This window comes from Halomicrobium mukohataei DSM 12286, from assembly GCF_000023965.1.
Classification (GTDB): Archaea; Halobacteriota; Halobacteria; order Halobacteriales; family Haloarculaceae; genus Halomicrobium; species Halomicrobium mukohataei.
Window position 1 is genome coordinate 2,497,443 of sequence record NC_013202.1, and the last position, 54,435, is coordinate 2,551,877.

Here is a 54,435-nt window from a genome sequence, read left to right on the forward strand (position 1 = left end):
TGGTCGTCCCGACGAACAACAAGGGGCGCAAGGCGCTGTCGGTCGTCTACTGGCTGCTTGCCAACGAGACGCTCGACCGCCGCGGCTCCGACACCGTCTACGAGCTCGCCGACTTCGAGAGCGAACTGTAGACGCCCCCGATTTTCCGTTCTCACAGATCCGGTAGCGACTGCGATCACCGCTTGGCGGACGGGATGGTTTAAGAGCGACGGGGCTGAACGACGCCACATGGCACAAGGAGACACGCTCGTCAACGCCCTGATCGGTGCAGCCGTCGGCACCGTCGCCGGTGCAGTGTTGCCTCTCGGGCCGCTACTGGGTGGACTCACGGCGGGCTATCTGGAAGGTGGCGATCGGTCGGACGGACTCCGCGTGGGCCTCTACGCCGGTCTGATTGCGCTGATACCGCTCGGACTCGGCGGATTCGTGGTGGGCTCCCTGTTCGGGCTCTTCGCGATCGGTGCCGGTCCCGACGGACTCGCCTTCGGAGCGATCGGAATCGCGTTCATGCTGCTGGTGTTCCTCCTCTACGTCGCCTACGTCGTCGGTCTGAGCGCAGTCGGCGGGTGGATCGGCAACTACGTGAAGTACGACACGGAACTTGGCTCGTGAGATGTCGGGGCTGCTCCGTGACGCCGGGTGGGGCGCGGCGGTGACGGTCGTCCTCTCGGTGCTCCCCTTTTCGCCGGTCGTGGGCGGTGCCGTCGCGAGTCATCGGCGTGGCTGTCGCTACGCAACTGGTGTGGCCGTCGGCCTGCTCTCGGGCGTCGTCGCGGCGATCCCGCTGCTCGCGTTGTTCGTGCCGACGCTGCTGGTCGTCGGCTGGCTCGGCTACGGCGTCCCGCCGTCGTCGCCGGCCTACGACCTGTTTCTGGCGATCGTCTTCGGGCTGTTCGGGATCTACACGGTCGGACTGAGCGGGGTAGGCGGGCTCGGCGGCGTCTGGGCGCGGCTCCACACCGACTGGGACCTCGATCCCGCGCGGTGGCTGTAGGGCGGCCACCGGTCGTTTGGCACACCGTTCAAACGTCGAGAGCGCATAAGCGACACGATGGCAGAGACTCCGCCGGGGCCGAAGGGAGAACCGCTGTTCGGAAGCAGTCGCACGTACGCCCAGGATCCGTTCCGATTCGTCGAGGCGCTGGAGGACGCGTACGGCGGCGTCGCACGCTTCGATATGGGGCCGATGGACACCCTCCTGATCGCCGAACCGGAGCTCGTACAGCAGATTCTCGTCGACGACGACGCGAAGTATCGGAAGCCGGACTTCCAGGACGACGCACTGGGCGACCTGCTGGGTGACGGCCTCCTGCTGAGCGAGGGTGACACCTGGCAGGAGCAGCGCAAGCTGGCGAATCCGGCCTTCAGTATGGCTCGCCTCGCCGACATGGACGATCGGATCGTGGATCACGCCGAGTCGCTCGTCGCCGACTGGCAGGACGGTTCGGTGGTCGACGCCGAACGAGGGATGACCCACGTCACGCTCGACGTGATCCTCGACCTGATGATGGGCGTCGAGTTGCCGGACGAACGCGTGACGACGGTGCAAGACCAGCTCGTCCCGCTGGGGGCGCGGTTCGAGCCCGACCCCATCCGCTTTGCGATGCCCGACTGGGTGCCCATGCCCGACGACGCCGAGTTCGACGCGGCGATGGAGACGCTCGACGGCGTGCTCGACGACATCTTCGAGCGCCGCCGCGGGACGACGGGTGACGAAGACGACGGCCCGATGGACTTCCTCTCGATCCTCATGCGCGCACGAGACCGCGGCGAACAGTCCGACGAGCAGTTACGCGACGAGATGATGACGATGCTGCTCGCGGGCCACGACACCACTGCGCTGACGCTGACTTACACGTGGTTCCTCCTGTCGGAACACCCCGAGGTCGAGCAGCGACTCCACGAGGAGATCGACGCGGTCGTCGGTGACGAGCGGCCGACGATCGATCACGTCCAGGAACTGGAGTTCCTCGACTGGGTGATCGACGAATCGATGCGCATGTACCCACCCGTGTACACGATCTTCCGGACACCGACTGATCCGGTCGAACTCGGTGGGTACGACGTTGCGCCGTCGACGAATCTCATGCTGCCACAGTGGGCCGTCCACCACTCCGAGCGCCACTGGGAGAACCCGGAGGAGTTCGACCCCGAACGGTGGTCTCCAGAGCGGAGCGAAGATCGCCACCGCTTCGCGTTCTTCCCGTTCGGCGGCGGGCCGCGCCACTGCATCGGCAAACACCTCGCGCTGCTGGAGGCGAAGTTGATCGTCGCCACCGTCGCGAAGGACTACCGGCTCCGCTTCGAAGGCGAGACGCCGCTGGAACTCGTGCCGTCGCTGACGGTTCACCCGCGCCAGGAGATGTCGATGCGGGTCGAGGAGCGGTGAGGTAGCTGGAAGTGGTCAGACTGACCGTCCGTCACAGGTCCAGACGATACAGTTCGGTGTCGAACGCTTCGCCGACGAGTTCGACGGTGCCCGTGTCGAACTGCTCGAATCCCCGCTCCTCGTAGAAGCCGACGCCGACCTCGTTCCCAGCCAGCGTCTCCAGTTTCAGGGTCGTCAGTTCGTCCGGTACCGTTTCGAGACACTGTTCGAGCAAGGCTGTACCGACGCCGTCGCCCCAGCGTTCAGGGTCGACGTAGATCGACTTCAGTCCGGCCTCGTCGGGAGCGACGAATGGCTTCGTTTCCTGATCGCCCCACCGAAGATCCGCGTAGCCGACGATGGCGTCTCCCTCTTCGGCCACGAAGAAGCCCTCGCGGTGCTCGCCCAGATGGTCGAACCACTCCTGTGCGGTGTCTGGGGCCGGATCGGTCACGATTTCCTCGACGACTGATTCCGGCAGGAGTTCCCGGTATGCCTCGCGCCACGCACTTCTGTTCACCGCCAGCACGCCTTCCAGATCGGACGGGTCGTGGATCGGACGGACAGTCACGGGCAAATTTCTGACGGGGAGAGTATAACGATTATCCTGGCGTGTGACACGTTCACACTGGAGACTGTTCGTGAACGAGTTCCGTTCTCGGCCTGTGCCCTCTCGGGAGAACGCCCCGGTTTCAACGGTTACTATACGGATGGCCACGCAGGGCCGAGTATGGTTACAGCGAGCGCTCCCGGGAAGGTGTATCTGTTCGGGGAGCACGCGGTGGTCTACGGCGAGCCGGCGGTCCCCTGTGCGATCGAGCGCCGCGCCCGCGTGACCGTCGAGGAACGGGACGAGGGGCTTCGCGTTCACCTCGACGATCTCACGCTGGACGGGTTCACGATCGAGTACAGCGGCGACGCGACGGGTCGACCGGACGTGAACGTCTCCGAGTCCCTCGTCGAGGCTGGCGTCGGCTACATCAACGAGGCCGTCGAGCAGGCACGCGACGCCGCCGACGCGCCGGACGCGGGCTTCGAGATCAGCGTCGAGAGCTCCATCCCGCTGGGAGCCGGGATCGGATCGTCGGCGGCCGTCGTCGTCGGCGTCATCAAGGCGGCGACGGCGGAACTGGGCATCGAAATCGACGCTCGGGAGGTGGCCGAGCGAGCCTATCGCGTCGAGCACACCGTCCAGGACGGGGAAGCGTCGCGGGCCGATACGTTCTGCTCGGCGATGGGCGGCGCGGTTCGCGTCGAGGGCGACGACTGTCGGCGCATCGAGGGCGTCGACACGCTCCCGTTCGTCATCGGCTACGACGGCGGGGCCGGGGACACCGGCGCGCTCGTCGCGGGCGTCCGACAGCTCCGCTCGGAGTACGACTTCGCGGCGGACACGGTGGAGGCGGTCGGCGACATCGTCCGCGAGGGCGAGCGGGCACTGCAGGCCGGCGACCTGAGCGAGCTGGGTGAGCTGATGGACTTCAACCACGGCCTGCTGTCGGCGCTGGGAGTCTCTTCGCGATCGCTCGACGGCATGGTCTGGGCGGCGCGAGACGCGGGCGCGCTGGGCGCGAAGCTCACCGGCGCTGGCGGCAACGGCTGTGTCGTCGCGCTGGACGAGACCGACGCGACGGAGACTGCGCTCTCCTACACGCCGGGCTGTGAGAACGCGTTCCGCGCGGCGCTGGACACCGAGGGGGTTCGGATCGAATGAGTCCCGAGACGGTCGTCCTGAAACTGGGCGGGAGCGTCGTCACGGAGAAGGACCGTCCAGAGACCGTCGACACGGCGGCACTGCAGCGAGCCGTCGCCGCCGTCGCGGAGAGCGACGCCGCACTCGTGGTCGTCCACGGCGGCGGGAGCTTCGGCCACCACCACGCGGACGAGCACGGCGTCTCGACGACCACCGGGACCCGCGACCCCGAGGGGGCGCTCGCGATTCACGACGCGATGGTGGAGCTGAACCGCGCCGTCGTCGAAGCGCTGCAAGCGGCCGGGGTCGCCGCCCTCCCGGTCCAGCCGCTGTCGGCGGCCGCCCGCGACGAGGGCGGAGCGCTCTCGCTGGCGACGGAGCCCGTCGAACGGCTCCTCGACGAGGGGTTCGTTCCCGTCTTGCACGGCGACGTGATCGCCCACGAGGGCGAAGGCGTGACGGTCCTCTCGGGCGACGAACTCGTCGTGGCGCTCGCGCCGGCCGTCGACGCCGACCGGGTGGGACTGTGTTCGACCGTCCCGGGAGTGCTCGACGACGCGGGATCGGTCGTCGATCGGGTCGACGCCTTCGCGGACGTTGCCGACGCGGTCGGCGACAGCGACGCGACCGACGTGACCGGTGGCATGGCGGGGAAAGTTCGAGCACTGCTGGCGCTCGGCGTGCCCGCCCAGATCTTCGGACCTGACGCCCTCGGCGCCTTCCTCGCCGGGGAAGCGCCGGGAACGACGATCGCCGGTGGTCCGGAGTAACCCGGTCCGAACACACTTCTCACCTGGGCGAAACCTATTTGTTCGCGTTGGCTATTGTCCAACGTATGGCAGTAGTCGGAATCAGTGGCGTTTTCAGGTACGGCACCCGCTTTCTCGCCCATCTACTCGTCGTGACACTGGCCGGTATCGTCCTCGTGTTGACCGGAAACCTTCTCGGGGGCTTCCTCACCGGCACGGTCGCGAGTCCGGGTTTCAGAGCCCCGACCACGACGGCCGGCTGGGCCGGCGTCGCGATCGCCCTCGCTGGCGTCCTCGCGACGATCGGGGGCGTCAGCGGGCTGTTGTTCAAGCTCGTCGCCGACGGGACGGCCGTCGGGACGCGCTCGGTCCTCGAATCGGAGGCCGAACTCGACAGTCCGAGCGCGGACGCCGACGACGGGGCGGACGCCGGTGTGGTGGCGGGCGACGAGACCAACGCCGAACCCGTCCAGAGCGACTCTCCCGACACGGGACCGGTCGCACGGAGCGAGCCAGAGAGTCAGGCACCTCAGGAGACCGACCAACCAGGCCCGCAGCCGGCGTCTGAACGGTCGGGTCCCGAGCAAGTGGCCGAACAGCCCGACGCCGAGTCACCGTCCGAACAGCGTCCTCCTGGACAGGTGCAGGACGATCCTCGACAGCCGAATCGGCCAGTGGCCGAGTCACGAGCGTCCGAGGCGGGCGACGCACAGCCGACAGACGAGAGCACGTCGGGAGCAGACCCCACCGCCCGACAGTCCGACCAGCCGGGACCGCTGGACGAGCCAGCTGACGACCGGTCCGCGGACGAGCCTCCGAGTCGCCAGCCACTCGACGAACCGGGAGACAGCCAGCCCGGAGCCGAGCCGACGGAGAGCCTATCCGAGACCGAGCCGGCGGACGACCAGCCTGCGAACGAGCCTGCGAGTGACCGACCGATCGACGACCCCGTCGGGAGCCAGCCCGAACCGGACGACGAACCGAGCGACGAGCCGTCGAGTAGCGGACAGGCCGAATGGACGCCGCCGGACCCCGAAGAGTTCGAACAGCACCAGTCGACCCAGGACGACCAGTCTGACGGAGAGGCCGGGATCGAGGAGTCGCCACCCCGAGAGGATCCTTTCGTCGACAAACAGTCCGCTCGCGACGAGACGCGGCTCGTCGACGACGAGCAGTTCGACGATCCGGTCGAGAGTGCAACGAGCTGGGAGGACCTCCAAGAGACCGCCGCCGACAGCACGACGGGCGACGAGGACGAGGAGACCACGACCGACGGCGACGCCTACGAAGACGATCTCGACGACGAGGACGAGGACAGCTACTCCTTCGAGACCAAGGGCGACGGTGATCCGCTCTCGGACGCACTCGACGGCGAGTAGCCCGCACCACACCCCCCGTCGCGGAACCCCTCCGTTTTTAACAGCGGCCGTCGTAGGCCTAGGTAACCGAGCGTACGGCCGCCCGGCGAGCGGGAGGCGGCCGGCGGACGACGGTCGGGAACCGCTGGTTCCCACCCCTTCGAGTGATCCGGGGCTACGGGGCGACCCGGTCGGCCCGCGGACCACAGGACCTGTCGAGCGAGCGATCGACGAACTGTCGTAGCCGGTATCCCCCGCGTTCGTGCGGCCTTACTCGGAGAGGTAACTATGGAAGTAGAAATCGCAACGATTGGCGGTTACGAAGAGGTTGGCCGACAGATGACGGCCGTTCGCGCGGGCGACGACATCGTCATCTTCGACATGGGCCTGAACCTCTCGAAGGTACTGATTCACGACAACGTCGAGACCGAGCGGATGCACTCGCTCGACCTCATCGACATGGGTGCGATCCCGGACGACCGCGTCATGTCCGAACTCGAAGGCGACGTGAAGGCCATCGTGCCGACACACGGCCACCTCGACCACATCGGCGCGATCTCGAAGCTCGCACACCGCTACGACGCGCCCGTCGTCGCGACGCCGTACACGATCGAGCTGGTCAAACAAGAGATCAAAGGCGAGGAGAAGTTCGGCGTCCAGAACGACCTGGTGAAGATGGAAGCCGGCGGCACGATGTCCATCGGCGACAAGAACGAACTGGAGTTCGTCAACGTCACCCACTCGGTCATCGACGCCATCAACCCCGTCCTCCACACGCCGGAAGGGTCCGTCGTCTACGGTCTCGACAAGCGGATGGACCACACGCCGGTGCTGGGCGATCCCATCGACATGAAGCGGTTCCGAGAGATCGGCCGCGAGGGCGAGGGCGTCCTCTGTTACATCGAGGACTGTACGAACGCCGGCCGGAAGGGCCGAACGCCCTCCGAGTCCGTCGCACGCCGACACCTCAAAGACGTCATGACCAGCATCGAGGACTACGACGGCGGGATCGTCGCGACGACGTTCTCCTCGCACATCGCCCGCGTGAAGTCTCTGGTCGAGTTCGCGGACGAGATCGGTCGCCAGCCGGTACTGCTCGGTCGATCGATGGAGAAGTACTCCGGGACCGCAGAGCGACTCGACTTCGTCGACTTCCCCGACGATCTGGGGATGTACGGCCACCGCAAGTCCGTCGACCGGACGTTCAAGCGGATCATGAACGACGGCAAGGAGAACTTCCTGCCGATCGTCACCGGCCACCAGGGCGAGCCACGCGCGATGCTCACCCGGATGGGTCGAGGCGAGACGCCCTACGAGCTGGAAGACGGCGACAAGGTGCTGTTCTCGGCGCGGGTCATTCCCGAGCCGTCCAACGAGGGCCAGCGCTACCAGTCCGAACAGCTCCTGAAGATGCAGGGCGCGCGCCTATACGACGACATCCACGTCTCGGGGCACCTCCGCGAGGAGGGCCACTACCAGATGCTCCAGGCTCTCCAGCCCCAGAACGTCATTCCGGGCCACCAGAGCATGTCCGGGTTCGCACCGTACGTCAGCCTCGCCGAGAGCCAGGGCTACAAGCTCGGCCGCGACCTGCACGCGACCAGTAACGGCAACCGGATCACGCTGGTCGAGTAGGATGGCTCGCCAAGAGGACGTCGAGGCGGCGATCGTCGCCCGCCGCGAGCAGGTCAACGACGCGATCGAGCGAGAACTCCCGGTCGACGAGCCCGAGGAGCTCTACGAGGCGTCACGGTATCTGATGGACGCCGGTGGGAAGCGGCTCCGTCCGACGATGTTGCTGCTGGCGGCCGAGTCGCTCGCCGACGTGGCACCGCAGTCGACGGACTACCGATCGTTCCCGACGGTCGAGGGCGACGAGATCGACGTGATGCGTGCTGCGGTCGGGATCGAAACGATTCAGTCCTTTACCCTGATCCACGACGACATCATGGACGACGATGACCTGCGTCGTGGCGTCCCTGCCGTCCATCGCGAATACGACCTCTCGACGGCGATTTTGGCCGGTGACACCCTGTTCTCGAAGGCGTTCGAATACATGCTCGACACCGGTGCGAAAGCCGAGCGGTCTGTCGCGGCGACGAAACGGCTCGCCCAGACCTGTACGGAGATCTGCGAGGGCCAGTCGTTCGACATCGACTTCGAGAGCCGCGCGGAAGTGACCACCGACGAGTACCTCGACATGGTCGAGCTGAAGACGGCGGTGCTGTACGCGGCCTCGGCGTCGATCCCGGCACAGCTGATGGGTGCCGAGGACGCCGTCGAACCGCTCTATGGCTACGGCCTCGACGTGGGCCGGGCGTTCCAGATTCAGGACGACCTGCTCGATCTGACGACGCCCTCGGAGAAGCTGGGCAAGCAGCGCGGCTCCGACCTCGTCGAGGAAAAGCAGACGATCGTCACGCTCCACGCCCGCCAGCAGGGCGTCGACATCGAGGGACTCGTCGAGACCGACTCCGTCGAGGCGGTCACCGAGAGCGAGATCGACGACGCCGTCGCCGAACTCGAAGCCGCCGGGAGCATCGAGTTCGCACGGGAGACAGCCCACGACCTGATCGCGAGCGGGAAAGACCGCCTCGAAGTGCTGCCGGACAACGAGCCACGTCAGCTACTGGCGGGGATCGCCGACTACCTCGTCGAGCGCGAGTACTGACGGGGACGCTTCCGACGTAATTTTACCCCGCCCCGCAAACGTGCGTGCATGGACGAGGATCTTCGCGATCGCGTGAAAGAAGCCGCCGAGACGGCGGCGCTGACGAACGCAGTCAAGCACGGCAGCGAGGCACAGGTCGGGGCAATCATGGGGCCGCTGATGGGCGAGCACCCGGACTTTCGCGAGTACGGCGACGAGATTCCCGGCGTGATCGCGCCGGTCATCGAGCGCGTCAACGGAATGGACGCCGACGAGCGCCGCGAGCGACTCGCCGAACTCGCCCCCGAGGTCCTCGAAGAACTGGAGAGCGAGGACGAGGACGACGAGAAGCCCCTGCCGGACCTCCCCAACGTCGACGACTACGAGCAGGTCCGCATGCGTCTCGCGCCGAACCCCAACGGCCCGTGGCACCTCGGGAGCGCCCGAATGCCAGCCGTCATCGGGACCTACGAGGAGATGTACGACGGGTGGATGCTGTGTCGCTTCGACGACACCGACCCCGAAACCAAACGCCCGGATCTGGACGCCTACGACGAGATTCTCGACGCCATCGACTACCTCGGCTTCGAGCCCGACGAGGTCATCAAGGCCAGCGACCGCGTCGAGACCTACTACGAGTACGCCAGCGAGCTGATCGAGAAGGGTGGAGCCTACACCTGCTCGTGCCCGCAGGCGGACTTTTCGGACATGAAAAACGACGGCGAGGCCTGTCCACACCGCGAGAAGGACGTCGAACAGATCCACGCCGAGTTCGAGGCGATGATCGACGGCGACTACGAGAGCGGGGAGATGGTGCTGCGGGTGAAGACCGACATCGAGCACAAGAACCCCGCGCTGCGCGACTGGGTCGCGTTCCGGATGATCGACACGCCCCACCCGCGCGAGGAGGCCAGCGACTACCGCTGCTGGCCGATGCTGGACTTCCAGAGCGGGCTCGACGACCACCTCACGGAGATCACCCACATCATCCGCGGAATCGACCTGCAGGACTCGGCCAAGCGCCAGCAGTTCCTCTACGACTACTTCGACTGGGAGTACCCCGAGGTGCTCCACTGGGGCCACGTCCAGATCGACGCCTACGACGTACCGATGTCGACCTCGACGATCATCGAGAAGATCGAGGCCGGCGAACTCACCGGCTGGGACGATCCGCGCGCGCCGACGATCGCGAGCCTCCGCCGCCGGGGCATCCGCGGTGAGGCCATCGTCGAGGCGATGACGGGGCTGGGTACCTCCACCACGAACGTCGACCTGGCGATGTCGGCGATCTACGCGAACAACCGCGAACTGATCGACGACGACGCCGACCGGGCGTTCCTCGTCCGGGACGCCGAGGAGACCGGCGGGATCGTCGAGTGTCAGGTCGTCGGCGGGCCCGACGCCGGGGAGCCACACGTCCACCCGGACCACGAGGACCGGGGCCGCCGATCGATTTCGGTCGGCGATGCCGTCGTCGTCGAGGGCAACGACCTGCCCCCGCACGGCGACCGGGTCTGGCTCAAGGGCTTCGGCTGCGTGCGCCACACTCGCGACGCCCTGGAGTATACGGGCGACGATCTCGACGTGGTGACCGAGGGCGACGTCGACGTGATCCACTGGGCACCCGCGGACGGCCCGGGTGTCCGACTGCGGACGATGGACGGGGACGTGAGCGGGATCGCGGAGCCCGGCGTGACAGACTACGAGGCCGACGACGTGGTCCAGTTCGAGCGCGTCGGCTTCGCCAGGATCGACGCAGTCGGCGAGAGCGGGGACGAGGACGTGCTGGCGTACTACGCGCATCCCTGACGGCACCACGCTTTTGTCTCGCCCGCTGTGGGGACTAGACATGGATCCGATTCCCGGCGGCGAGTGCCAGCGTAGCGACGACGAAGCGGAGTCGGACGACGGGACCTGCGACCGCTGTGGTCGCGAACTGGAGTGGACGCTCGATCCAGACGGCGTCCAGCGACGCGAGTGTCCGCACTGCGACTAGTCGGGCCGGCTCGCGGGGACGGGGCGAACTCCGACGAGCACTTGTATCGGCGGCTCGATCCTTCCGGGAGTGACGACTGACACCAGCGGGACGGTCCGTTCCGAGATCGCGTTCCACGAGACACCGGCGCGGACGCTCCGGCTCGACGTGTACGAACCCCGCGAGAGCGGGCCGCGACCGACCGTCGTCCTGTTCCACGGCGGGGCCTTCCGATCGGGCGAGAAGACCCAGCTGGCCGAACAGGCGCGTGCTCTGGCCGACGCGGGGTACGTCGTCGTGACCCCGGAGTACCGGCTCGCGGACGAGGCGACGTTCCCGGCGGCGCTGATCGACGCCAAGGCGGCGGTCGAGTGGTGTCGCGTCGAGGGTGCGGAATACGGGATCGATCCCGGGCGGCTCGCGGCGGCGGGCTACTCTGCGGGGGCGAACCTCGCGACGCTCGTCTCCGTGACGGCCGACGAGCCGGGTTTCGAGCCCGAGGTCTACCCCGGCGCGTCGTCGTCGGTCGCGGCCGCCGTCGGCTGGGCCGGCATCTACGACTTCCGAGCGTTCGACGAGGGCCACCAGAGCCACGCGGACTACCTGGGTGGGACCCGCGAAGACGTGCCCGAGGCCTACGACTTCGCGTCGCCGATGGGCCAGACGGACGTGGGAACGCCACCGACGCTGGTCGTCCACGGCGACGCCGACGAGGTCCTTCCGATCGAGCAGGCCCGGCGGTACGCCGACGCCGTCGACGCGCTGTCGACCGCGGCGTTCGTGGTGATCGAGGGCGGCGACCACGGCTTCCCGGACGACGCCTTCGACCGGACGATCGAGGAGACCGACCAGTTCCTCACGACCCAGCTTGGCGGTCAGCGCGACGACGGGCGGCCGCCGAACGACGGCCCGCTGGACGGTGGGCCGCTGGAGGATGGGGCGCTGGGCGACGGCGCGGCTGGCGAGAGTCTCGGAACCGGACAACCGACGGACGGCGACGGGACCGGTCGGCAGTAGCACACGCCGGGATCAAAGGCTTAAGTGCGTGCCAGCGGAGTATGTAGGTACCAATGGCTATCGATCCCGAGTTCGAGGAGAACCGCGACATCGCCGAGGACCACGAGGGCCACTCGGTGTGGGGGCCGGTCGAGGAACCCGAGACGCTGGGCATCCACGGAACGCACGTCGCCGTCGATTTCGACATCTGTATCGCCGACGGTGCCTGTCTGGAGGACTGTCCGGTCGACGTGTTCGAGTGGGTCGACACGCCAGACCATCCCGAGAGCGAGATCAAAGCAGATCCCGCCCACGAGGACCAGTGTATCGACTGTATGCTCTGTGTCGACGTGTGTCCCGTCGACGCCATCGACGTGGACCCGGGCCGGGCCGGCCGCATCTGACCGTCTCTTCTTCGATATAGTAGCCATTGAAAATCAATGCACACCCGATCGCACGACGGCAGTGCGATCGGTGTGTAAATTGTTTCAATTGTTACTATAGCTGCCGTTTTCTCGTCGGAACACCCCACGATCAGAGCCGACAGCGCCGTCGACACCCGCCGGAACCTATCAGACAGAAATGCAGCACAAACTACTATTACGATTCCGTGGGTGAGAACAACACACGAGGTAACAGAAACCAATGCACACGGTCGTACTGACGAAAGGCGTCCCCGACTTCCGGGAAGGTCAGGTGTCCTTCGACGAGGACGGCCATCTCGAACGGGGGAAGACGCCGACGGTGATGAATCCGAACGACAAGCACGCGCTGCGGGCCGCACTCCAGACGAAGGTCCGCAACGGCGGGACGGTGTCGCTGCTGAGCATGGGGCCGCCCGGCTACAGGGAGGTCCTGCAGGAGGGGATGGCGGACGTGTACGCCGACGACCTCTACCTGCTCTCTGATCGAGAGATGGGGGCGGCAGACACCTGGGCGACGGCGATGACCGTCGCCACCGGCATCGAGAAGCTCGACGAGACGCCGGACCTGCTCTTCGCGGGCTTCAAGACCGCCGACGGAGAGACCGGCCACACCGGTCCCCAGACGGCGTGGTGTCTCGACATGCCGACGATCACCCACGTCGTGGCGCTCGACGTCGACGAGGACGAAAGGAGCCTTCGCGCGAAGCGACTCGTCGAGGGCGACGTAAGCGAGATCGAGACCGTCGAGACCGAACTCCCCGCGTTCGTCGTCGCCGACCCGGAGTTCGAGCCCACCTACCGGAAGGCGGCCCACCGACTCCGGTGGAAGGACCTCCGGGCAGCGACCCGGGAACGGGCCGCGAACCTCGATCTTGACGAGGACGTGACCGTCTGGGATCACGAGGATCTGAACCTCGATCCGGACTACATCGGTCTGGACGGCTCGCCGACGATCGTCGCGGGCGTCGACCCGATCCCGAGAGCGCCCGCCGAGCGCGAGGCCACGCTGGTCGACGGCGTCGACGACGAGGCCGGGATGGAACTGGTCTTCGACGAACTCGACGCGTACGCGGCAGGTGACTGACCGTGCCGGAGATCGACCCCACCGAGTACGAGATCGCAGCACTCGGTCCGAAGATCAAAGACGTCGACGATCCCGACGAGATCGAGGCGATGCTGGAACTCGAAGCAGCGGGCGAGAATCGGGACCCAGTGAAGACCTTACTCGAAGATCGGCTGGAGAAGCTCACCGCCGAGGACGAAGATATCGACCCGAGCGAGGTGGATCTGACGGAACTCACCGTCGCAGACGTGGCGAACCTCGTCCGGGACATCGACGACGCCGACGTGTTGCGCGACGTGCTCGAACGCGAGCAGGCCGGGCAGGACCGCAAGACGGCAAAGAGCCGGATCGAGAGCCGAATCGAATCGATCGAGGGCAGCGAGGACGAGGACGGCGACGGTCCGGCGTACGTCCCGCCCGAGGAGAAGTACCCGGAGCTAGACCACCCGACCAGCGAGAAGCGGTGGGTCGAGGGCACCGTCGGCGGGACCTACCGCGACATGTGGGTCTACTGTGAAACCCAGCAGGGAGCACTGATCGACGTGTCTCGCGAGATGCTGGGCAAGGCCCGGCGGATGATGGACCAGTACAACGGCGAAGCGACCGGCGAGACGGACGAGGAGGCACCGACCCAGGACTACGGCGGCGACGAGGACGGCGCTCCGGAGGAGGTGGTGGCCGTCCTGATCGGCGACGGCGTGGGCGAACTGGCGGACGAGGCGATCGCTTGCGGCGCGGACCGGGTCGTCTACCACGAGGACGAGCGCCTCGGTCGCTTCCGTCACCAGCCCTACACCGAGATCTTCTGTCACATGTGCCGGGACAGTGAGTTCGCGTTCCGCGACTACCACGAGCCCCGGTACACGCTGTTCCCGGCGACGCACAACGGCCGGGACCTCTCGGCGCTCGTCCAGGGCGAACTCGACTCCGGGCTGGCCTCGGACTGCTCGGGGCTGTACATCGAGGACGCCATGATCTCCAACCCCGCCAAGACGGGGCAGGCCGGCGACAGCAAGGAGTTCGAGCGGATCCTGCACATGAAGCGGCCGGACTTCTCGGGGTTCGAGTACTCCACGATCCTCTGTATCGACAAGCCACACCGCGACTTCCACCCGCAGGGGGGCTCGGTCATCCCGGGGAGCTTCGCGGTGCCCGACCCCGATCCCGAGCGCGAGGGCGAGGTCGTCGAGCACGAGATGGAGCTGGACGAGTCGTGGTTCTCGGTCGCGGTCACGGAGTACGACCAGCTCGACGACGGCGTCGATCTGACCGGTCACGACGTGGTCGTGGCGATGGGTCGAGGGATCGGCGACGATCCGACCCGCGGGATCGAACTCGGCCTGGAGCTGGTCGACGCCTTCGAGGACGCCGCGTTCGGCCTCTCGCGTGGCGTGATCACTTCGTCGTACAGCTTCGACGGTCACGTCGAGCAGTACGTCGGCGAGGACCGACAGATCGGCGAGTCCGGTCAGGTCGTCGAGCCCGAGGTGTACGTGGCCGCGGGAATCTCCGGGGCGATCCAGCACAAGGTCGGGATGGACGAGTCGGACACGATCGTCGCAGTCAACACGGACCCCGAGGCCGACATCCGGGACTTTTCGGACTACTTCGTCGAGGGCGATCTGTTCGAGGTGCTGCCCCGACTCACTGAGGCGCTGGAGTCGGGCGAACTGGCGACGGCGATGCAGGAGGTAAGCGATGACTGAACACGAACACTACGAGGCCGTCGTGGTCGGCTGTGGCCCCGGCGGCGCAGCGACAGCGGCGACGCTCGCGAACAACGGCATCGAGACGCTCGTCCTCGAACGCGGGACCGACGCGGGCGCGAAGAACGTCTCCGGCGGGCTCGTCTACGCCGAGGAGTCCGCGCCCTACACCATCGACGACCTGTTCCCCGACTTCCGCGCGGAGGCGACCGAACGGCCGGCGACGGAGAACTACATCCACAACGTCGCTGGCGACCGCGTCGAGAGCTTCGACATCTCCTCGCTCCACCACCACGACACGGCGTGGGCCGACGCCGTACTTCGGCGGAAGATGGACTCGTGGCTCGGCGAGCGCGTCCACGAGATGACCCGCGAGACCGGCGGCGGTCTGTTGACTGACGTGCGAGTCACGGGACTGTTGCGGGATCGAGGCGAGATCGTCGGCGTCGAGACGGCCGAACTCGACCCGATCGAGGCGGATCTGGTCGTCGCCGCCGACGGCGTCAACTCGGAGCTGGCTCGCGACGCCGGGCTGATGGACTGGGAGGAGCCCGAAGAGTGGTTCCAGGGAGTCAAGGCCGTCGTCGACATGCCCCCCGAAGTCATCGACGAGCGGTTCGACATCGAGGAGGACGAGGGGGTTGCCCACCTGTTCTCGGGCGACCTGTTCGACGGCGTCCGCGGCGGCGGCTTCCTCTACACCAACGAGGACTCCCTGTCGATCGGGACCGTCTTCCACCTCGACTCTATCGCCGACGAGCGGGCCGAGCCCCACGAACTGCTCGACAACCTCCTCACGCACCCGCTGCTGGCCCAGTGGCTCGGTGACGAGTACGAGGAACGCGAGTACGCGGCCAAGCTCGTCCCCGACTCCAAGAAGGCGGCCCACCCCTCACCCCACAAGGACAGGCTCGTCCTCGTCGGCGACGCCGCCGGCCAGATGCAGGCACAGGGACCGATCATCAAGGGGATGAACCACGCCGTCACCGCTGGCGCGCTCGCGGCCGAGGCGTTCGCGACGGCCCGCTCTCGTGGCACCCCCCACGACGCGGGCGAACTGTACGAGGGGAAGCTGCACCGCGAGGGCGTGATGGACAAGCTCCGGCCGACGAGCTACAGGACGCTCGGTCGACTCGCCGAGACCGGGCCCGTGGCGTCGCTGGTCGAGGCCGTCGCGGACTCGCCGGTCGGGCGCTTCGCGGTCTCCGCGCTTGGCGAGGACGTGTTAGAACGGCTCTTTGCCTCGCCCAGACTGATGGCGGTGATGCCGGACACGCGGACCCCGTACGTGACGATTCCGACGATCATCGCCGAGGAACTCGGTGAGCAGGTCACCGACGAGAACCGCGTCCAGCCGCCGGCACTGGACGATCGGATCGGCGACCTGACCTACGACGTGGGCGATCCCCACATCGAACTGATCGACAACGGCTTCGACGCGTCGGGGACGGCGGTGACGGCCTGTCCGGTGAGCGCGGCGGACTTCGGCGGGGGCTGTTACCGCGACGAGTACGTCGAGACGAACGGCCACGAGGAACACGTCGTCAGCCTCGACACCCAGCCCTGCGTCGAGTGTGGCACCTGCGCCGTCGTCGCCGACACCCACTGGGAACACCCCGACGGTGGCAAAGGTGTCGAATATAGGGAGGGGTGAAAGCGGCGATGGGAGACGCGACGGCGTACGCGGACCGAATCGAGCGACTGGCCGACGAGGCCACAGTGGCGCGGGCGACGCTCGACCCCGACCCGCCCGACGACGAGCGAGCGATGGCGCTGCTCCGCGAGGGGCTGGGGCCGACCGTGGCCCTGTACTGTGAGGCGCGCACCGGCGAGTCGATCGCGCGGTTCACGACGGCGGAGTTCGACCGACTTCAGGGTGCTGTCGACGACTGGCTGGCGGCCTACGCGGCCTGCTACGGCGTGACAGTCGATCCCGACTACAGCGTCCGTGTGGCCGCCGAGTTACTCGTCGAGACACACGACATCCGGGACGTTGCCCAGTTGCTCACCGACGTGCCAGAACGGTAAAACGCCGCTCTCCGTCGCTCTCTGTCGCCGTACGTGGGGTTCTCTCAGAAAGTGATAAACCATTAAGTATAGTGGCGTGGTACCAACCCACATGGAACTGACAGAGCCGCTGCAGTTCGACCACGAGGACCGCGAGGACATCTACGAGTACGTCGAGCGCCACGGCTCGGTCGAGCCCGAGGAGCTGCGGCGCGCGCTGGGGATGGAGCCGCGGCCGTTCGGCCACCACGTCGCGATCCTCAAGCGCAACGGGACGCTCGAAGCGGTCGACGGAGGGTTGCGAGTCGCATACGAAGACACCGCCGAAGAGGAGTTCACGGCCGACGACGTGTCGTTCACGATCCGACAGGCCCGCCAGGAGGACCTGACCGGGCTCGTCGGCGCGATCCGTCAGGCCATCGGTGGCAAGACCTACGTCGACGCCGAGACCGTGGCGGACGTCGTCGACAGCGAGGGCGTCCTCCTGCGGCACAACGAACTCGAATCGCGGATCTTCTTCGTCGCCTGCGTGGAAGACGAGGTCGTCGGCTGGGTCCACCTCAAACACCCGGAGCTCGACAAGCTCAGCCACACCGCGGAGTTGACTCTCGGCGTCCTCGAACAGTACCGCGGCGTCGGGATCGGGAGCCACCTCCTGAAGCGCGGGCTAGAGTGGGCCGCCAAACACGGCTACGAGAAGATCTACAACTCCATTCCCTCGACGAACGAAGAGGCGATCGCGTTCCTCGACGCCCACGGCTGGGAGACCGAGGCCGTCCGAGCCGACCACTACAAGCTCGACGGCGACTACATCGACGAGGTGATGATGGCGAAGGCGCTCTAGGGCCAGCGGTCCGCTTCGCCCTCGATCGGTACCGGGACGACGCCGTCTCGCTGTGCCCACGCCCTGGCGTGGGCCGGACAGACGACGAGGTTCTCTCGCCAGGGGACGTGTAGCTCCACCGCCGCCCGCTTCTCGCAGTCGTCCTCGCCACACTGCATACGAGAGAACTGGCGACGGCAGGTGATAGTCGTTACTCGCTCACAGCGCGACGACGACCATCGTCACCAGCATCGCACCCGTCAGCACGGCCTGCATCACCGACGAGCTGAGGATGCCCAGCGTCGTCACGAGCGCGGCCTTCGCACCGGCGCGTGCGTCCTGCTGGCGGTAGTACTCGACGACGAAGACCGTCAGTGTCATCCCGAGGATCATGCCGAGCGGGCCGCCCGAGACGAAAAAGAGGACGACGCCGACGAGACTGGCGATCACGGCCGTCGCGGTCGAGGCCCCGCCGACCTTCGCCGCAACCGCGCCGCCCAGCCAGTCGATCGCCAGCGTCGCCACTCCGACCGCGAGCAGGACCGCGAGCAACAGCGCGCCCGGCTCGCTGAAGCCGCTGTGCCACCAGTAGACGAGGACGCCCGCGATGGAAAACGGCGCGCCGGGCATCTGGGGGACGACGCTCCCGACGACGCCCACGACGAGCAAGACGAAGGCGAGAGCGAGGACCAGGAGATCGATCATGTGTGGCGGTCGAGTTCCTCCGTGAGTGCATCGTCGCCGTACAGCCGTACCAATCTTTCGACGGTCCGGCCCAGCGCGCGCATACACTCGGCCGTCGAGACGAACGCCAGTTCGTCGGCGACGCGGTCCCAGCCGTGGCCCTGTAGCGCTTTCCGGACGAGGAGCCGTTCCTGATCGTCGGTGAGCGCGTCCGGCTCGGCGGGCGCGACGAGGTGGGCGAGCGCGAGTCGGCGAACCGGCTCGGGCGCGGTATCGAAGACCCCCGAACCGCCGGGGATGCCCGCGACGAGCCTGCGTTCTGGCTCCGAGAGGTCGATCTCGGGCGTCCCCTCGACCGCGCGGAGCACGGTGCGGGCCACGTCGGGATCGAGGTCGTCGAGCGGGTCCGAGAGGACGCTGGTGATCCGGTCGCGAAACCACGACGCGTGCCGATCTGCCAGGGCCGCTCCCGCCGTCGAGCAGGGCCGGAGCATGATCGCCGAGTACTCCCCGCTCCGGTCGTTGCGGGTCGTCGAACAGTGGACGGTCCGGTACCCGCTGTCTGCCCAGAAATCGACGAGTTCGGGCGTCGCACCGTACCCGACGCCGAGCCAGTCGACCGCGTCCGCGAACTCGTCGTCGATCTCGTCGAGCAGTCGCGAGCCGAGTCCGCGAGAGCGCACCGCCGGGTGTGTCGCGATCCGGAGGACGCGCTGACCGACCGGCACGCCAGCGGCCTCGTCGCGCAACTGCGTCGTCAACACGTCGGGAATCATGTTGCCACGGACCCGTCCTCCCTCGTACATCTCCGCCCGAAGCGTCGCCGGCAAGTCCCCCTCGCGAGCCAGCAGGGCGACCGAGACGACGTGTCCGTCGTGGGTGAGCGCGCGGACGCCGACGTTGGGCGCGTCGAGCAGTCGCGCGAGGTCGTCGGGCTCCGTCCGGTAGTGAGCGAGGACGAGCAGCCCGAAGACCTCCCGCAGCAGGTGTTCGTCGTCGAGCAAGCGCCGGGAACCACACCGCTCGTAGGCGGCGCTGTCGGCGGTCGCGTCGGCGACTACCTGATCGACGGCCGGCCGCGCGCCGAGCAACAGCGCACGAAAGGCCCACGACTCGACGGGATCGCCGGGCGCGTAGCGGATCGGCTCGGTCAGCTGGCGCTCGCACACCTCGAAGTCGCTGTCGGCCAGCCGCGACCGGAACCGGACCGAGAAGCCCCGTCCGGCCCCCTCGTAGCCGTGGACCGTCGTGGTGAACGCGACCGAGGGAGCGTCGAGGAACCGTTCGAGGACCCGAACCGGGAGCGCGGCGGCCTCGTCGACGATCACGAGGTCGGCCTCGTCGGTCGCCGTCGCGGCCGCCGTCGGATCGGCGTAGCGAACCCGTCCATCGGCCGTCCGCAGTTCGTGGGGCGTGTCGGGATCGTCGCGCTCCCGGAGTGCGCCCATCGTCGAGAGCACCTCGCCGGCCCGGTCGAACACCTCGCGCGCGCTCCGGTACTGGGGCGCGGTCACGAGCACGTCGAGCCCGTCTCGCGCCAGCGCGCCCGCAGCCAGGCCGGCGGCACTGGACTTGCCCCGACCTCGGTCGGCTTCGACGACGAGCGCGTTGCCCGGACGGGACAGTGGCTCGAACCCGCCCACGGCCGCGACCTGATCGTCGGTCAGACAGGCGTCGTAGGCCGCCCGCGGGAAGCCGTGGTCGTCGGGCGGCGCGGGCCGGCCTCTCGGAACGCGCGGAGCGGGGTCGGTGAGCCCCGACCGCTCGATCATCCCGCTGTCGGCGTCGACGACGGCGATACCGGGGTGTGCCCGGAGCGTCTCGACCAGTCGCGTCCGGAAGTGCCCCGCCACGTCTTCGACCGTCGCGGGCGGCACGGCGAGGCGCTCGTCGAACGAGTCGCGTCTGTCGGGCCAGTCGTCGAGCGCGGGCGCGAGCACGAGCAAGAGCCCCCCACCGTCGACGGCACCGACGGCCGCTCCGAGCGCGTTGGGCCGACAGGCCTCGTGACAGTCCAGCACGACGGCGCTGCGGGTCCGGCCCAGCAGCTCGCCAGCGTGGACCGTGTCGAGGTGCTCGCCGGGGAGACGATCGGCAGGGCCGACGACCGTGAGCGCCTCGCTGCTCACACCTGCCGCGTCGAGCGCGTCGTCCGCCGCGTCGCGGGTGGCCGGCGGCGTGCCGGTGAGAACGAGGACGCGGCGCTCGTCGACACGCTGTGCCTCCGCACGGAGCCGTGCCGCCAGTTCCATACCGACACTGTTTCGGCCGCGAGTATGGGTCTGCCGGTCCTCTCGGACGGGCCAGACGACCGAAGCGATCCCCGGCCAGCGACCGTGTGGCGGCCTGCCACGGGATTTCGGCTTCGAAACCCCTTTTAGGGCTCGTGTCGCAGTCACGGGTACAGCCTGCACCGGGTTGATGATGCTCCCAGCCTTCTCAGGACTCTCAGGCGGGGGAGCGCGAGCCCGCGTGCAGGAGGTGATCCATCAATGCCAGTATACGTAGATTTCGACGTCCCTGCAGACCTCGCAGACGACGCCCTCGAGGCGCTCGAGGTCGCGCGGGACACAGGAAGTGTCAAGAAAGGAACGAACGAGACGACCAAGGCAATCGAGCGCGGCAACGCCGCACTCGTCCTCGTCGCCGAGGACGTTCAGCCCGAGGAGATCGTCATGCACATCCCGGAACTCGCCGACGAGAAAGACGTGCCGTTCGTCTTCGTCGCCGAGCAGAGTGACCTCGGCCACGCCGCCGGCCTCCAGGTCGGCAGTGCCGCCGCGGCAGTCGTCGACGCCGGTGAGGCGGAAGACGACGTCGAGGACATTGCCAGCAAGGTCGAGGAACTTCGGTGAGGTGACCGAGGATGAGTGCTGAGGAATCCGAAGACAGTGGCTCCACGCCGGCCGAAGTCATCGAGGTCGTGGGCCGTACGGGGATGCACGGCGAGGCCATGCAGGTCAAGTGCCGCATCCGCGAGGGCTCGAACCAGGGTCGGATCATCACCCGAAACGTCCTCGGTCCCGTCCGAGAGGGCGACGTGCTCCAGCTGCGCGAGACCGCACGTGAGGCCGACCAGATCGGAGGTCAGTAACGATGCCTCGAATCCGAGAATGTGACTACTGCGGCGCGGACATCGAGCCCGGCACCGGGACGATGTTCGTCCGCAAGAGCGGAACGACGATCCACTACTGCTCGTCGAAATGTGAGAACAACGCCGATCTCGGCCGCGAGGCGCGCAACCTCGAGTGGACCGAGGCCGGTCGCGAGACCACCGCTGCAGAGCAGAAAGCGGCCGCCGAAGCCGAGGCAGCCGCCGAAGCAGCGGACGAGCAGACGGCAGACGAGGCGGACGCCGACGAAGACGAGTCCGCCGAGACAGACGAGGCGGCCGACGAGGACGAGTCCGCCGAGACAGACGAGGCGGCCGACGAGGACGAGTCCGCCGAGACAGACGAGGCGGCCGACGAGGACGAAGCGGAGTCCACCGAGGCCGACGACGAAGAGACCGAGGAGGCCGAGGCATGAGCGAGGACCTCGAACGGACGTTCGTCATGGTCAAGCCCGACGGCGTGCAGCGTGGCCTGATCGGCGACATCGTGAGCCGCTTCGAGGACCGCGGGCTCAAGCTCGTCGGCGCGAAGTTCATGCAGATCGACCGAAAGCTCGCCGAGGAACACTACGGCGAGCACGAGGGCAAGCCGTTCTTCGAGGGCCTCGTCGAGTTCATCACGTCCGGTCCGGTCTTCGCGATGGTCTGGGAAGGACAGGACGCCGTCCGACAGGTCCGCTCGATGATGGGCGAGACCGATCCGGCCGAGTCCGCACCCGGAACGATCCGCGGTGACTTCGGACTCGACCTCGGACGGAACGTCATCCACGGCTCCGACCACGAGGACGAGGGCTCGAACGAGCGAGAGATCGAGCTCTTCTTCGACGAGGACGAACTCGTCGAGTGGGAGCGCATCGACGAAACCTGGCTCTACGAGTAAGCCAGCCGCCGCGATTTCTTTCGATACACCACCGACAGCAACGCCGAAAGCGGCTTCTGACTCCGGTCCGAGGTACGGATATGGGCATCACACTCTATCAGCTCGAGGGCTGTCCGTACTGCGAGGCGGTCGCCGAGCGACTGGACGAGCTCGATATCGAGTACGACTCGGTGTGGGTCGAGCCACGCCACTCCGAACGCGACGCCGTCAAGCGGGTCTCCGGACAGCGCGGTGTGCCCGTCCTCGTCGACGAGGACCGCGGCGTCACCATGGCCGAGTCCGAACGGATCCTCGAGTTCGTCGAGCGGAGCTACGCCCGACCGGGCGTCGAGACGACGTAGGCGAGTGCCGTCCCGATCGCCACGAACACCATCGGAAACAGGAACATCGCGACGAGTGTCCACAGGAGCGCGGGAGCCGAGACCGCCTGTGCGGTCTCACCCGTGATCCGCCGGACGAAGACGAACGAACCGAGCGCCCCGACGGCGACGTAGGGAATGGCAAAGCCCGTGGCGACCATCGCGCTCTCTTCTGTGCCCCCGACTGTCACCGGCGGCGTCCGCTGGCGCTCGAAGAGGAACCCGGCAGCGAGGAGCACGACGACCGGAAGGGCGAAAAAGAGGACGGCCGGAAAGAACGGCTGGCCATAGAGGAGATTGTTCAGTCCCGACCCGGCCTGGACTCCCTGCGAGACCGTCGTCGCGATCGGAACGTGGTGTGCGCTGTACACCACGTAGACGTACTGGACGGCCTTCTGCCAGAGCGACCACTCCGCCCTGGTGACTGCGGATCCCGAGAGCGCGAGCGCGACGACGATCGCGGCGTACTGGACGGCGAGTGTCCCGACCGACGCGAGGGCCGCACGGAGCCACGGAAACTCCGTGAGCGAGGGCTTCAACAGTGGCTGGTCTGCTGCTGTCGAGGCCGCCGAGTCGTCGGTCGCGTCGGTCGTGCTGTCTGTCACTGGTACCTACACGTACGAATCGCGAACACCGCAAAAAGCGTTCCGGTGGTCCTACTCGTCTCCCTCGAACTCCAGGGCCGCGCCGTTGATGCAGTAGCGTTTGCCGGTCGGCTCGGGACCGTCGTCGAAGACGTGGCCGAGGTGGCCCTCGCAGTTCGCACAGACTACCTCTGTGCGGTCCATGCCGTGGCTGGTGTCCCGACGGGTCTCGATCGCGCCCTCGTCGTACACGTCCCAGAAGCTCGGCCAGCCCGTCTCGGAGTCGAACTTCTCCCCGCTGTCGAACAGCGCCGTCCCACAGCCCGCACACTGGAACTGCCCGTCGTCTTTCACGTCGATCAGGTCGCTACTGAACCGCGGCTCGGTGCCCTGCTCTCGCAGGACCCGGTACTCCTCCTCCGTGAGGATCTCGCGCCACTCCTCGTCGTTGTCCGCCGTTTCGTCGGTGGTTTTCTCACTCATAGCTCCCCATTGGGGACGGAGACACAAAAGCGTAGAGCGATCGGACAGAGACCGCATCACTCGTCCGACGCCACCGCGCTGGCTCTCGGGCTATCACCGGCGTGGGGAGTCACACGGTCCCGGACCGTCGCCCCGTGGACGCTCTCGGTCGTGTCGTCGACGACGACGACCTCGCCGGGACTGGTGGGTAGTTGCTCTGCCAGCGAGCCGGTCAGGTACGTCGGCTGGGCTGCCGTGAGCGCCTCGATGTCGCGGCCCGACGTGAGCCGGTGGGCCACGAGCAGGTCGGTCTGAGAGCGGCCGACGGCCGGGACGGCGCTCGGGCGCTGTGTCGCACAGACGAGGCTGACGCCCGGCGTTCGCCCGCGCGTGAGGAGCCGTCGCAGGCCCGGTTCGGCGACGCCGTCGAAGAACGCGTGGGCCTCGTCGACGAGCAGCCAGGGGAGCCGTTCGATCCGCCCTTCGATCCGCCCCCGATAGAGGAGGTCACAGATCGCCCTGACGACGGCGTTGGCCGGAGCACGGTCCAGCGTCGACACGTCGACGACCGTCACCGTCCCGTCGGCGAGAGCCGTCGCAGTCACTCCCGCCGGATCGAACACCCCCCAGCGCTGTGCCATCTCGAGGTGGTTGTGAACGGTTCTGACCGCGCCCGCCGACGCGTCGATCGCCTGGACCGACGTGCGCATCTCCGAGATCGATCCGCCCTCGCTGGCGGCCCGCCAGAGCAGACTGCCCGCGGTACTGTCGGGGGCCAGCCCCAGCAGCCGACACCACGTCCGGGGCGACAGCGACGACGGCGCGACCCGCGGCTCGTCGACCACGGTGGCCGGAACCGGATCGCCGCTGGCGTCGGCCGTCAGCGTTCCGAACTCTCCCATCGCGTCGACGAGCACCGGACCGGTCCCGCCAGCGCGCGCGAGTCCCTCCGCGATCACACCCAGCGTGTAGGACTTCCCGTATCCTCGCTTGCCCACGATCGTGACGGCGTGTGGCCGGTCGAGATCGAGATGGACCGGGCCGACGCCGCTGCCGTCACTCGCGCGATAGGTGCCGAGTCTGACCGTCGGGCCGCCGTCGAGACCACGCTCGCGTCCGAGTACGAAGGTCACGTCGCCGTGTCGTTCCGTCCTGCCTCAAAAAGGTCCGGTCCCGTCGTCACAGCCGGCTCAATCGCCCCGTCACGTCGTCCATCCACTCGGGCACGTCCAGGTTCGCCAGCGTGCCGTCTTCCCAGGTCGTCACCACGTCCACGTCGCCGTCGCGCGTCACGTCGATGCGCCACTTCCGGCCGTCCTCCGCGGTGACGTCGAAGCGTCCTCCGCCGTTCGAGAGCGGCTTGACGTGTTCGACCGTGACGGTATCCCCCGTGTACAGCTCCAGCGTGTCGCCCATATCCGACTGCGGGGGTCGCACGGACTTAAATCACGCACCCGACGGCGATCGGTGCTCTCTCCGGCGGCCGCTGTCCCCACCAGCCGCCGTCGGAATCGAACGAAATCAGCGATTTTTAATTGTGTTCAGACCGACGACACGAGCATGGTCCTCGCAAGCAGCCTCCCCGAAAAGCCAGTGATACGCACCGACGGCAAAGCACTCGGTGTGGTTCACAACCTGACGATGGAGATAGACACCGGCGAGCTGGCGACGCTGATCGTCGAAACCGACCCGTCCGACGACGTTCCGGAGACACTGGAGCGGACTGACGACGGCCATCTCCGCGTCCCCGCAGACCGAGTGGACGGCGTCGGCGACCAGGTCGTGGTCCGCCCACCCGACTCTCCGAACGACCAGCGGTAACACTGCCGGCCGTCGCTGTTTCGTGCGGCCAGTTGTACCGATCTCCCGGTGAGCGCCTGCGATATCGACGCTCACTGGCAGGCGGCGACGTTCCGTCTCGGGAGCGTCGCGAGGTTCTGACCCACCGGCGACCGCGTTGGTCGACTGGCTACCGTCTCCGAGCCGGTGATCCGCCGACGGTGTGCGGTGCTGGGCTCGTCGTTATAGTAGCCATTGAAAATCAATGCACACCCGATCGCACGACAGCAGTGCGATCGGTGTGTAAATCGTTTCAATTGTTACTATACGACGTGTGAAAATCGGGAGGAGCCAGGGGTGGGATTTGAACCCACGAACTCTCGATTACAAGTCGAGTGCTTGGACCACCCAAGCTCCCCTGGCGCAGGCGGTAATTATGCGGGGACCATTTAGAGGGTATCGCTTTCGGTCGACTTTTCGAAGGCGATGCGGTGGGGGTCGTAGCCGTGGCGACGGTAGAATCGGCGGGCCGCGTCGTTGTCTGCCATCGCCTCCAGGGTGACACAGTCGGCGTCGCGATCGACCAGCTCGGATTCTGCGGCCGCCAGCAGCGCCGTCCCGATCCCCTGGTTCCGGTCGTCGGGCCGCACGTAGATGTTTCTGATCAGACCGCGGGTCCGGTCCTGGCGGTACTCGCCGGTTTCGACGGTGAACATCACGAAGCCGACGACGGTGCGGTCGACGACCGCGACGGCGAGTTCGTCCGCGACGGTGTGTCTGAGGACGGCGTCCCGCGCGGTCGAGCGGTTCTCCTCGGGGAGAATGTGTGAGCCGTGGCTGCGCTGGCCGCTGGCCAACTCGATCCACAGTTCGGTAATGTCGTCGACCTGACCGGTCGACGCGAGGGCAATCTCCATACGGTCGGTTCAGATGTCTCGACAGTCGTCACAGAGGAGCTGCCCGTTGAACGCAGCCAGGTTACGGGCGAGCGAGCCACACTGCTCGCAGATGCCCTGATCGTCGAAGGGCTCGTCGGGGATCGTCTGGCCCGCCGTCGCGGTGGCACCGGCCGCCGCCACCTCGTCGGCCACCGTCTGACTCGCGGTCTGTCCCATCGCCTCCTGGGCGGTCGCCTCGCTGCCCAGCGCCGACGTGGCCAGAATATCGTGTTCCGTGACGATGCCTGCCGGCTCGCCGCCGTCGGAGACGACGAGCCAGCTGGTCGACCACGACGACATCCGGTCGCGCGCCTCCGGCAGCGTCTCCTCGGCGGCGACGGTCGGGACGGACTCGGTCATCACGTCTTCGACCGTCGCCCCCGACGGATCGCCGTCGGAGACGAGGTGGGCGAGCACGTCCCTGTCGGTGACGACGCCGACCGGCTCGGAGCCGCGCAGCACGACGGCCAGATCGGCCTCCTCCCGAAGCAGCAGTTCCGACGTTTCCAGAACGCCGTCCGATTCGCTCACGCCGACGAACTCGCGTTCCATCACCTCCCGCACTGTCACGTTCTCGTTCATGGTAGCTGGTAACACACTGGTGCCCTAAAAGCTACCTGCACTACGCTTATACCCGCCGCGTCCGAACGGTAAGGACTGGGCCGTCAGAACTCGATCGTGACGTCGTCGCCGGTCGCTCGGCACTCTTCGAGGGCGTGCTTCGCGGTGATTCCGGCGTCGGCGGCGACGGCACCGCGGCCGACACCGACCTTCAGTTCGACGCCGACGGTCTCCTGGACGTGATCGATCGCCTCCCGGTAGTCGGCTTCGTCCAGTTCCGGACACGTCGCGATGACGTTGTCTCCGCCGACGAAGAAGGCCAGCGAGTCGTGAGCTCGTCGCATGTGGCGCATCAACTCGGCGTACCCCTGCTCGATCTCGATGAACGTGTCGAACTCGTTGAGCTGGTCGGTGTACTTCTCGGTCGCGTCGTTCACGTCGAAGTGGGCGATCTGTACGTCTTCGTCGGTGCGGAACTCCTCGTCGACGACGCGTCCCTTGAGGATCTCTCGGCGGTGTTCGTCCTGCGCGCTCCCGGCCGCCTGGAGCTGCTCGGTCGCGGTGCCCAGCGCCTCGGCCGGCGTCGTCCCGGTCGCGACGCTCAGACTCATCGTCACGGGATATCGGTTCGCGACCGACTCCTGGATGAGCGCGTGATCGTCGAGATCGACGCCGTTGCTGACCGCGATCATGTTGTCGAACCGGGTGAAGAAGACGTACGCGTCTCGGTTCCCGAACAGCTGAGAGAGATCGGCAAAGAGGCGCGACTGGAGGGTCTGGAGATCCACTTCACGGCGTGGCTCCGGCGTCACCGTCCACGGCCCGTAGTTGTCGATCTGTATGTGGGTCACCTGCGTGTTGGTCACGGTTGGCTCACTGTTGGCGAGGGACGGCTATTGTTCTGTCGGAACGGTCCGTCGAACCGGGACCGGTGCAGACGCGACGACAATCGTATCAGAGACGGCGCTGGGCGACCACTGCGTCGTCGGCCAGCGCCACCGTGGCAACCAGCGAGTCGGCGGCGCGCGAAAGACTGTGTCGCGGTCACATGCTCCACGCGCCCACTACGCGTGTTCGAGACGGTAGGGCCAGTAATCGGCCGACCGAAGCGCACGCCCCAGTGCCTTGTGGAACTCCGGGAAGTCCTCGAACTCCGAGCCGTCGACGTGCTCGAAGATGTCGGCGACGGACACGACGGTCTCGTAGTCGATTCGAACCGGGTGGTCGCCGTACTCCGCGACGAACTCCTCGGCCGACAGCGGGAAGTCTGCCTCCTCGTCGATCTTCTTTGCGATCACCGCATGGCCGTACTTTCGACGCCCTTCACTCCCTTTTTCGCCGTCGGGATCGTGTGGCCAGTCCATACCGGATGGGTAGGGTGACCCACGCAAAAATCTCTCGGTTACCAGCGTTGGAGCGCGACGAGGAGGACGCCGATCACCGCGACACCGCCACCGATCGCGATCTCGGTGAGTCCAACGTCGAACTCCGAGACGGACTCCGGCAGGGACACGTCGAACCCGCCGTCGGAGCCGGGGGAACTGGCGTCGCCCGTCTCCGTCTGGCTCTCGCCGTCGTCGGACTCCGACGTGTCGTCCCCGCCCGTCGCCTGCCCGCTGTCGGCCTCGGTCTGTTCGCCGTCACCCGTCTCGACGACGACGCTACCGACGGACTGCTCGTCGAGGGCGACACGGTAGTTCCCGTCGCGACTGATCGCCTCGGACACGGTGATCTGGCGCGTCTCGCCGGGTCCGAGCGTCACGGTCTCGTTGCTGACGGCAGTCCCGTCGACTCGCAGCGATGCCGTGTACTCGCCGGCCACGTCGCCCGCGTTGGTGACGTTCGCGCTGACGGACAGCTCCTTCTCGACGCCGTTCTCGCTGGTCGACAGCGTGTGTCCGCTGACCTCGAACACCGGGACGACCGAGCCGACGAACAGCGTCTCGGTCTCGTTGGTCCGGGCCTCGTAGACGTAGCGACCGTCAGCGGGGCCTTCGAACGTCGTGTTGGTTCGCTGGACGGCTCCGTCCGTACCGCTGTAGATCTCGACTTCGTCGCTGTCCACGTCGGTCGCGTCGATCACGGACTGGTTGACCGCGATCCGGACGCGTCGGTCGTCCACGTCGGCGGCCTGCTGGACGGTGACGCCACCGAAGACGGTGGTCCCGTCACCTGACGGGAGGGAGAACGGCACCGTCTCCGGATCGGTGTAGGTCGCGACCGTCCGGTTGAACCTGTCTCTGCTGGTCCCGAAGGTGAGCGAGTCGACGGCCAGCGAGTCGTTCGTCGTCGGGAAGGTGACGGTAACTGGCCCGGTCCCGTCGACCGCGCCGGTGCGGACCCTCATGGTCCGTCCGTCGGACCGATACTCGGTCGTCCGCGCGACCGCACGATCGACGCGAACCGTCCCGGCCGTCTTCGAGTTGGCGACGATCTCGTACTCACCGGGTTCGTCGAAGGTGAGCGGGACCCGTACGGTCCGCGATCCGCCGCTCTCGACGGCGTAGTTTTCCGAGCGGATCTCCTCGCCGTTGGACGTGATCGTGACGCGACCGGCACCGTCGTCCTCGCCGGTGTTTCGGAGCTTGATCTTCACGTCGACGCTATCGCCCGTCGCAGTCGTCTTTTCAGTCAACGACGCACCTGCGACGAACACGCGCGGTGCAGCCAGTGCCGGCCCGATACTACTGACGACCAGCAGTCCGGCGACGAGAAGCGCCAGACCGGTCCCGAATCTCGACGACGTTGTGTTGCTCGACATCTGTAACACTCTGTTTGATTGAACAACTTAGCACCACGGTATAAGCTTCGTGTTTTGTGAAAGCGATTTTTTCGCGTTCGGTTCACCTCTCGACCGACGCCTCGGACGACGACGATGGCGGCCATACTGCTGGGGAGAGTTCGTGTCGTGCCGTCGCTACGCAGCGCTGGTCGGGGTAACACAGCGGTGGGACTGGGATTTGAACCCAGGAGGCTTGCGCCACCTGCTTTCAAGGCAGGCGCAATGGGCCGCTCTGCCATCCCACCACAGGGCAGTCGTCGATAGCCGGGGGTCGGCCTAAGGAGTGTCGATTGTGGCTGGCGGCGGCGAGCCCAAAGACCGAAGACAGGGGCCGTCGAAGCGGGAGTGATGGCGACAGAGGAACTCGCACTCGTCGGGACGTACACGGATGGTGACAGCGACGGCATCTACACCGTCGCGGTCGACGGCGACGGCGCTGTCGAACAGCGGTCGGTCACGGCCGCGGGGGACGATCCCTCGTTCCTGGCGATCCATCCCAGCGGGGAGTACTGCTACGCGGTCAACGAGGTCGACGACGGCGGCGTCACCGCACTGGAGATCGACCGGGCGACCGGCGAGCTCACGCGACTGAATCAGATCAGGACCGGCGGCGGTGCCGACCCGTGTCACTGCACGGTCGACGCCACGGGCCAGTACCTACTCGTCGCCCACTACACGGGGGGATCGGTCGCGATGTGTCCGATCGCCGAGGACGGCCAGATCGGTGCGCCCTCGGATCTCGTCGAACACACGGGCTCGGGTCCCAACGAGGAGCGACAGGAGGCCGCCCACCCGCACTCGATCCAGCCCGGCCCGGACAACGAGTACGCGTACGTGCCGGACCTGGGCGACGACCGGATCGTCGGCTACGAACTCGACCTCGACCACGGAAAGCTCGTGGCGAGCGACGCGGCGACGGTCGAGCTGGCGGCCGGGTCGGGCCCTCGTCACATGGCGTTCGACCACGACGGCGAGTACGCGTACCTCATCAACGAACTCGACTCGACGGTGACGGTACTGGAGCGCGACGCGGACACGGGCAGTCTGACCGTGGTCGACACCGCGCCGACGGTGGCCGACGACTACGACGGCGAGAACATCACCGCAGACATCCACGTCCACCCCTCGGGCGAGTGGGTCTTCGGCTCGAACCGCGGTCACGACAGCATCGCCACGTTCGCCGTCGACGACGGGACCGTCGAGTTCCAGGGCACCGTGTCGACCCGGGGCGAGTGGCCGCGGAACTTCGCGCTGACTCCCGACGGCGAGACGCTCCTGGCCGAGAACATGGACACGAACGACGTCGTCGCGTTCGACGTAGACGCCGCGACGGGCGAACTGTCCGCGACCGGTGCGGTCACCGAACTGCCCAGTCCGGTCTGCCTGCAGTTCCTCTAGGGACGAACGACCGTCGCGGTCCCGTCTCTGTCGACGACTTCGAACCCGAACTCGTCGAGCGCCGCCGTGGTCCGTGTTGGGACCAGTCGATCGGCCCGGCTGCGAGCACGCAGGAGTGACACGACCGTCGAGAGGTCCGCGTCCCGTTCGACGACCGGGATCGTCTGGAGAAAGTCGACGGCGAGTCCCGCGTCCGTCGCCCGCTGGACGAGCGTCTCGACGGTCGGCGTCTGGAAGGCGTCCTCGAAGTCGATCGGTTCGGCGAACCCGGCGTAGCTGACCCGACCGGCCGTCGACGGACCGAGCACGACGCCGTTGCTCCGGAGCTTCATCGCCGCGGTGTCGATGTGCTGGCGACCGAGCAGGGCGGCCGTCGGCCTCACCACCGCGGCCGTCCGGACGCCTTCCCGTTCCAGCAGGTGCGTGATCGTGTTGCCGGCACGGGCCGACTCGGTCGAGCCGACCTGCACCTCGAACCGGACCTCGTCGGTGTCGACGACGCCGTCGAGCGCCGAGCGAACCTCGCGTTCCGACGTTCCGTCCTCGCTGGAGACCTGTTCGTCGGCACGGTAGTTCACGAGCAACTCCGCCCCGCTCCCGTCGATTGCTTCACAGACGTCGGCGAACATCCCGGCGTACAGCTCCGAAGCTTCGTCCGGCGTCAGCCGATCGTGCTCGACGAGATCCGTGAGCACGGCACCGGATTCGGGCGGCTCGGCCATGACTGCGACAGTGGTCATGCTCCCCTCTCCGGCGAGGCGACCCTTTTCACTTTCCACTGGTCGGGCGCGGAGGTTATATCTCCCGGGGTGATAGCACACACCATGCTCGTCGAGGAGCTCATGTCGACGGCCGTCGTGACCGTCGACCTCGACGCGACGCTGGCCGAGGCCGTCCAGCGCCAGCTCGATGCCGGCGTCGGGTCGGTCGTCGTCCTCGACGACGGGGCTCCCTGTGGGATCGTCACGGAGCACGACGCACTGGCGGCCACACTGCGGACCGGACGGCCGCTGGACGACATTCCGGTCGCGAAGCTCGCACACGGCTCGGTCGTGACGACCACGCCCGAGACGGCGGTCCGAAGCGTCGCTCGACAGATGTCCGACGAGGGCGTCAAGAAAGTCCCGGTACTCGACGACCTCGATCTGGTCGGGATCCTGACGCTGACCGACATCGTCTGGCACCTCTCGGACATCGAGGGGGAGCGATCCGAGATCGAGGCCACGCGAGAGCGCTGGGAGTCGGCCGCGCGGTTCTGACCGGGCGCTACCGACTTCGGCGTCCCTTCGTCTGGCGGTAGTCCCGGCCCAGCGTCTCGCCGAGGTGTTCGAGGAACGCGTCGCGTTCCGCGTCGGTCTGTTCCCACGGTTCGATCATCGGGAGGAGTTCGAAGCCACGTCCCCGGATCGTCGTCGCGTGGCGCTCTTCGACGGCGAGTTCGTCCTCGCTCAGGGTGGTGTACTCGAAGGCCAGCGCGTCCAGCGCGGCCTGTCCGACCGGCAACAGCAGCTCGGGGTTGATCATCCGGACTTCGCTGTTGAGGTAGGGCTCGCAGTTCCGGACTTCCTCGTCGGTCGCACCGCGTTCGGGGTGGTGACAGCGGCTGACGTAGGTGAGATAGACGTTGTCGAACTGGGGGCGATCGGCGTCGGGATCGTCAACCAGTCCGACCCGTTCGAGGATGTCCAGCAGCTCTCGCTCTCGCTCGCCGACGAACGGGAGGCCGACCGCGTCGGCCGTCTCGCTGGGCGACTCGCCGAGCACGAGCAGCTCCGCGCCGACGTCGCCGTAGCCGTGGACGACGTTTTGCCGCGTCTCGCAGAGTTCGGGGCAGTTCTGGCACGTCTCGTCCATCCCGTACGGATTGGACAGAGATTCCTGGTCGGCGTCCATGTCAGTCCTCGTCGACGGTCGTCGCGTGCGTGTCGGCGTCTTCGGGATCGTTCCGCGGGCTCGACGGGTGGTAGTCGGTGTCGTACTCGCCGGGCCGGTCGTCGAGCCGGTCCGGGTTGATCCGGCCACCGAGCAGCATGAAGTCCAGCACCGTACAGTACAGCATCGCTTCGACGACGGGGACCGCCCGCGGCGGGAGGACGGGGTCGTGTCGCCCCGTCACCGTTATCTCCTTTCTCTCGCCGGTCTCCCAGTCGACGGTCTCCTGGGTCTTCGGGAACGAGACCGGCGCGTGCCAGGTGACCTCGCCGTAGATCGGGTCGCCGGTCGTGATCCCGCCCTGGATGCCGCCGTGGTCGTTGCCGACTGGCTTCGGGTCGCCTCTCGCTCGCGGCTCGTCGCCGCTCGCGTTTTCCGAGGCTGTCGCCTCGCTCTCGCCGAACTCCCAGTCTTCGGTGTAGTCGGTCCCGGTGGCCGTCCGAGCATCGCGCCCGATCCCCAGCTCGAAGTCCGTGACTGCGGGGATGGAGTACATCGCCTGCCCGAGGCGTGCGGGTATCGAATCGAACCGCGGCGCACCGAGGCCCCGCGGAACGCCGCGACACTCGAAGTAGATCGCGCCGCCGATCGAGTCGCCCTCCTTCTGGTACTCGTCCGCGAGGTCGCGCATCTCCTCGGCGGCGTCGGGATCGCCACAGCGGACTTCGTTGTCCTCGCTGTGTTCGAGCATCTCCTCCCAGGTCACGTCGTCGGCAACCACGTCGCCGATCTGGCAGACGTGAGCCTTGATCTGCACGTCGTAGTCAGACTGTGCGAGGACCTGCTTGGCGACGCCGCCGGCAGCGACCCAGTTGACCGTCTCGCGGGCCGACGAGCGGCCGCCACCGCCCCAGTTGCGCGTGCCGAACTTCGCCGAGTAGGTGTAGTCGCCGTGAGAGGGCCGCGGTGCCGTGATGAAGGGCTCGTACTTCCCCGATCGGGCGTCTTTGTTCTGGATGACCATGCCGATCGGCGTTCCCGTCGTGTAGCCGTCCTGCAGTCCGGACTTGATCGACACCTTGTCGGGCTCGCCCCGCGAGGTCGTGATCATCGACTGACCGGGCTTGCGCCGGTCGAGATCTTCCTGAATCGCTTCCTCGGACAGTTCGACGCCCGCCGGCACACCTGAAACCGTACAACCCATCGCATCCCCGTGGCTCTCGCCGAAGGTGGTCAGCCGAAAGAGCCGACCGAACTCGTTCCCGTTCATTACGTATCCGGTTGGGTTCGGGGCATTTCAACCTTACAGTCGGCGTACGAAGGTCGAAGTGCGAACGCGGAACCACCGGTGGCTATGCGGTGACTGTTCGTCGCGCGTCGTCTCGCGGGAGCACGGCACAGCGGCGCGCGAGCGGTCCGTGCCGTCTGTTCGCCATTCGACGAAGACGCGTCACCGACACCGGCAGTGTCAGTGCTGGACGGCCGCACCGATGTCGCCGAGTACGTCGAAAAAGTCCGGGAACGACACGTCGACGTGTTCGATGCCGTCGACGGTCGTCGTCCCGTCGGCGACGAGACCGGCGATCGACAGCGCCATGATGATCCGGTGGTCGGCGCGCCCGTCGACCGTCGCCCCCTGGAGGTCGCTCTCGCCGCCGTGGATCGTCAGCGTCTCCTGGCGCTCCTCGACGCTCGCGCCCATCTTCGTCAGCGCCTCGGCCATCGCGCTGACGCGGTCGGTCTCCTTGTAGCGGACGTGCTCGCAGTCGACGATCCGCGTGGTCCCGTCGGCCGCCGCGCCCAGCGTCGCGATGGTGGGCAGGAGATCCGGCGTGTCGGCGACGCTGACCTCGACGCCGGACAGCGGTGCGCTCGTGACCTCGATCTCGCCGGCCTCGCGGTCCCAGTCGACGCCGGCACCCATCTCGCGGACGATGTCGACGATCGCCGTGTCGCCCTGCGCGCTCGGATACGCGGACGTGATCGTCAGTCCGTCCTCGCTGGCGAGTGCGCCCGCGGCCAGCAAGTAGGAGATCGAAGAGAAGTCACCGGGGACGTGGTACTCGCCGTCGGTCGGCGCGTAGGACTGGCCGCCGGGGACCGCGAAGCCGTCCGGCGTCGCCTCGGCCTCGATCCCGAAGTCGGCAAGCACCTCCAGCGTGATGTCGACGTACGGCGCGCTCTTGAGTTCCGTTTCGAGGTGTACGTCGATTCCCCCGTCGGTCACGGCACCGGCCATCAGGAGCGCGGTGATGTACTGGGAGGACACGTCGCCGGGGATCGACACCTCGCCGCCGTCGACGGCACCGCCGACGACCAGGGGTGCCTGGCCGTTCCCACGAGTGCTCTCGGCGCGTCCGTCGAGGTCCGTCGTGATGGCGTCCAGCAGCGGTCCCTGCGGCCGGGAGCGCAGCGACTCGTCACCGGTGAGGACGGTCAGCCCGTCGCCGAGGGCGGCCGTGGCGGTGACGAGCCGCGTCGTCGTGCCGCTGTTCGCACAGTCGATCACGTCGTCGGGAGTCTCTGGCCGCCCGTCGAAGCCGGTCACGTCGAGGACCGTCTCCTCGTCCCGTAGCGCGACGCCGCCGCCGAAGGCGGTGACCGCTCTCATCGTCGCCCTCGTGTCGGCACTGACGAGCGGGTCGTGTACGACCGCGCCGTCGGCGTATCCCGCTGCGAGAATTGCCCGGTGCGTGTAACTCTTCGACGGCGGCGCTCGTGCCGTGCCACCGACCGTCGACGGACTGATTTCGGCGTTCACGTCCGGCCGGTCGGCTGGCCGGACCAAGAGCGTGTCTGTTTGAGCCCCGAGAGACTAATGAAGGTCGGGAACGCACGACGGAACATGGATCCAGACTTCAGCGAACTGGACGCCGCCCTGGACGATCGTGATCTCGACGGCTACCTGATCGACGCCGACTCGACAGAGGCCGATCAGTACTACCTCTCGGGGTTCGACGCGCCCGATCCCTTCCTGACGCTGTACGACGGGGAGGTCCACCTGCTCTTCTCCCGGAGCCTGGAGTACGGACGGGCGAACAAAGAGGCCCGCGCCGACACCGTCGAGCGCTACGTCGACTTCGGCTACCAGAGCAAAGTCGAGGAGTACGGCCCACGAGAAGCCGTCAGCCGCGTGATCGCTGCGTTCCTCGACTCGTACGACGTAGAGTCGATCGCCGCACCGCCGCGGTTCCCTCTCTCGACGGCCGACAGACTGCGAGACCGCGGCGTGACCGTCGAGTCGGACGACGAGAGCGTGATCACGGAGCTCCGAGCGACCAAGACCGACGAGGAGATCGAACACATCGAGACCGCCCAGCGGGCCAACGAGGCGGCGATGGCCGCGGCCGAGGAACTGCTCCGGGAGAGTCGCACTGCGGCCAAAGGACAGTTGCTCTACGACGGCGAGCGGCTCACGAGCGAGCGGATCAAAGAGGAGATCGAGGTGACGCTACTGGGCCACGGCTGTGCGCTCGACGAGACGATCGTCGCCTGTGGGAGCGACGCCGCAGATCCCCACGACAGGGGAAGCGGGCCGCTGCGTGCCGGCGAGCCGATCATCGTCGACATCTTCCCGCAGCACAAGGCGTCGAAGTACCACGCCGACATGACCCGGACGTTCGTCGTCGGCGAACCCGACGAGACGGTGGCCGAGTGGTACGAACTCACCGCCCGAGCACACGCCGCCGCCCTCGACGCGATCGAGCCCGGTGCCACCGGTGCCGAGGTACACGACGCCGTCTGTGACGTGTACGAAGAGGCGGGCCAGCCGACGCTGCGCAGCGACGAGTCGACAGAGACAGGATTCATCCACAGCACCGGTCACGGCGTCGGGCTGGACGTTCACGAACTCCCGCGCGTCGCACCGAACGGCGGCGTCCTCGAACCCGGCCACGTCGTGACGGTCGAGCCGGGCCTGTACGATCCCGAGGTCGGTGGCGTCCGTATCGAGGACTTCGTCGTCGTCACCGAAGACGGCTACGAGAATCTCACGGAGTATCCCAAGGAACTGGTCGTCTGACACGGAGCGTCGACGTGGCGTACCGGGGAGCGTCGCCACGGAGACACTCGTCGGGAAACCGCGACAACGGCCCGTCCGAGGGTGGCTCGTTCGGGCTCCCGGATTAATCATTAACTTTTATTAAGGACCGGGGGAGAAGGTGAAGTACCGATGAGCGTATCACTCGCAGCCGCCGCCGACAGCGACACACTGAACCGCGCCACTCGAACGACACCACTCTTCCAAACAGACGATGGCAACCCGGATACAGACTGACACGACGACCCGAACCGACGAACAGCACGCGACGACCGACCCGGCAAGTGAAGGCAGTTACACGCGCCCGTCCGACCGTACGCCCGAGTCGACGGCGACCGAGTCGTGGACCGAGCGCTGTGGTGCGCCCAGAACCTTCGACCCGACGAACCACGCCGAGATGGGCCAGTTCGACACGACCGCCGACCAGCCCTGACGCCGCCGTCCGCGAGCGGTTCCTGGCCCGGCCCGGAGAACGTCGTCGACGGTACGGCCAACGGTACGAACGGCCGACACCGGCGGATCCAGAGCCCGCAACGACTATCCGCCAGCGCGGCAAACCGGAGGTATGTCCGATTACACCACGGTGTCGATCCCGAAAGACCTGGCCGACAGGGTCGAAGAGACGATCGAGGGGACGAGTTTCTCGTCGACGAGCGACCTCGTTCGCTTCATGCTCCGGAGCATCGTCATTCAGCACCAACAGCAGGGCGAACTCACCGAGGCCGAGTTCCAGGACATCACCGAACAGTTGCAGGATCTGGGCTACATCGAGTAGCTATCTTGATTCAGCGAGAGAATCCCTCCGTTCACGGCGGGCGTGAATCGTGTAAGCTCGGTGCGACAGTCCACTCGGTTCTGTCCGACCGAATACCCATTGGCACAAGAGTTATTGAAATTGGGTGTCTTATATTTGGTAAGGCCAAATGGAGTCTCACCTGCAATCTGGGTCGCACACGGTCTACGCGCTCCAATATCACTTCGTGACCGTCACGAAGTACCGCGCCGACATCCTCACCGATGAGCGGCTGGAGCGCGTGGCTGAAGTCGCACACGAGATTGCAGAGGACTTCGAGGCCGACATCAAGAACGTGGACGGCGGTACTGACCACGTTCACATCCTGTTCACGACCAAGCCAACCACAGACCTCACGAAGTTCATCAACTCGCTCAAGGGCGTCACATCCCGCCGGATTCGGCAGGAGTACCCCGAGGTGAAACAAACGCTCGAAGATGCGTTCTGGCAACCGGGATATTTCCTCGCCACGACCGGTCAAGTGAGCATCGACGTGCTGATGGACTACGTGGAAAACCAGTAGTATGACCGCGACAACCACGAAAACGCTGGAGGCCACGCTCGCCCCGCCGACAGCCCACAAAGAGCGTAAACTGTGCGACCTGCTCGACACCTACCGGGCAGGACTCCACGAGGCGTTCGGGGCCGGGTGCGAGACGATGACCGCCACCAGCGACGTGGTAACGCCCTACGACCTGCCGTATCAGGCGAAGGCGGCCCTGTGTAACTACGTTCCGCAACTGCACGGCACCTACGATGCACAGGAGCTGGACGACGACCACCCAATTCGACTCACCAACCAAGCCGCCGAGTTTGACTACTCATCGGAACGGGACTACGAGTTTACGTGGTGGGTGCCACAGCCCGGTCGCGGGACGAACTTCTGGATACCGCTTCGTATCAACCCCGCTCAAGAAGAACTGTGGCACGACCTCGTGGACGGTGAGGCGTCAGCGGGACAGCTCCGTCTGCAACGTCACCACACGTCGTGGACGCTTCACGTCACCGTCGAGTTCCCGGTCGAAGAACCAGACTACGAACCGACAGACGACGATGTAACACCAGTCGGCTTCGACATTGGCGAAGCGCACCTGCTCGCGGGCTGTGCCTGCGAGCAGGACACTCCGACCGACCCACTACTCATCAACGGTGGCCGCGCTCGTCACCTCCGCAAGGAGATGTACACGACCCTGAAGCGACTCCAAGAGCGCGAGGCCACCGCGTGGCGGATTGACGAACGGTTCGACCACTACCAGAACGCACTCACGGACATCATCGAGAAGGCGTCTCGACAGGCAAACGAGTACGCAAGCCGCTTCGAGAAGCCTGTGGTCGTTCTGGAAGACCTCTCGTACATCCGCGAAGAACTCGATTACGGCGAGTGGATGAATCGACGCCTCCACGCATGGGCGTTTGCTCGCTTACAGGAGCGCATCGAGGACAAAGCACGAGAGGCCGGGCTTCCGGTCGAATACATCCGCCCGGAGTACACGAGCCAGACGTGCCACGAGTGCGGCCACGTCGGACACCGGAACGGCGACGAGTTCTGGTGTACGAACGACGAGTGTTGGGTCACGGAGTATCACGCAGACATTAACGCGGCGGTCAACATTGCTGGCCGCCACGACCCGTGGGGTGAGAGCCTGCCGCTGAAACCGGCAAGCGATGACATCTCACGGGATGGGAGCGCCTGTGACAGCGCCGCGATCCCCACCGAGCAGAGCCAACCACGGCGGATGACGCTCGGCGAGGTCGGGTCGGAACCCTCTGCCGGTAGTTAGCCGGCATTCCCATGCAGGGAAGCCGCGCCGTTCACGGCGCGGAGGATGTCACTCGAGTGCTTCTTCCGGCGGCGCGACGTCGAGGACGGTGAGCGACAACTCCTCGCCACGCCGGTCGAACGCGGCGATCGACTCCTCGTCCCAGGGCGGGACGGCGACGAAGATCACTTCGTGGAGGTCGTCGGTCTTCGTCACGTCCAGACGGCCCTCGGGGTGTGAGACGAATCGGCCGTTGCTCTGGGCGACCGGTGTCCCCAGGTCGAAGCCGAAAACAGCACTGACGGAGTTGCCGGCGCTGGGCATGTAGAAGTGTGTGAAAACGTCGGTCGTCGGGTCCAGATCGGCCTCCGGAAGGTCGCCGGCCGGCGTGACCGAGACGGCGACGGTCACGGAGTCCGGATCGGCGTCACGGCCCATTCCGAGCAGCGACTCGACGAGGCCACGCGTCGCGTAGATCACGGTTGTACTTCGACACGAACGCTCATAGTTCCGTCGTCGACCTACCCGAAGATGAACTCTCTGGCGGTCCTGGCGTACAGCGACGGAGCCCGCGTCCGCGAGCCGTCGAGGGCGTCCTGGACGGCCGCCGCCGCGTCTTCGTGGATCCCCGCGCCGTGGCCGACGAGGACCCGCTCGGGCGAGAGGCGGGCGAGCTTCCGCGGCGGGAAGAGCCGCAACATCGGGTGTACGCCGAGCCGCTCGCCGCTGGCTCGGAAGTACGACGAGGTGCCGAGCGACTCCGGAACGACCAGCGTCTCCGTGTCGTCGCTGTACAGCGCCGCCTCCTTCCAGAAGCCGTTGTTCTTGAGCTCGTACAGTTCATAGCCCGTCTCGCCCAGCTCCCGCTCGATCAATTCGACCGGGGCCGAGAAGTCGTCTGCGATCTCGCGCATGAACGCCGGCACGTGAACCGCAACGTCGTGGCGGTTCGCGACCGCGGCGGCGTCTCGCTTGTGCCGATCCAGCAGGACGGCGACGCCCGACACCGACCCGAGGTCCGTGACGAGGTCGTCCAGGCCATCGTGGTCGACTGGGTCGACGAGCCACACCTCGCCGTCGACCTCGATGGCGTGGCTCGCTCGCCGCATCGTCTCGTCCGGGTAGGCGAGCCAGCCGACGCCGTGGTCCCAGCGATCGATCTCCTGCCAGTCCGTCGCGGAGCCGGATCCTTTCATCGTGTCCGTAGTAGGGACAGGAAACACAAAAGCACGCCCCCGCGGGACGGTAGTTCACCACGGAGAGTGTGACAGCGTCGACAGGAGCGGCTGGAACGCGCCCGCTGCGGGTGCGCTCGGAGACCGTCGCCAACGCCTTTGGGACGGGCGACGTAGGATCCCCATGGTCGGTGCGCCCCGACACCTGACACTCGAAGTGAAGTACCTCGACCGGGCACGGGAGTTCTACGGGTCGGTGCTGGACCTTCCGGTCCGCGAGGACGGGGGCGACGAGGTCGCCTTCGGTGCGGGCGACGCGACGCTCTGGATCCGGACGCCGGGAGCGGTCCCGCGCGGTGGTCTCCACACTCACTACGCGTTCTCGGTCTCCAGAGCGGCCGCCGACGACTGGTACGAACGCCTCGACCGGCAGCTGACGGTCGACGAACATCGGTTCGGTGACGACCGTTCGCTGTACTGCTACGACTCGGACGGCAACTGCGTCGAACTCGCAGCGACCGTCGACACCGGTGACGGTGTGGTGGGGCTGTTCGAGATCGTGCTCGAAGTCGAGGCGCTCGACAGCGCCGTCGACTTCTACCGGACGCTCGGCTTCGAGGTGATCGATCGTGGCGACCAGCGCCGTCGGGTCCGGTTGACCACGGGCGAGATCGACCTCGAACTGTGGGAACCGCAGCTCGGACTGGCCGACGCCCGCGGCGGCGTCCACGTCGACTGGGGAGTCGAAGCGGCCGCTCCGCGGACGCTCACGGAACGGGTCCGGGAGGCCGCACACTCCGTCGAACACGTCGACGGCGGCAGTCGGCTCCGCGATCCGGACGGCCACTACCTCACGCTGTTCGAGCCGTAGTCTCGGGGACCGCTGTCGGCCCGTGCGGATCGACCGTCCGCTGTCGGCGTTCGACTCCGACCGTTCGGCTCGTACTGCCGGCTGTCACTCCAGTCGGTCGGTGTCGATCGTGACGCCGGGCGGGGTGACGATCAGGAACCCACGGAAGTGGACGAGTTCGCCGCCGGCCTCCTTCACGTCGCGGGCGAAGCCAGACGCCAGTTCGTTCAGGTCGCCGTCGACGTTCAAAACCAGGACTGCACCGCCGTGAATCGTCTCCAGCCACTCGTCCGGATCGGTCGAACCGTCCAGAACGCCCAGCACGATTCGGTCGGTCCCGTCCCCGCCCTCGTCGGTGTCCATCTGGTCTTCGACAGCCTGCAGGTCGAGCCCCTCGAACTCACTCATGCTCTGTCTCTGGGAGCCGAGTGAAAAAAAGCCTCCTCTCGCCGTCGCCCTGGGGCGGGCGCAGTTGCTCCCGTCGTCTGCGCCGCCACCGACGGCTCCGTCTGGTGTACCTATAGTAACAATTGAAACGATTTACACACCGATCGCACTGCTGTCGTGCGATCGGGTGTGCATTGATTTTCAATGGCTACTATATCGAGAGAATGATCGCTCTCGGAGAGTGTCACGGTACAGTGTGGCACGGGCGGCCTGTGTCGAGCGGTTCGACGGCTGTCGAGGGCGACGGGAGACGTATCACTCAAAATAGGCATGGACAGGTTTAAATATACGGAGCGTCCCGTATCAGACGATTATGTCCAACAACATAGAGGGCACGTCGGAATCTCCGGCGGATCGAGTTCTTCCAGGGCACACTGGATTCCACTTCTGAGATTACAGAAGCACGTATTTTCGATACGACGCTACGTGACGGCGAGCAGTCGCCACGAACGTCGTTTAGTTACGAAGACAAACGAGAGATTGCAGCGATTCTCGACGACATGGGTACCCACGTCATCGAGGCGGGGTTCCCGGTCAACTCCGACGCGGAGTTCGAGGCCGTCCGAGACATCACCGAGGCCAGTTCGGTGACGGTCTGTGGGCTGGCCCGCGTCGTCGAGAAGGACATCGAGGCGGCACTGGACGCCGGTGTGGATCTGGTCCACACGTTCGTCTCGACGAGCGACGTACAGCTACAGGACTCCATGCACGCGACCCGACAGGAGGCACTCGACAGCGCGATCGAGTCCGTCGAGCGCGTCAAGGAGGCCGGTGTGGAATGCATGTTCTCGCCGATGGACGCCACGCGCACCGACGAGGACTTCCTCGTCGACGTGATCGAGGGCGTCTCCGAGGCGGGGACCGACTGGATCAACATTCCCGACACCTGCGGCGTCGCCACGCCCCGTCGGTTCTACGACCTCATCGAGATGGTCGACGCGGAGACCGACGCGCGCATCGACGTCCACACCCACGACGACTTCGGGCTGGCGTCGGCGAACGCCATCTCGGGGTACGAGGCCGGGGCGGCCCAGGCACAGGTCAGCGTCAACGGCATCGGCGAACGCGCCGGCAACGCGGCCTACGAGGAGGTCGTGATGGCACTGGAGAGCCTCTACGACGTGGAGACGGGGATCGACACGACCCGGATCACCGAACTCTCCGCGATCATCGAGGAGAAGTCTGGCATCGACGTACCCGCGAACAAACCGGTGGTGGGTGCGAATGCCTTCTCCCACGAGAGCGGGATTCACGCGGCGGGCGTGATCGAGAACTCCGACACGTTCGAGCCCGGCGTCATGACCCCCGAGATGGTCGGGGCCAAGCGCCAGCTCGTGCTGGGCAAGCATACGGGCCAACACTCGGTCCGCGAGCGTCTGGTCGACGCCGGCTACGATCCGACGGACGAGCACGTCCGGGAAGTGACCCGGCGCGTCAAAGACTACGGCGCAGAGAAAAAGCGGGTCACGATGGCGGAGCTGCGACGCTTCGCCGAGGACATCGGCGTCCCCGAGTCCCAAGAGGAGGTCCGGGTATAGCGATGCCTCCTCGACCGGTTCGCGACCGTCACAAGCGGCTGGTATCGGCCGGCCGACGCGTCCGACGAGCCGTGGGTGAGCGTGTCGTCCGACAGATCGTGTCACGGAACGCTTATTATGTGGCACGCACAGAGACTCGACACGATGATGGCGCAGGCTGGTGCCAGGGTTCGCCCCGCAGACAGCCGCGCGACCGCGATTCTCGGCGGCCGTATTGTAGGGGCTGTCTAGCCCCTCTTCTCACACACTTCTCAGCGATCGTCGGACCGGTTTTCCACCAATCACAGGAGACTCCAGCAATGCATACACACACACGACCACGCAGAACAGCACGCAAAACAGCACAGCGAGGTGAGTGCGATGAGTGAACGAGCGTCGGTCCAGGCCGACGAGGCCGACGCCGACGAGGACGAACCGGAGCCGGCCCCGGTCACGACCGGCGCACAGTCGGTCGTCAGGGCGCTGGAAAACGCGGGCGCGGAGTACGTCTTCGGCGTCCAGGGCGGCGCGATCATGCCCGTCTACGACGCGCTGTACGACTCCGAGATCGACCACGTCACCATGGCCCACGAACAGGGCGCGTCCCACGCCGCCGACGCGTTCGGCATCGTCTCGGGCGAGCCCGGCGTCTGCTTTGCCACGTCTGGCCCCGGCGCGACGAACCTCGTCACCGGACTGGCCGACGCCAACATGGACTCGGACCCGGTGATCGCGCTGACCGGCCAGGTGCCGACGGAGTTCGTCGGCAACGACGCCTTCCAGGAGACGGACACGGTCGGCATCACCCAGCCGGTCACCAAACACAGCTACTTCGCCGACGACGCAGACACCGTCGGCACCGAGGTTGGCGAGGCCTGGGCGCTGGCAAACGAGGGACGGCAGGGACCGACGCTGGTCGACCTCCCGAAAGACATCACGAAAGGGGAGACGGACGTGGAGCCGGCGGCCCCCAAGCGGCCAGACACCTACGACGTGCCAGAAGAGGCCGACGACGAGAACGTCCAGGAGGCCGCCGACGCGCTGGCGGCCGCCGAGCGGCCGGTCGTCCTCGCGGGCGGCGGCGTCATCAAGGCCGACGCCGCCGACGCGCTGCGAGACTTCGCCTTCGAGTACGAGATTCCGGTCGTCACGACGATGCCGGGGATCGGGAGCTTCCCCGAAGACCACGAGCTCTCCCTGGAGTGGGCGGGCATGCACGGCACCGGCTACGCCAACATGGCGATCACCAACACCGACTGCATGCTGGCGATCGGCACCCGCTTCGACGACCGGCTGACGGGCGGAATCGACTCCTTCGCACCCGACGCCGACATCGTCCACGTCGACATCGACCCGGCCGAGGTCAGCAAGAACGTCCACGCGGACTACCCGCTGATCGGCGACGCTCGGGCCACGCTCCGGCAGCTGTACGACGCGATGCCGTCGGCACCGGACGCCGACGAGTGGCGCGAGCAGTGCCAGGAGTGGAAGGCCGAGTACCCCATGGACTACGAGACGCCCGACGACGAACCGCTGAAGCCACAGTACGTCGTCGAGCGGTTCAGCGAGGTAACGCCCGACGACACCATCGTCTGTACCGGCGTCGGCCAGCACCAGATGTGGGCCTCCCAGTTCTGGGAGTTCACCGAACCCCGCACCTGGGTCTCCAGTCACGGACTGGGGACGATGGGCTATGGCGCGCCAGCCGCCATCGGTGCGAAGCTGGCCGCGCCCGACCAGGAGGTCGTCTGCTTCGACGGTGACGGCTCCTTCCTGATGACCGTCCAGGAGCTCTCGGTCGCCGTCCGCGAGAACCTCGACATCACCTACGTCGTCCTCAACAACGAGGCCGTCGGGATGGTCCGCCAGTGGCAGGACGCCTTCCACGAGGGTCGTCGGATGGCCTCCGAGTACCCGTGGGTTCCCGAGTTCGACAAGCTCGCGGAGGCCTTCGGCGCGCGCGGCTTCCGGCTGGAGGAGTACGACAACGTCGAGGAGACGATCCAGGCGGCACGCGAGTACGACGGCCCCGCGGTCGTCGACGCGATCATCGATCCCGCAGAGAACGTCTATCCGATGGTTCCGAGCGGCGGAGACAACGGACTGTTCGCACTGAACGAGCGACATCTGGAGCAACTATGACCGGTGGGATGCCAGGGCCGGCCCCGGACGAGCGGATGCGTCCGGAAGGGCGGCGCAACACGCAAGGTATTCGAATCGACCCCGAGGCGGAGGTCACGCACGAGCCACGCGAGGCCGTGCTCTCCGCGCTCGTGAAACACGAGCCCGGCGTCCTCTCGGAGGTGTCGAGCCTCTTTAGCCGCCGGCAGTTCAACATCGAGAGCCTGACCGTCGGTCCGACTCACGACGACGGGGTGGCCCGGATGACGATCGTCATCGAGGAACCCCAGCCCGGCATCGAGCAGGCCAAAAAGCAGCTTCGCAAGCTCGTGCCGACGATCTCGGTGACGGAACTGGACCAGCAGAACACGCGCCGCGAACTCGCACTGATCAAGGTCAGCGGCGAGAAGCCAGACGACGTCAACGCCGTCGCGGACATGTACGGCGGGAAGGCGGTCGATGCGACCGCCGAGTCGGTCACCGTCGAGCTGACCGGCAGCAAGCAGAAGATCGACGCCGCCGTCGGCGCGTTCGAGCAGTTCGACGTGCAGGAAGTCGTGCGGACCGGAACCGCAGCACTTGAAAGAGGGGCCGACACACTGGAGAACGATGACTGACAAACTCACGACCGACGTTTACTACGACGAAGACGTAGACGCATCGCACATCGAAGACAAGACCGTCGCGATCCTCGGCTACGGCAGCCAGGGCCACGCACAGGCCCAGAACCTCGACGACAGCGGCGTCGACGTGGTGGTCGGACTGCGAGAGTCCTCGTCGTCCCGGACCGAGGCGGAAGCCGACGGACTGCGCGTCGAGACGCCCGCGGCCGCCGCCAGCGAGGCCGACATCGTCGTCATGCTGGTCCCGGACACGGTCCAGCCCGACGTGTACGAGACCATCGAGGACGGCCTCGACGCGGGCGACACGCTCCAGTTCGCACACGGATTCAACATCCACTACGGCCAGATCGAGCCCGCCGCGGACGTGGACGTGACGATGGTCGCGCCCAAGTCCCCCGGCCACCTCGTGCGCCGCACGTACAAGCGCGACGAGGGGACGCCGGGTCTGATCGCCGTCGAGCAGGACGCGACCGGCGACGCCAAGCAGGAGGCACTCGCCTACGCCCGGGCCGTCGGCTGCGCGCGAGCCGGCGTCATCGAGACGACCTTCCAGGAAGAAGTCGAGACCGACCTGTTCGGCGAGCAGGCCGTCCTCTGTGGCGGCGTCACCGACCTCGTGAAGGCCGGCTTCGAGACGCTCGTCGACGCGGGCTACGCCCCCGAGATGGCCTACTTCGAGTGTCTGAACGAGCTCAAGCTCATCGTCGATCTGATGTACGAAGGCGGTCACATGGGGATGTGGAACTCCGTCTCCGACACCGCCGAGTACGGCGGGCTCACGCGCGGTGAGTCGGTGATCGACCGCGAGGGCATGGAGAAAATCCTCGAAGAGGTCCAGAACGGCGAGTTCGCCCGCGAGTGGATCTCGGAGAACCAGGCCAACCGGCCGGCCTACAAGCAGTACCGTTCGGCCGAACAGAACCACCAGATCGAACGCGTCGGCGCGGACCTGCGCGAACTGTTCGCGTGGGACGGCGAGGACGCCGACGCCGACGCTGCGGAAGCACCAGCGGACGACTGACATGAGCAACATGCACGACGTGGATCACACGCATCCACACACGGACGAATCGTTCGGCGGCGCGTTCCGTCGCGGCCCGACAGTGGTCGCCGACGGCGGCGAGCGGCCGACGGAGACAGACGAAGCGGAGACCGACACCATGGACGACGTGGACCACGAGTCTCCCACTGAAGGCACGACCCGCGTCTTCGAGCGCGGCACAGAGGGACGGACGGATTCCGTATGAGCCAGAACACACTGTACGACAAGGTCTGGGACCGGCACAAAGTCACGACCCTGCCCAACGGGCAGGACCAGCTGTTCGTCGGGCTCCACCTCATCCACGAGGTCACGAGTCCCCAGGCGTTCGGGATGCTCAAAGAGCGCGGCCTCGAAGTCGCGCGGCCGGACCTGACCCACGCGACGGTCGACCACATCGTCCCGACCGGGAACCAGGATCGGCCCTACGCCGAAGACGCGGCCGAGAGCATGATGGTCGAGCTAGAGGAGAACGTCCGCGACGCGGGCATCCAGTTCTCCGATCCGACGACCGGCGATCAGGGGATCGTCCACGTCATCGGGCCGGAGCAGGGGATCACCCAGCCCGGCAAGACGATCGTCTGTGGCGACAGCCACACGTCGACACACGGCGCGTTCGGCGCGCTCGCGTTCGGGATCGGCACGAGCCAGATCCGGGACGTGCTGGCGACCCAGACCATCGCGATGGAGAAACAGAAGGTCCGGAAGATCCAGGTCGACGGCGAACTCGGCGAGGGCGTCGAGGCTAAGGACATCATCCTGGAGATCATCCGCCGGCTCGGCACCGAGGGCGGCGTCGGCTACGTCTACGAGTACGCCGGTGAGGCCATCGAGAACCTCGGGATGGAAGGGCGGATGTCCATCTGTAACATGTCCATCGAAGGTGGTGCCCGTGCGGGCTACGTCAACCCCGACGAGACCACCTACGAGTGGCTCGAAGCGACGGACTACTTCCAGGAGCACCCCGAGAAGTTCGACGAACTGAAGCCCTACTGGGAGTCGATCCGGAGCGACGACGACGCCGAGTACGACGACGTGGTCCACATCGACGCCTCGGAGCTGGACCCCGTCGTGACGTGGGGGACCACCCCCGGTCAGGGCATCGGCATCCACGACCCGATTCCGGCACCCGAGGACCTGGCCGACGGCAAGCAGGACACGGCGCGACGCGCACAGGAACACATGCGCGTCGAACCCGGCGAGACCATGGAAGGCTACGACATCGACGTGGCCTTCCTGGGCTCGTGTACCAACGCCCGCCTGCCCGACCTGCGTCGGGCCGCCCGTATCGTCGAGGGTCGCGAGGTCGCAGACGACGTGCGCGCGATGGTCGTCCCCGGCAGCCAGCGCGTTCAGCAGGCCGCCAAAGAGGAGGGCCTGAAGGACATCTTCGAGGAGGCCGGCTTCGACTGGCGCAACGCCGGCTGCTCGATGTGTCTGGGCATGAACGAGGACCAGCTCGAAGGCGACGAGGCCTGTGCGTCCTCGTCGAACCGGAACTTCGTCGGCCGCCAGGGGAGCAAGGACGGTCGCACCGTCCTGATGAACCCCCGGATGGTCGCAGCCGCGGCGATCACCGGCGAGGTCTCTGACGTGCGCGAACTGGAGGAGGTGCAGACTGCATGACCGACGCCACCGAGGACATCCCCTCCGTCGACTACGTCGAGGGCAGCGGCGTCCCGATCCGCGGGAACGACATCGACACCGACCAGATCATCCCCGCGCGGTTCATGAAGGTCGTCACGTTCGACGGACTGGGCGAGTTCGCCTTCTTCGACCTGCGCTTCGACGACGACGACAACCAGAAAGACCACCCGTTCAACGAGGAGCGCTTCCAGGACGCCAACGTGCTGGTCGTCAACGACAACTTCGGCTGTGGCTCCTCTCGCGAACACGCGCCCCAGGCCCTGATGCGCTGGGGGATCGACGCCATCATCGGCGAGGGCTTCGCCGAGATCTTCGCCGGCAACTGCCTCGCGCTCGGCATCCCGACCGTGACGGCCGACCACGAGACGATCAACGATCTCCAGCAGTGGGTCGACGACAACCCCGACGGCGAGATCGAGGTCGACGTGGCGGCCGAGACGGTCACGTATGGGGGCAACGAGATCGGCGTCAGCGTCGACAGCGCCCAGCGGCAGGCCCTCGTCGAGGGTATCTGGGACACGACCGCGCTGATGAAGTCCAACGAGCAGGCCATCGCGGCGACGGCCGACTCGCTGCCCTACGTCGACCAGACCCGAGACGAGATCCACTCCGACGACTGATCGTCGGCTGTGACTCTGTGACGGAGTTCGCCGTCCCGAAGTGGACGAACTCCGTCACGAAGGACGGCTAACAGGACGAGCGGCGACAGCCGACGACGCCGGGTTTTCCAGCGTCAGACGGCGACGGAACGCGGTAACGAGCGGCTAACAAACCGAAGTCGGCGTCTGCCATCGGTCATGGCCACGCACGAACGCGGTGAGCGACCGTCACTGGTGGGGTGGATGACGACCGTGCGCGCGTTCTCGATACTCGCGTGTACCCTCGTCGAGACGGCGGCGCTCGTGATCTGGCTGGCGGTCGTTCAGACCGCGGCGCTTTCCTCGGCGACGACACTCGTCGGCTGTGGCATCCTCGCAGTCGGACTCGTCGTCGAACGCATCCTGAAGGACCTGACAGTCAACGGCGTCGCCCTCACCGTGTCGACGGGGGCGCTGGTCGGTCTCACAGTCGCCGAGACGACGGCGTGGACCCTGTGGCTGGCGGTCGCCGAAGCATCGATCGCGGTCGAGGGGTTCGTGCTCGCGGCGACGGTCCTCGCCGTCTCGCTGGCCGTGCTGTACACGGTAGAGGACAGCGCACTCCGGGGCGTGACGCCTCACTCGTCGCTACTGGACCCCGGAACCGCCAGTATCGGCCTCGTCACGGCAGTCGGGGCCACGGCCTGGCTGCTGTGTGAACTGCGACCGGCGACGGCCGCGCGGTGGCTCGGGACCGTCGGGATCGAGCGCGCCGACCTCTCTCTCGCGGGCCTCGCTGTGCTCGCGCTCGCGGTGTTCGTCACGCACAACGTCGGCGTCGCCTACGCACGCAGTTCGTAGGCCGTGGGGCGTTCGCGTCCGTCGGTCCCGCTCTGCGAGGGCGGACGAGCGGTATCGACACCCTCTTTTCGACGCCCGCGAGACGTACGCGCATGACTCACGAGATCGCAGTGATTCCCGGCGACGGGATCGGACAGGAGGTCACGCCCGCGGCCGTCGACGTACTGGAGGCGCTCGACGTCGACTTCGCATTCGTCGAGGGCGAGGCCGGCGACGCAGTGAAGGCCGAGACCGGCGAGGCACTGCCACAGGAGACCCGCGAGATCGCCGCCGACGCCGACGCGACGCTGTTCGGTGCGGCCGGCGAGACGGCCGCCGACGTGATCTTGCCGCTCCGGCAGGTCGTCGACTCCTTCGCCAACGTCCGCCCGGCCATCTCTTACCCCGGCCTGGACGCCGTACAGCCCGACACGGATCTCGTGTTCATTCGGGAGAACACGGAGGGGGTCTACAAGGGCATCGAGAGCGAGATCACCGACGGTGTCACCACCTGTACGCGCGTGATTACCGAGGACGCCTCCGAGAAGATCGCCGACTTCGGCTTCGACTACGCCCGCCAGAACGACTACGACGACGTGACCATCGCCCACAAGGCAAACGTCATGCGCGAGACCGACGGCCTGTTCCTCGACACCGCCGAGGCGGTCGGAGCGGACCGCGGTGCCGACTACGACACCGCGCTGATGGACGCGCTGGCGATGCATCTGGTCATGCACCCCGAGGACTACGGCGTCGTGATCTGTCCGAACCTCGCCGGGGACATGCTGTCGGACCTCGCGGCCGGGCTGGTCGGCGGCCTCGGTCTGCTACCGAGCGCGAACGTCGGCGAGGACAACGCGCTGTTCGAACCGGTCCACGGCTCCGCGCCGGACATCGCGGGCGAGGGGGTCGCAAACCCGGCTGCGATGATCCTCTCGGCCGCGATGCTGCTCGATCATCTGGGGTACGAAGACGAGGGCGACCGCGTTCGAACGGCCGTCGAAGCGACGCTCGAAGACGGTCCGAAGACGCCGGACCTCGGCGGCTCGGCCTCGACCGAGGCGGTCACCGAGGCCGTCGTCGACCGGCTCTAGATCACTCAGTTTCGAGCAAAAACGAACAGCAACGATAGAAAGTAGTAAGTTCGCCGGCCACGAACGGCGGTGTAATGCTGCCAGCCGAGCGCAAGCGGCGGATCGTCGAACTCGTCACGGAGCGTGACGGCTGTTCTGTCGCCCGACTCGCGACCGAACTCGACTTCTCGAAAGCGACGATCCGGCGCGACCTACAGGAGCTCGAAGACGACGGCCGGATCGAACGATCACACGGCGGTGCCGTCCCTGCGTCGTCGGTCGGACAGGAGCGCCCGTACGGCCAGCGCGAAGTCGACCGACTGGACGCCAAACAGGCCATCGCCGCCCGCGCGGTCGACCTGTTGCAGGACGCGCAGGTGGTGTCGTTCGACGCCGGGACGACGACGATGGCCGTCGCACGTGCGCTGCCCAGCGAGGCCGGCGTCGAGGCGGTGACGAACATGCCGGATCTGGCGACGACCCTGCTGGACAAAGGCATCGAGGTGACGGTGACCGGCGGGACTTTGCGCCGCCGGACTCGGGCGCTGGTCGGTCCGACCGCCCAGCGGTTCCTCGACGACCACCACGTCGACCTGCTGTTCGTCGGGACGAACAGCATCGACGCGACGGCCGGGCTGACGACCCCCAACGAGGCCGAGGCCGCTGTCAAGTCCCGGTTCGTCGAGCAGGCCAGCCGCGTCGTGCTCGTCGCTGACAGCTCGAAGTTCGACGAGCAGTCGTTCGTCACCGTCGCCGCCCTCGACGCGGTCGACACGCTGGTGACCGACCGCACGCCGGACGGTGCGCTGGCCGCCGCCCTCGACGAGGCCGACGTGACCGTCCTGGAGGCAGACGCGTGATCCTCACGGTCACCTACAACCCCGCCGTCGACCAGACGGTCACCTTCGACGAGCCACTGGCCAGCGAGACGGTCAACAGAGCGACCGACGCGCAGTTCGACGCCGGTGGCAAGGGGATCAACGTCTCGCAGTTCCTGACAGCGATGGACACCGCTACCGTCGCTACCGGGCTCCTGGGCGGCTTTACGGGAACCTTCGTCACGGAACAGCTCGAAGCGGCCGACATTCCCGCGGAGTTCGTCACCGTCGACGAGCCGACGCGGCTCAACACGACCGCGCTGGCCGGCGGAGCCGACTACAAGCTCAACCAGGCGGGCCCCACCGTCGACGCGAGCGCCGTCGACGACCTCGTCGATCGCATCGCCGACCACGAGCCGGCCCGCGTGCTCGTCGGTGGCAGTCTCCCGCCGGGACTGGAGAGCGACGCCATCGACCGCATCGCCTCGTCCGGACCGTGGCGGACGGCCGTCGACGTCGAAGGCGAGACGCTACGGACGCTGTCGGCCGACTACGCGCTGTGCAAGCCCAACCGCGAGGAGCTGGCCGCAGCCACCGAGACGACCGTCGAGACCGTCGAGGAGTGTGTGGCGGCCGCCAGCGCGCTCGGAGAGCGGGGCTTCGAGCGCGTCGTCGCGTCGCTGGGTGCCGACGGAGCCGTCCTCGTCGGTCCCGACGGGGCCGTCCACGCCGAACCGCTGGCCGTCGATGTCGTCGACACGGTCGGTGCCGGCGACGCGCTGCTGTCGGGCGTGCTGGCGTCGCTCGAACGCGGTGAGAGTGACGAACTCGCGCTGGCGACGGGAGTGGCGGTCGCGTCGCGCGTGGTGTCGCAGGCGGGGACCGGCGTTCCGGACCTCGACGGCGTCTTCGAGGATCGGTCCGCCGTCGAGACGCGACGGCTCTAGAACTTCGTCCCGTACTCGTCGACGAACGCACGGACCGCCTCGAACGTCGGTGGTTCGCCGCTGCGCACGAACGCACCGGCGACGGCGTTGCCGACGACGACGGCACCGGCCGGATCCACACCGGCGACCAGTGCCAGCGCGAGGCCGGCGTTGAAGTGGTCGCCGGCACTCGTCGTCAACTCGGGGTCGTCGACGGACGGGACGGCTACGTCCGTGGTCCCGTCGGCCCCAGCGACCAGCGACCGGTCGACGCCGTGCGAGACGAACAGGCTGGCGTCGAAGGTCTCGCGGAGCGTGCGAGCCTTCGCTTCGAGCGATTCCTCGCTGCCGTCGCCGTAGGTCTCTGCGAGGAGTTGGGTCTCGGCGCGGTTGGCCGAGACGACGACGCGCGTCTTGGCCGCGAGGCGACCGATGGCACCGGTCCCGCCGTCGAGGCGCTCGGCGTCGAGCTTCCGTACGTCGCCGGGATCGACGAGCACCGTCTCGGGCGGCTCGTCGATGTCGTCCCAGAGCCCGGCGATCCCGTCGAGTACGTCCGGCAGGTCGGGCGTCTCCGCCCAGTAGCCGGTGCCAAGCAGGGCCGCACCGTCGAGCCGGTCGCGGAGACGTTCTCGACCGAGCCGGTCCGTGAGAAACGACCAGTCCAGGTCCATCGTCGTCCCGTTCTCGATGAGCATGAGCTTGCCGTCGTCGAACTCGACGGCGTCCGTGTAGCCCGGTTGTCCCAGCGAGTGCAGCTCGCAGTCGGCGAACTCGTCGGCGAACACGTCACGCACCGGCTGGCCGTACATCCCGATCATCACCGGATCGAAGCCCCAGCCGCCGAAGGCCCGAGCGAGGTGGCTCGTGTGGCCGCCGGTCCGGGTCCCTCGCTGGAGCCACTCGAAGGAGAGGGAGCTGTCGGCCGCGACGGAGTCGTGGACGCGATCGCCAAAGCCCGCCAG

Annotated in this window: 64 protein-coding genes and 2 tRNA genes (2 of these 66 running past the window's edge); 43 read left to right on the forward strand and 23 right to left on the reverse strand. The window is 67.0% G+C overall.

What is annotated here, in order from left to right; translation table 11 throughout:
- The 4 genes from rpsB to HMUK_RS12595 form a co-directional block, all read left to right on the forward strand.
- Positions 1-131 carry the 3' portion of a 30S ribosomal protein S2 gene (gene rpsB / locus HMUK_RS12580; RefSeq protein ID WP_015763547.1) on the forward strand. Its footprint begins 649 nt before the window's first position, so the window shows 131 of its 780 coding nt (coding positions 650-780); its start codon lies off the left edge, out of view; the stop codon is at positions 129-131.
- A gap of 97 nt (positions 132-228) precedes the next feature.
- Entirely contained in the window at positions 229-612 is a 384-nt protein-coding gene (locus HMUK_RS12585; protein ID WP_015763548.1) for a DUF5518 domain-containing protein, read from the forward strand.
- 1 nt (position 613) lies between these two features.
- Positions 614-994, forward strand: a complete 381-nt coding sequence (locus HMUK_RS12590) for a DUF5518 domain-containing protein (protein WP_015763549.1) — start codon at positions 614-616, stop codon at positions 992-994.
- 57 nt (positions 995-1,051) lie between these two features.
- Positions 1,052-2,389, forward strand: coding sequence for a cytochrome P450 (locus tag HMUK_RS12595; RefSeq protein ID WP_015763550.1), 1,338 nt, complete (start codon positions 1,052-1,054; stop codon positions 2,387-2,389).
- Positions 2,390-2,420: 31 nt separating this feature from the next.
- Here HMUK_RS12595 and HMUK_RS12600 read toward each other — a convergent pair whose 3' ends face one another.
- Positions 2,421-2,939 carry a GNAT family N-acetyltransferase gene (locus HMUK_RS12600; protein ID WP_015763551.1) on the reverse strand — a complete coding sequence of 173 codons (519 nt, stop codon included), beginning with the start codon at positions 2,937-2,939 and terminating at the stop codon, positions 2,421-2,423.
- 159 nt (positions 2,940-3,098) lie between these two features.
- Here HMUK_RS12600 and mvk point away from each other — a divergent pair, with 159 nt between their 5' ends.
- The 14 genes from mvk to HMUK_RS12665 all read left to right on the forward strand — a co-directional run bounded on the left by mvk (position 3,099) and on the right by HMUK_RS12665 (position 17,834).
- On the forward strand, positions 3,099-4,082 hold the full coding sequence (gene mvk / locus HMUK_RS12605) for a mevalonate kinase (RefSeq protein ID WP_015763552.1): 984 nt from the start codon (positions 3,099-3,101) through the stop codon (positions 4,080-4,082).
- Entirely contained in the window at positions 4,079-4,831 is a 753-nt protein-coding gene (locus HMUK_RS12610) for an isopentenyl phosphate kinase (protein WP_015763553.1), read from the forward strand. The genes mvk and HMUK_RS12610 overlap by 4 nt, the downstream gene beginning before the upstream one ends.
- Positions 4,832-4,896: 65 nt before the next feature.
- On the forward strand, positions 4,897-6,189 hold the full coding sequence (locus HMUK_RS12615; protein WP_015763554.1) for a hypothetical protein: 1,293 nt from the start codon (positions 4,897-4,899) through the stop codon (positions 6,187-6,189).
- A 267-nt stretch (positions 6,190-6,456) separates the two neighbouring features.
- Positions 6,457-7,803, forward strand: coding sequence for a ribonuclease J (locus tag HMUK_RS12620; protein ID WP_015763555.1), 1,347 nt, complete (start codon positions 6,457-6,459; stop codon positions 7,801-7,803).
- 1 nt (position 7,804) lies between these two features.
- The gene (idsA3, locus tag HMUK_RS12625; protein WP_015763556.1) at positions 7,805-8,839 is read left to right on the forward strand and encodes a geranylfarnesyl diphosphate synthase; all 1,035 of its coding nucleotides are present in this window, start codon (positions 7,805-7,807) and stop codon (positions 8,837-8,839) included.
- A gap of 48 nt (positions 8,840-8,887) precedes the next feature.
- Positions 8,888-10,627, forward strand: a complete 1,740-nt coding sequence (locus tag HMUK_RS12630; protein ID WP_015763557.1) for a glutamate--tRNA ligase — start codon at positions 8,888-8,890, stop codon at positions 10,625-10,627.
- Positions 10,628-10,667: 40 nt separating this feature from the next.
- Positions 10,668-10,814, forward strand: a complete 147-nt coding sequence (locus HMUK_RS17635) for a hypothetical protein (RefSeq protein WP_015763558.1) — start codon at positions 10,668-10,670, stop codon at positions 10,812-10,814.
- A 69-nt stretch (positions 10,815-10,883) separates the two neighbouring features.
- Positions 10,884-11,810, forward strand: coding sequence for an alpha/beta hydrolase (locus HMUK_RS12635; protein WP_015763559.1), 927 nt, complete (start codon positions 10,884-10,886; stop codon positions 11,808-11,810).
- A 53-nt stretch (positions 11,811-11,863) separates the two neighbouring features.
- The gene (locus tag HMUK_RS12640; RefSeq protein WP_015763560.1) at positions 11,864-12,193 is read left to right on the forward strand and encodes a 4Fe-4S dicluster domain-containing protein; all 330 of its coding nucleotides are present in this window, start codon (positions 11,864-11,866) and stop codon (positions 12,191-12,193) included.
- A 241-nt stretch (positions 12,194-12,434) separates the two neighbouring features.
- Positions 12,435-13,298, forward strand: coding sequence for an electron transfer flavoprotein subunit beta/FixA family protein (locus tag HMUK_RS12645; RefSeq protein ID WP_015763561.1), 864 nt, complete (start codon positions 12,435-12,437; stop codon positions 13,296-13,298).
- Between the two features lie 2 nt (positions 13,299-13,300).
- Entirely contained in the window at positions 13,301-14,983 is a 1,683-nt protein-coding gene (locus HMUK_RS12650) for an electron transfer flavoprotein subunit alpha/FixB family protein (RefSeq protein ID WP_015763562.1), read from the forward strand.
- Complete coding sequence (locus HMUK_RS12655; protein ID WP_015763563.1) at positions 14,976-16,637, forward strand: FAD-dependent monooxygenase; 1,662 nt, start codon at positions 14,976-14,978, stop codon at positions 16,635-16,637. The genes HMUK_RS12650 and HMUK_RS12655 overlap by 8 nt, the downstream gene beginning before the upstream one ends.
- An 8-nt stretch (positions 16,638-16,645) precedes the next feature.
- The gene (locus tag HMUK_RS12660) at positions 16,646-17,011 is read left to right on the forward strand and encodes a hypothetical protein (RefSeq protein WP_015763564.1); all 366 of its coding nucleotides are present in this window, start codon (positions 16,646-16,648) and stop codon (positions 17,009-17,011) included.
- A gap of 91 nt (positions 17,012-17,102) precedes the next feature.
- Positions 17,103-17,834, forward strand: a complete 732-nt coding sequence (locus HMUK_RS12665) for a GNAT family N-acetyltransferase (RefSeq protein ID WP_015763565.1) — start codon at positions 17,103-17,105, stop codon at positions 17,832-17,834.
- On the opposite strand, the gene HMUK_RS17640 is transcribed toward HMUK_RS12665, so the two are convergent.
- Genes HMUK_RS17640 through tmcA form a run of 3 tightly spaced genes read right to left on the reverse strand, consistent with a single transcriptional unit; the run spans position 17,831 to position 20,749 of the window.
- A complete protein-coding gene (locus tag HMUK_RS17640) occupies positions 17,831-17,992 on the reverse strand; it encodes a hypothetical protein (RefSeq protein WP_015763566.1) in 162 nt (53 codons plus the stop codon). The genes HMUK_RS12665 and HMUK_RS17640 overlap by 4 nt on opposite strands.
- Before the next feature lie 40 nt (positions 17,993-18,032).
- Positions 18,033-18,518, reverse strand: coding sequence for a DUF456 domain-containing protein (locus tag HMUK_RS12670; RefSeq protein ID WP_015763567.1), 486 nt, complete (start codon positions 18,516-18,518; stop codon positions 18,033-18,035).
- Positions 18,515-20,749, reverse strand: coding sequence for a tRNA(Met) cytidine acetyltransferase TmcA (gene tmcA, locus HMUK_RS12675; protein ID WP_015763568.1), 2,235 nt, complete (start codon positions 20,747-20,749; stop codon positions 18,515-18,517). Before tmcA ends, HMUK_RS12670 begins: the two co-directional genes overlap by 4 nt.
- Before the next feature lie 240 nt (positions 20,750-20,989).
- On the opposite strand from tmcA, the gene rpl7ae reads away from it, so the two are divergent.
- The 5 genes from rpl7ae (at position 20,990) to HMUK_RS12700 (ending at position 22,830) form a co-directional block, all read left to right on the forward strand.
- Positions 20,990-21,352, forward strand: coding sequence for a 50S ribosomal protein L7Ae (gene rpl7ae, locus HMUK_RS12680; RefSeq protein WP_015763569.1), 363 nt, complete (start codon positions 20,990-20,992; stop codon positions 21,350-21,352).
- An 11-nt stretch (positions 21,353-21,363) separates the two neighbouring features.
- A complete protein-coding gene (locus HMUK_RS12685; protein ID WP_015763570.1) occupies positions 21,364-21,591 on the forward strand; it encodes a 30S ribosomal protein S28e in 228 nt (75 codons plus the stop codon).
- A gap of 2 nt (positions 21,592-21,593) precedes the next feature.
- Positions 21,594-22,025, forward strand: coding sequence for a 50S ribosomal protein L24e (locus HMUK_RS12690; protein ID WP_015763571.1), 432 nt, complete (start codon positions 21,594-21,596; stop codon positions 22,023-22,025).
- Positions 22,022-22,489, forward strand: a complete 468-nt coding sequence (ndk, locus tag HMUK_RS12695; protein WP_015763572.1) for a nucleoside-diphosphate kinase — start codon at positions 22,022-22,024, stop codon at positions 22,487-22,489. Before HMUK_RS12690 ends, ndk begins: the two co-directional genes overlap by 4 nt.
- 80 nt (positions 22,490-22,569) lie before the next feature.
- A complete protein-coding gene (locus HMUK_RS12700; RefSeq protein ID WP_015763573.1) occupies positions 22,570-22,830 on the forward strand; it encodes a glutaredoxin family protein in 261 nt (86 codons plus the stop codon).
- On the opposite strand, the gene HMUK_RS12705 is transcribed toward HMUK_RS12700, so the two are convergent.
- From HMUK_RS12705 to HMUK_RS12720, 4 genes are read right to left on the reverse strand one after another with little or no spacing between them, the layout of a single operon-like run.
- Entirely contained in the window at positions 22,800-23,453 is a 654-nt protein-coding gene (locus HMUK_RS12705; RefSeq protein ID WP_015763574.1) for a hypothetical protein, read from the reverse strand. The genes HMUK_RS12700 and HMUK_RS12705 overlap by 31 nt on opposite strands.
- A 51-nt stretch (positions 23,454-23,504) precedes the next feature.
- Entirely contained in the window at positions 23,505-23,915 is a 411-nt protein-coding gene (gene msrB, locus HMUK_RS12710) for a peptide-methionine (R)-S-oxide reductase MsrB (RefSeq protein ID WP_015763575.1), read from the reverse strand.
- Between the two features lie 56 nt (positions 23,916-23,971).
- Positions 23,972-25,027: an ATP-binding protein gene (locus HMUK_RS12715; protein ID WP_015763576.1), complete on the reverse strand. Its 1,056-nt coding sequence runs from the start codon at positions 25,025-25,027 to the stop codon at positions 23,972-23,974.
- Between the two features lie 46 nt (positions 25,028-25,073).
- On the reverse strand, positions 25,074-25,310 hold the full coding sequence (locus HMUK_RS12720; RefSeq protein ID WP_015763577.1) for a hypothetical protein: 237 nt from the start codon (positions 25,308-25,310) through the stop codon (positions 25,074-25,076).
- Positions 25,311-25,454: 144 nt separating this feature from the next.
- On the opposite strand from HMUK_RS12720, the gene HMUK_RS12725 reads away from it, so the two are divergent.
- Positions 25,455-25,715, forward strand: coding sequence for a PRC-barrel domain-containing protein (locus HMUK_RS12725; protein WP_015763578.1), 261 nt, complete (start codon positions 25,455-25,457; stop codon positions 25,713-25,715).
- Positions 25,716-26,022: 307 nt separating this feature from the next.
- Here the strand turns inward: HMUK_RS12725 and HMUK_RS12730 are convergent.
- From HMUK_RS12730 to HMUK_RS12760, 7 genes are all read right to left on the reverse strand, one after another.
- Positions 26,023-26,096, reverse strand: a tRNA-Thr gene (locus tag HMUK_RS12730).
- Between the two features lie 26 nt (positions 26,097-26,122).
- Positions 26,123-26,590, reverse strand: a complete 468-nt coding sequence (locus HMUK_RS12735) for a GNAT family N-acetyltransferase (RefSeq protein ID WP_015763579.1) — start codon at positions 26,588-26,590, stop codon at positions 26,123-26,125.
- 9 nt (positions 26,591-26,599) lie between these two features.
- Positions 26,600-27,193, reverse strand: coding sequence for a CBS domain-containing protein (locus tag HMUK_RS12740; RefSeq protein ID WP_015763580.1), 594 nt, complete (start codon positions 27,191-27,193; stop codon positions 26,600-26,602).
- Between the two features lie 83 nt (positions 27,194-27,276).
- Positions 27,277-28,038, reverse strand: a complete 762-nt coding sequence (locus HMUK_RS12745; RefSeq protein WP_015763581.1) for a GTP cyclohydrolase III — start codon at positions 28,036-28,038, stop codon at positions 27,277-27,279.
- 198 nt (positions 28,039-28,236) lie between these two features.
- Positions 28,237-28,536, reverse strand: a complete 300-nt coding sequence (locus tag HMUK_RS12750; RefSeq protein WP_015763582.1) for a DUF5785 family protein — start codon at positions 28,534-28,536, stop codon at positions 28,237-28,239.
- Positions 28,537-28,574: 38 nt separating this feature from the next.
- The gene (locus tag HMUK_RS12755; protein ID WP_015763583.1) at positions 28,575-29,933 is read right to left on the reverse strand and encodes a CARDB domain-containing protein; all 1,359 of its coding nucleotides are present in this window, start codon (positions 29,931-29,933) and stop codon (positions 28,575-28,577) included.
- A gap of 184 nt (positions 29,934-30,117) precedes the next feature.
- Positions 30,118-30,199 (reverse strand) — tRNA-Ser (locus tag HMUK_RS12760).
- Positions 30,200-30,302: 103 nt separating this feature from the next.
- On the opposite strand from HMUK_RS12760, the gene HMUK_RS12765 reads away from it, so the two are divergent.
- Positions 30,303-31,352, forward strand: coding sequence for a lactonase family protein (locus HMUK_RS12765; protein ID WP_015763584.1), 1,050 nt, complete (start codon positions 30,303-30,305; stop codon positions 31,350-31,352).
- On the opposite strand, the gene HMUK_RS12770 is transcribed toward HMUK_RS12765, so the two are convergent.
- Positions 31,349-32,092, reverse strand: coding sequence for a hypothetical protein (locus HMUK_RS12770; protein WP_015763585.1), 744 nt, complete (start codon positions 32,090-32,092; stop codon positions 31,349-31,351). The two genes, HMUK_RS12765 and HMUK_RS12770, sit on opposite strands and share 4 nt — an antisense overlap.
- Before the next feature lie 84 nt (positions 32,093-32,176).
- Between HMUK_RS12770 and HMUK_RS12775 the strand changes: the two genes are divergently transcribed.
- Positions 32,177-32,611: a CBS domain-containing protein gene (locus HMUK_RS12775; protein ID WP_015763586.1), complete on the forward strand. Its 435-nt coding sequence runs from the start codon at positions 32,177-32,179 to the stop codon at positions 32,609-32,611.
- 7 nt (positions 32,612-32,618) lie between these two features.
- Here HMUK_RS12775 and HMUK_RS12780 read toward each other — a convergent pair whose 3' ends face one another.
- From HMUK_RS12780 to aroA, 3 genes are all read right to left on the reverse strand, one after another.
- A complete protein-coding gene (locus HMUK_RS12780) occupies positions 32,619-33,245 on the reverse strand; it encodes a uracil-DNA glycosylase (RefSeq protein WP_015763587.1) in 627 nt (208 codons plus the stop codon).
- A 1-nt stretch (position 33,246) separates the two neighbouring features.
- On the reverse strand, positions 33,247-34,494 hold the full coding sequence (gene aroC, locus HMUK_RS12785) for a chorismate synthase (protein WP_015763588.1): 1,248 nt from the start codon (positions 34,492-34,494) through the stop codon (positions 33,247-33,249).
- 198 nt (positions 34,495-34,692) lie between these two features.
- Positions 34,693-35,985 (reverse strand): 3-phosphoshikimate 1-carboxyvinyltransferase, encoded by a 1,293-nt coding sequence (aroA, locus tag HMUK_RS12790; RefSeq protein ID WP_015763589.1) that lies wholly within the window; start codon positions 35,983-35,985, stop codon positions 34,693-34,695.
- Between the two features lie 84 nt (positions 35,986-36,069).
- Between aroA and HMUK_RS12795 the strand changes: the two genes are divergently transcribed.
- The 5 genes from HMUK_RS12795 to HMUK_RS12815 all read left to right on the forward strand — a co-directional run bounded on the left by HMUK_RS12795 (position 36,070) and on the right by HMUK_RS12815 (position 39,837).
- Positions 36,070-37,245 (forward strand): M24 family metallopeptidase, encoded by a 1,176-nt coding sequence (locus tag HMUK_RS12795; RefSeq protein WP_049940895.1) that lies wholly within the window; start codon positions 36,070-36,072, stop codon positions 37,243-37,245.
- A gap of 232 nt (positions 37,246-37,477) precedes the next feature.
- A complete protein-coding gene (locus tag HMUK_RS12800; RefSeq protein WP_015763591.1) occupies positions 37,478-37,696 on the forward strand; it encodes a hypothetical protein in 219 nt (72 codons plus the stop codon).
- Between the two features lie 132 nt (positions 37,697-37,828).
- Complete coding sequence (locus HMUK_RS12805) at positions 37,829-38,038, forward strand: ribbon-helix-helix domain-containing protein (protein WP_015763592.1); 210 nt, start codon at positions 37,829-37,831, stop codon at positions 38,036-38,038.
- Positions 38,039-38,186: 148 nt separating this feature from the next.
- Complete coding sequence (tnpA, locus tag HMUK_RS12810; RefSeq protein ID WP_015763593.1) at positions 38,187-38,579, forward strand: IS200/IS605-like element ISHmu5 family transposase; 393 nt, start codon at positions 38,187-38,189, stop codon at positions 38,577-38,579.
- A 1-nt stretch (position 38,580) separates the two neighbouring features.
- On the forward strand, positions 38,581-39,837 hold the full coding sequence (locus HMUK_RS12815) for an RNA-guided endonuclease TnpB family protein (protein WP_015763594.1): 1,257 nt from the start codon (positions 38,581-38,583) through the stop codon (positions 39,835-39,837).
- A 48-nt stretch (positions 39,838-39,885) separates the two neighbouring features.
- On the opposite strand, the gene HMUK_RS12820 is transcribed toward HMUK_RS12815, so the two are convergent.
- Both HMUK_RS12820 and HMUK_RS12825 read right to left on the reverse strand, forming a co-directional pair.
- Entirely contained in the window at positions 39,886-40,296 is a 411-nt protein-coding gene (locus tag HMUK_RS12820; protein WP_015763595.1) for a hypothetical protein, read from the reverse strand.
- Positions 40,297-40,337: 41 nt separating this feature from the next.
- Positions 40,338-41,012, reverse strand: coding sequence for a hypothetical protein (locus tag HMUK_RS12825; RefSeq protein ID WP_015763596.1), 675 nt, complete (start codon positions 41,010-41,012; stop codon positions 40,338-40,340).
- A gap of 163 nt (positions 41,013-41,175) precedes the next feature.
- Here HMUK_RS12825 and HMUK_RS12830 point away from each other — a divergent pair, with 163 nt between their 5' ends.
- Positions 41,176-41,862, forward strand: coding sequence for a VOC family protein (locus tag HMUK_RS12830; protein WP_015763597.1), 687 nt, complete (start codon positions 41,176-41,178; stop codon positions 41,860-41,862).
- A gap of 84 nt (positions 41,863-41,946) precedes the next feature.
- Here the strand turns inward: HMUK_RS12830 and HMUK_RS12835 are convergent, their stop codons facing one another.
- Positions 41,947-42,249 (reverse strand): DUF5779 family protein, encoded by a 303-nt coding sequence (locus tag HMUK_RS12835; protein WP_015763598.1) that lies wholly within the window; start codon positions 42,247-42,249, stop codon positions 41,947-41,949.
- Positions 42,250-42,641: 392 nt separating this feature from the next.
- Between HMUK_RS12835 and HMUK_RS12840 the strand changes: the two genes are divergently transcribed.
- The 11 genes from HMUK_RS12840 to pfkB all read left to right on the forward strand — a co-directional run bounded on the left by HMUK_RS12840 (position 42,642) and on the right by pfkB (position 53,491).
- On the forward strand, positions 42,642-43,826 hold the full coding sequence (locus HMUK_RS12840) for a LeuA family protein (protein ID WP_174259137.1): 1,185 nt from the start codon (positions 42,642-42,644) through the stop codon (positions 43,824-43,826).
- Positions 43,827-44,186: 360 nt separating this feature from the next.
- Positions 44,187-45,947, forward strand: coding sequence for a biosynthetic-type acetolactate synthase large subunit (gene ilvB / locus HMUK_RS12845; RefSeq protein WP_015763600.1), 1,761 nt, complete (start codon positions 44,187-44,189; stop codon positions 45,945-45,947).
- Positions 45,948-45,955: 8 nt separating this feature from the next.
- Complete coding sequence (gene ilvN, locus HMUK_RS12850) at positions 45,956-46,543, forward strand: acetolactate synthase small subunit (protein WP_049940896.1); 588 nt, start codon at positions 45,956-45,958, stop codon at positions 46,541-46,543.
- Positions 46,536-47,570: a ketol-acid reductoisomerase gene (gene ilvC, locus HMUK_RS12855; RefSeq protein WP_015763602.1), complete on the forward strand. Its 1,035-nt coding sequence runs from the start codon at positions 46,536-46,538 to the stop codon at positions 47,568-47,570. Before ilvN ends, ilvC begins: the two co-directional genes overlap by 8 nt.
- A 1-nt stretch (position 47,571) precedes the next feature.
- Positions 47,572-47,796 carry a hypothetical protein gene (locus tag HMUK_RS12860; RefSeq protein ID WP_015763603.1) on the forward strand — a complete coding sequence of 75 codons (225 nt, stop codon included), beginning with the start codon at positions 47,572-47,574 and terminating at the stop codon, positions 47,794-47,796.
- Complete coding sequence (gene leuC, locus HMUK_RS12865; RefSeq protein ID WP_015763604.1) at positions 47,793-49,214, forward strand: 3-isopropylmalate dehydratase large subunit; 1,422 nt, start codon at positions 47,793-47,795, stop codon at positions 49,212-49,214. Before HMUK_RS12860 ends, leuC begins: the two co-directional genes overlap by 4 nt.
- Positions 49,211-49,855: a 3-isopropylmalate dehydratase small subunit gene (gene leuD, locus HMUK_RS12870; protein WP_015763605.1), complete on the forward strand. Its 645-nt coding sequence runs from the start codon at positions 49,211-49,213 to the stop codon at positions 49,853-49,855. Before leuC ends, leuD begins: the two co-directional genes overlap by 4 nt.
- 177 nt (positions 49,856-50,032) lie before the next feature.
- A complete protein-coding gene (locus tag HMUK_RS12875) occupies positions 50,033-50,674 on the forward strand; it encodes a hypothetical protein (RefSeq protein ID WP_049940839.1) in 642 nt (213 codons plus the stop codon).
- Positions 50,675-50,766: 92 nt separating this feature from the next.
- A complete protein-coding gene (locus tag HMUK_RS12880) occupies positions 50,767-51,747 on the forward strand; it encodes an isocitrate/isopropylmalate dehydrogenase family protein (RefSeq protein WP_015763607.1) in 981 nt (326 codons plus the stop codon).
- A 74-nt stretch (positions 51,748-51,821) separates the two neighbouring features.
- Positions 51,822-52,586, forward strand: coding sequence for an HTH-type transcriptional regulator GlpR (gene glpR, locus HMUK_RS12885; RefSeq protein WP_015763608.1), 765 nt, complete (start codon positions 51,822-51,824; stop codon positions 52,584-52,586).
- Complete coding sequence (pfkB, locus tag HMUK_RS12890) at positions 52,583-53,491, forward strand: 1-phosphofructokinase (RefSeq protein ID WP_015763609.1); 909 nt, start codon at positions 52,583-52,585, stop codon at positions 53,489-53,491. The genes glpR and pfkB overlap by 4 nt, the downstream gene beginning before the upstream one ends.
- Here pfkB and HMUK_RS12895 read toward each other — a convergent pair.
- On the reverse strand, positions 53,488-54,435 hold the 3' portion of the coding sequence (locus HMUK_RS12895) for a PfkB family carbohydrate kinase (RefSeq protein ID WP_015763610.1). 171 nt of this gene lie beyond the right edge of the window; the window shows 948 of its 1,119 coding nt (coding positions 172-1,119); its start codon lies beyond the right edge, outside the window — the gene reads right to left on this strand; it ends in the stop codon at positions 53,488-53,490. The genes pfkB and HMUK_RS12895 overlap by 4 nt on opposite strands.

Coding starts and splice junctions, on each gene's coding strand:
- HMUK_RS17635 (WP_015763558.1), top strand. CDS start 10,668: ATGGATCCGATTCCCGGCGGCGAGTGCCAGCGTAGCGACGACGAAGCG.
- HMUK_RS12665 (WP_015763565.1), top strand. CDS start 17,103: ATGGAACTGACAGAGCCGCTGCAGTTCGACCACGAGGACCGCGAGGAC.
- leuC (WP_015763604.1), top strand. CDS start 47,793: ATGAGCCAGAACACACTGTACGACAAGGTCTGGGACCGGCACAAAGTC.
- HMUK_RS12630 (WP_015763557.1), top strand. CDS start 8,888: ATGGACGAGGATCTTCGCGATCGCGTGAAAGAAGCCGCCGAGACGGCG.
- idsA3 (WP_015763556.1), top strand. CDS start 7,805: ATGGCTCGCCAAGAGGACGTCGAGGCGGCGATCGTCGCCCGCCGCGAG.
- HMUK_RS12640 (WP_015763560.1), top strand. CDS start 11,864: ATGGCTATCGATCCCGAGTTCGAGGAGAACCGCGACATCGCCGAGGAC.
- HMUK_RS12670 (WP_015763567.1), bottom strand. CDS start 18,518: ATGATCGATCTCCTGGTCCTCGCTCTCGCCTTCGTCTTGCTCGTCGTG.
- HMUK_RS12645 (WP_015763561.1), top strand. CDS start 12,435: ATGCACACGGTCGTACTGACGAAAGGCGTCCCCGACTTCCGGGAAGGT.
- HMUK_RS12720 (WP_015763577.1), bottom strand. CDS start 25,310: ATGGGCGACACGCTGGAGCTGTACACGGGGGATACCGTCACGGTCGAA.
- HMUK_RS12835 (WP_015763598.1), bottom strand. CDS start 42,249: ATGAGTGAGTTCGAGGGGCTCGACCTGCAGGCTGTCGAAGACCAGATG.
- HMUK_RS12860 (WP_015763603.1), top strand. CDS start 47,572: ATGAGCAACATGCACGACGTGGATCACACGCATCCACACACGGACGAA.
- glpR (WP_015763608.1), top strand. CDS start 51,822: ATGCTGCCAGCCGAGCGCAAGCGGCGGATCGTCGAACTCGTCACGGAG.
- leuD (WP_015763605.1), top strand. CDS start 49,211: ATGACCGACGCCACCGAGGACATCCCCTCCGTCGACTACGTCGAGGGC.
- HMUK_RS12755 (WP_015763583.1), bottom strand. CDS start 29,933: ATGTCGAGCAACACAACGTCGTCGAGATTCGGGACCGGTCTGGCGCTT.
- HMUK_RS12590 (WP_015763549.1), top strand. CDS start 614: ATGTCGGGGCTGCTCCGTGACGCCGGGTGGGGCGCGGCGGTGACGGTC.
- ndk (WP_015763572.1), top strand. CDS start 22,022: ATGAGCGAGGACCTCGAACGGACGTTCGTCATGGTCAAGCCCGACGGC.
- HMUK_RS12725 (WP_015763578.1), top strand. CDS start 25,455: ATGGTCCTCGCAAGCAGCCTCCCCGAAAAGCCAGTGATACGCACCGAC.
- rpl7ae (WP_015763569.1), top strand. CDS start 20,990: ATGCCAGTATACGTAGATTTCGACGTCCCTGCAGACCTCGCAGACGAC.
- HMUK_RS12690 (WP_015763571.1), top strand. CDS start 21,594: ATGCCTCGAATCCGAGAATGTGACTACTGCGGCGCGGACATCGAGCCC.
- HMUK_RS12620 (WP_015763555.1), top strand. CDS start 6,457: ATGGAAGTAGAAATCGCAACGATTGGCGGTTACGAAGAGGTTGGCCGA.
- HMUK_RS12800 (WP_015763591.1), top strand. CDS start 37,478: ATGGCAACCCGGATACAGACTGACACGACGACCCGAACCGACGAACAG.
- HMUK_RS12875 (WP_049940839.1), top strand. CDS start 50,033: ATGGCCACGCACGAACGCGGTGAGCGACCGTCACTGGTGGGGTGGATG.
- HMUK_RS12780 (WP_015763587.1), bottom strand. CDS start 33,245: ATGGACGCCGACCAGGAATCTCTGTCCAATCCGTACGGGATGGACGAG.
- HMUK_RS12585 (WP_015763548.1), top strand. CDS start 229: ATGGCACAAGGAGACACGCTCGTCAACGCCCTGATCGGTGCAGCCGTC.
- HMUK_RS12765 (WP_015763584.1), top strand. CDS start 30,303: ATGGCGACAGAGGAACTCGCACTCGTCGGGACGTACACGGATGGTGAC.
- HMUK_RS12795 (WP_049940895.1), top strand. CDS start 36,070: ATGGATCCAGACTTCAGCGAACTGGACGCCGCCCTGGACGATCGTGAT.
- HMUK_RS12615 (WP_015763554.1), top strand. CDS start 4,897: ATGGCAGTAGTCGGAATCAGTGGCGTTTTCAGGTACGGCACCCGCTTT.
- HMUK_RS12660 (WP_015763564.1), top strand. CDS start 16,646: ATGGGAGACGCGACGGCGTACGCGGACCGAATCGAGCGACTGGCCGAC.
- HMUK_RS12700 (WP_015763573.1), top strand. CDS start 22,570: ATGGGCATCACACTCTATCAGCTCGAGGGCTGTCCGTACTGCGAGGCG.
- msrB (WP_015763575.1), bottom strand. CDS start 23,915: ATGAGTGAGAAAACCACCGACGAAACGGCGGACAACGACGAGGAGTGG.
- mvk (WP_015763552.1), top strand. CDS start 3,099: ATGGTTACAGCGAGCGCTCCCGGGAAGGTGTATCTGTTCGGGGAGCAC.
- HMUK_RS12770 (WP_015763585.1), bottom strand. CDS start 32,092: ATGACCACTGTCGCAGTCATGGCCGAGCCGCCCGAATCCGGTGCCGTG.
- tnpA (WP_015763593.1), top strand. CDS start 38,187: ATGGAGTCTCACCTGCAATCTGGGTCGCACACGGTCTACGCGCTCCAA.
- HMUK_RS12655 (WP_015763563.1), top strand. CDS start 14,976: ATGACTGAACACGAACACTACGAGGCCGTCGTGGTCGGCTGTGGCCCC.
- tmcA (WP_015763568.1), bottom strand. CDS start 20,749: ATGGAACTGGCGGCACGGCTCCGTGCGGAGGCACAGCGTGTCGACGAG.
- HMUK_RS12740 (WP_015763580.1), bottom strand. CDS start 27,193: ATGAACGAGAACGTGACAGTGCGGGAGGTGATGGAACGCGAGTTCGTC.
- HMUK_RS12595 (WP_015763550.1), top strand. CDS start 1,052: ATGGCAGAGACTCCGCCGGGGCCGAAGGGAGAACCGCTGTTCGGAAGC.
- HMUK_RS12830 (WP_015763597.1), top strand. CDS start 41,176: ATGGTCGGTGCGCCCCGACACCTGACACTCGAAGTGAAGTACCTCGAC.
- HMUK_RS12815 (WP_015763594.1), top strand. CDS start 38,581: ATGACCGCGACAACCACGAAAACGCTGGAGGCCACGCTCGCCCCGCCG.
- HMUK_RS12685 (WP_015763570.1), top strand. CDS start 21,364: ATGAGTGCTGAGGAATCCGAAGACAGTGGCTCCACGCCGGCCGAAGTC.
- HMUK_RS12805 (WP_015763592.1), top strand. CDS start 37,829: ATGTCCGATTACACCACGGTGTCGATCCCGAAAGACCTGGCCGACAGG.
- ilvB (WP_015763600.1), top strand. CDS start 44,187: ATGAGTGAACGAGCGTCGGTCCAGGCCGACGAGGCCGACGCCGACGAG.
- HMUK_RS17640 (WP_015763566.1), bottom strand. CDS start 17,992: ATGCAGTGTGGCGAGGACGACTGCGAGAAGCGGGCGGCGGTGGAGCTA.
- HMUK_RS12735 (WP_015763579.1), bottom strand. CDS start 26,590: ATGGAGATTGCCCTCGCGTCGACCGGTCAGGTCGACGACATTACCGAA.
- aroC (WP_015763588.1), bottom strand. CDS start 34,494: ATGAACGGGAACGAGTTCGGTCGGCTCTTTCGGCTGACCACCTTCGGC.
- ilvC (WP_015763602.1), top strand. CDS start 46,536: ATGACTGACAAACTCACGACCGACGTTTACTACGACGAAGACGTAGAC.
- HMUK_RS12825 (WP_015763596.1), bottom strand. CDS start 41,012: ATGAAAGGATCCGGCTCCGCGACGGACTGGCAGGAGATCGATCGCTGG.
- HMUK_RS12775 (WP_015763586.1), top strand. CDS start 32,177: ATGCTCGTCGAGGAGCTCATGTCGACGGCCGTCGTGACCGTCGACCTC.
- HMUK_RS12750 (WP_015763582.1), bottom strand. CDS start 28,536: ATGGACTGGCCACACGATCCCGACGGCGAAAAAGGGAGTGAAGGGCGT.
- ilvN (WP_049940896.1), top strand. CDS start 45,956: ATGCCAGGGCCGGCCCCGGACGAGCGGATGCGTCCGGAAGGGCGGCGC.
- HMUK_RS12880 (WP_015763607.1), top strand. CDS start 50,767: ATGACTCACGAGATCGCAGTGATTCCCGGCGACGGGATCGGACAGGAG.
- HMUK_RS12610 (WP_015763553.1), top strand. CDS start 4,079: ATGAGTCCCGAGACGGTCGTCCTGAAACTGGGCGGGAGCGTCGTCACG.